The sequence below is a fragment of the Alphaproteobacteria bacterium genome (genome assembly GCA_041396705.1).
GTDB lineage: Bacteria > Pseudomonadota > Alphaproteobacteria > CALKHQ01 > CALKHQ01 > CALKHQ01.
Map to the genome: position 1 here is coordinate 1 of JAWKYB010000025.1, position 55776 is coordinate 55776.

A 55776-nucleotide genomic window follows, 5' to 3' on the forward strand; every position below is an offset into this window, starting at 1 on the left:
TGCCACGAGCGGGCGTGGCCCGACGGCTACCAGGCCCTGCGCGGCGGCGCCATCGGCCACATCCACATCAAGGACGTGTGGGCCGACACCGCCCGCTCATGGCTGGAGGTGCGGCCGATGGGCCAGGGCATGCTGGCCGAGGCCTTCGCGCCGATCGCCGCCGCGCTGCGGGCCGAAGGCTATGCCGGCGCGATCAGCTACGAAAGCGTCTACCACCCGGGCAACGGCGTGTTCGAGGACGGCTTCCGCCAGTGCATCGGCACCTTCCTCGCGCTGTTCGGCCCGGCCGCCTGAGGGCGGCACCGAAGCGGCCTCAGTGCTGCACCACCCGGATCTTCGACTTGTCCTTGTGCTTGTCCCAATCGAGGTCGTCGATCGCCTCCCCCTTCAGGATATGGCCGAGCACGTCGTCGAAGCGCACCGCTTCGGCGAATGCGATCGCCGTATAGACCAGCGGCTGCTTCAGCGAATCCTGCGCGGTGGTGGTCTTGGCGTTGTACAGCGCGGCCAGGGCGCCGTTGACATTGTCGAGCGTGACCTTGATGGCGACCTGGCGGTTGTAGCCGAGGTCGCCATACTCGTTGGTGTAGTTCAGCTTCAGGTCGGCGTTGATCGCGCCGCCGGCGCCTTTGGTGCAGATCACCTTGTTGTCGCGGGTCCTGAAACCTTCGATGTAGAGGTTGTCCAGCTTGTACAGCAGCGACACCGGGTTCTCGTCATCGTTCACGGTGAACCAGCCATAGCCGGCCTTGGTCACGCGCGGCTTCGATGGCCCGGCAACGGCGGGGGCGACATCGGTCAGCGCCAGGCGCGCCTGCGAGACATTCATCGGGTAGGTGACTTTGTCGAGCATGTTTTCCTCCACGGCGCGCATCCCCACGCAGCGGCCGACAGAACGCTAGTCCAGGATCGGCCGCGGCGGGAAGTGTGCGCCGTCACAGCGCGGCAGCCGGGCGCGGCGGGTCGGCTCAGCGCGGGAACTGCGCCGCCATGAAATCCCAGATCGCGCGGTTGCCGTCGATCTCGTAGCTGGTCGGCCCGCCGAGAAAGCCGTCGCGGGTTCCCGGCCAGCTGTGGCCCATGCCTTCGATGAGGATGTGGCCGAGCGCGGCGCGGCAGCCGGTGTATTCGGAGAACTGCGCCGCCGTGCCGTCGTTCGGCAGCCGGTCGATGACCGCAAGCGTCGTCGGGCCGGCGGCGCAGCCGTTGCGCGCTGCCCAGATCGCCATGGTGTCGGGCACGGGCAGCGCGGTGCCGTGGCTGCCGCCGAGCTGGGGCGCGATGTCGCCGCCGGCGTAGGGGATCAGCGGGTCCTGCGTGCCGTGGATGAACAGGATCGGCACCGGCACGCCGCCCGGGCACTCCAGCCCGCGCGGGACATTGGCCGCAACCACCGCGTAGACCGCGAAACGCCGTGGCGCCTCGCAGGCCAGCCGCAGCGTCATCATCCCGCCGTTGGAGATGCCGGCCACGCCCACCCGCGTCGGGTCGATCACGCCGGACTTGGTCAGCATGTCGACCAGCGCGAGCAGGAAGCCGACGTCGTCGGCCTGCGCCGCACGCTGGTCGTTGGCGTTCGCGCTGATCCGTCCGTCGGCCCATTGCAGCGAGGCGGCGTCGGGGTAGATCGCCACCACGCCCTGCGCCGCGGCCAGCGCGTCGAAGCCGATATGGTCGTGCAGCTGGCGCGCCGAGCCGCCGCCGCCGTGCAGCAGCACCACCGCCGGTGCCGGCAGCGATGCCGCCGGCGGAATCGTGATGAGGTATTCGCGCTCGACACCGTTGACGATCAGGCTGTCGGCCAGCCCCGCCTTCGACACCGTCGCGCCGGCCGCCAACCCCAGCGTCGCGGCAAACGCCAGCGTCCGCGCCATGCGCGAACGGCGAGACCGCCGCCGGACGAGGCAGTCGCCCGCGCCGCCAGGCAAGCGCTCGGTTTCCGTCGGTCCGTCACCGTCCGTCATCGCGACCATCCTGCAACGCCCAAGCTGTCGTCTGCGGCCCAAATCTGTCGATCGCATGGCAGACCTTGACGGCAGCACCGGCGGTCGCTAGTTGATAATAATTCTCATTTGCAAATGCGCTCGAAAGGCTGCTCCATGCGCACCCTCGCCAAGACCGCCAGCTATGCCACGAGGCACCTGTCCGTCGCCATTGCCGTCGCCTATGCGCTGACCGGCGACTGGCGGATCGCGCTCGGCGTCGGGATCGTCGAGCCGCTGGTGCAGACCGTGGCCTATTCGGTGCACGAGCGCCTGTGGGCCGGGCGCGCGGGTGTCGGCCCGCGTCGGCTGCGATCCGGCCGCGCGGCGGCGCGACCCTGCGTGCCCGCTGCAAATGCGGTCGCCGCGACGCACGGCTGCGCCTGAACCCTGCACCGTCCGCCAGATCGGCGCGGTCCGCCCGCCAGTCTGCCGCGCTACCGTCGAGGTCCCCTAAGGTCATACCCGCCCTGAGCAGGCGCTTTGGTCGCTGGCAGCGGCGGCCGGGCGCGATTGACCGGCCGGCCCGGACCGGTCGACAATCCGGGAAAACCGCGCTTGGGGGAGGAGATGTCGGATCACGCGTTGCTCGCGGCGGAGCTTGCCGCGCTGTGTGACACCATGCTGCCGGGCGATGCGCGCTTTCCGTGCGCGACGGACGTCGGCGCGCAGGGCGTCGCGGCCGACCGGCTGCGCATGCTGGTCGGCCAGGACGGGCTCGACAGGATCGTTGCCGCGCTGGCGATCGGCGGCGGGCCGTTGGTCGGCGCCGCGGATCGGAACGCGGTCGTGGCCGCGTTCGAGCGGGCCGAACCCGCCCTGTTCGCCGCGGTGCGGATGGCGCTGTTCACCGCCTACTACGAAAGCCCGGCGGTGGTGCGGGCCGTGCGCGCCCTCGGCCACGACTACAACGACGCGCCGCAGCCGCGCGGCTACGTGATGCCGGCCTTCGACCCCGCCGACCCGCTGAACGCGCCGCCGCACCGCCGCGGGCATTTTGTGGCCACCGAAGCGGTGCAGCGCGTCGACCTGTCGAAGCTGCCGGCAGACCCGCTCGCCCCCGAGGACCACACCGCCGCCGTCGGCAAGGCGACCGGGCGCGGGCTGTTGTCCATCGGCACGCGGGAGGGCGGGCGATGAGCGCGCGGCGGCATGACCCGGTCGACGTGGTCGTGGTCGGTGCCGGCCCGGGCGGCGCCATCTCCGCGCTGGTGCTGGCGCAGACAGGCCTGAAGGTCGCTTGCCTGGAACAGGGACCGTGGTTCCGCCCCGAGGCGCGGCCGCACGGCCGGACCGACTGGGAATGGCAGCGGCTGACCCGCTGGTCGACCTCGCCGAACGTGCGCGACCATCCGCACGACTATCCGGTCGAGAGCGCGGACGAGAGCACGCTGATGTGGAACGGCGTCGGCGGCGGCACCGCCATCTACACCGCAACCTGGCCGCGCTATCGCCCGTCGGACTTCCGCAAGGGCGACGAGCACGGCCTGGCGCCGAATTGGCCAATCGCCTACGAGGACCTGGCGCCGTGGTTCGAGGTGGCCGACCGTGCCTGCGGCGTCGGAGGCTGGCCGGGCGACCCGGCGATGCCGCCGCGCGGCGACTTCCAGACCCTGCCGACCCCGTTCGGCCCGCTGGGCCGGGTGGCGGCGCGCGGCTTCGACCGGCTGGGCTGGCACTGGTGGCCGATGCCGGTGGCGATCCTGTCCGCGGACTACGACGGGCGGCCGGCCTGCAACCTGTGCGGCAACTGCCAGAACGGCTGTCCGACCGGCGCGATGGCCGACATGGCGGTGACCCACTGGCCCAAGGCGATCGCAGCCGGCGTCGACCTGCGCACCGAATGCCGGGTCGAGCGGGTGGAGACCGGCAGCGACGGGCGCGCGACCGGCGTGGTCTATCTGGACCGCAACACCGGCACCCGGCACCTGCAGCCGGCCGACGTTGTGGTGCTGGCCGCCAACGGCGTCGGCACCGCGCGGCTGATGCTGCTGTCCGACAGCGGGCAGCATCCCCGCGGGCTGGGCAACGCCTCCGACCAGGTCGGCCGCAACCTGATGCACCATACCCTCGGCATGGTCGAATGCTGGGTCGACGCGCCGACCGACGCCCACAAGGGCATCATCTCCTCGGCGGCGATCTGCGAAGAGTTTGCCGAGACCGACACGGCGCGCGGCTTCGTCAACGGCGTCACCCTGCACATCGCGCGGATGAACGGCGCCGGCTATCAGGCACTGGGCTCGCATTCCGGCAACTTCGCGCCATGGGGTGCGGCGCATCACGACTGGTTCGCCCGTCATTTCGCGCACGGCATGTCGATCCTGGTGGTCGGCGACGACCTGCCGCGGCCGGAAAACCGGGTCACCCTGTCGCAGACGCTGACCGATTCCAGCGGCCTGCCGGCGCCGCACATCAGTTACCGGATGTGCGAGAACGACGCGCGGCTTGCCAACTTCGGCCTCGACCGGGCGGTGGAACTGGCCAACGCGATGGACGCCTGGGACATCAAGGTCAACCCCTTCCGCAACCCCGACGGCCGCTACGCCCCGCCGGCATGGCACCTGCTCGGCACCGCGCGGATGGGCGACGACCCGGCCACCTCCGTCGTCAACAAGTGGCACCAGAGTTGGGATTGCCCCAATCTCTACGTCATGGACGGCAGCGTGATGGCCACCGGCGCGGCGATCAACCCGACCAGCACCATCACCGCGCTGGCCTACCGCGCGGCCAGCCACCTAGCGGAAACCTTCGCCGAGGCACGGCGGGCGACCCGGACGCTGGCGGACTGAAAGACTGAGAGGCTGCGCCCGTAGGCGACGGGCACACGCAGGCTGCGTCCTTCGACGGGCTTGGGAGATCGATGTCGCCGCTAATATCAACATCAATGGTTTGTATTGAAAAATAATCATGCATGAGCACATGTAGTTTTGCCCGCTGCCATCCCCGTTGGGAGCAAGACGCATGATGCCGATCCGTGCCGTGGCCCTGGGTGCCACCCTGACCTTCGCATTTTCGGCCGCAGCGCTGGCCGACCCGATCGCGGGCGGCGGGCCGCTGGTTTCGGCCGAATGGCTGCAAGCCAACCTGGCCGATCCGCGCCTGGCCGTGCTCGACGTGCGCAGCGGCATCGACGGCGGCTCGGCCGAGACCTTCGCCACCGGGCATGTTCCAGGCGCGGTCCACAGCGACTACCTGACCGCCGGCTGGCGGGTGGAGCGCGACGGCGCGCCTGGCATGCTGCCGGAGATCGGCGCGCTGGAAGCGCTGATCGGCGGCCTCGGTATCGACAACGGCGACCACGTCGTCATCGTGCCGGCGGGTCTGACCTCCACCGACCTTGGCTCCGCCACCCGCGTCTACTGGACGTTCAAGGTGCTGGGCCACGACGCCGTGTCGATCCTCGACGGCGGCACCGTCGGCTGGGTCGCGGCCGGCCTGCCGACGGAGAGCGGCGCTTCGGCATCTGAGCCGGCCACGTTCACCGCGACCTTCCGGTCCGAGCTGCTGGCAACCGAGGACGACGTGCGCGCCGCCGTCGAGCATCCGGGTGTCGTCACCCTGATCGACGCGCGGCCGGTGGAGCAGTATCTCGGCCTCGGCCAGCACCCCGCCGCCGGTGCGGCCGGCACGCTGCCCGGCGCGGTCAACACGCCGCAGGAATCGCTGGCGACCATCGACGGCGCGCATCTGCGCAACGCGCAGACGCTCGACTATCTGTTCGCTCAGGCCGGGATTGCCGACGACCGCCCGAACATCGCCTTCTGCAACACCGGCCACTGGGCCTCGATCGCCTGGTTCGCCTCCAGCGAGATCCTCGGCCAGCACTCGCAGCTCTACGACGGCTCGATGGTGCAGTGGACCGCCGATCCGGACAACCCGGTGGCGGTGCCGGCAAGCGCCGTGGCGGCGCAGTAGGCCGCGGCCGCAATGCAATCGGGGGCGGCCACGCCGTCCGGCGCCGCCGCCCCCGATCCCGTCCGCCCCAGAGGGGCTTCGGCGCGCCCGGCCTACTGGCCGGGGATGCTGACCACCTCGATCTCGATCGCGCTGTAATAGGCCGCGACGTTGGCGATGTCCTCGTCGCTCAGCCCCTGGGCGATGATCGACATCTGCTGGTGGGTCCGCTCGCCGGAGCGGAACAGCTCGAGCTGCCGCTCCAGGTAGAAGGTGCTCTCGCCGCCGATGTTGGGCGCGTCCGGCACCTTGGCGATGCCGTCCAGCCCGTGGCAGACGCCGCAGACGCTGGCGACCTGGCGGCCGGCTTCGATGTCGCCGGTGGCCAGGGCCGGGCCGGCGACAAACGCCGCCGGAGCGGCCGCGAGCAGCAGAAGCAGCCCGCGAGCGCCCCGGCGCGTCAGCCTCGATCGATCAGTTGCCGACATAGGAGATGCGATAGATCGCGCCGGCAAGGTCGTCCGACACCAGCAGCGAGCCGTCGGCCATCTGCTTCACGTCGACCGGACGACCCATGTACTCGCCCGTGCCCAGCAGCCAGCCGTCGGCGAACACCTCGGTGCTGGCGGCACTGCCGTCCTCGTTCAGCGCGGTGAACATCACCCGGGCGCCGACCGGGTCGGTGCGGTTCCACGAGCCGTGCTGGGCGGAGAAGATGCCGCCCTGGTAGCGGGCCGGGAACATCGAGCCGGTGTAGAAGGTCATGCCCAGGTCGGCGGCATGTGCGTCCATCTCGACCTCCGGGAAGACCACGTCGGCCGGCGGCTCGTCGTTCTTGTACTCGTTGGTGCGGACGTCACCGCCGCCGTACCACGGGAAGCCGAAATTCTGCCCCAGCGCGGTGGCGCGGTTCAGCTCGCCCGGCGGGATCAGGTCGCCCATGCCGTCGACCTGGTTGTCGGTGAACCACAGCTCGCCATTGGCCGGGTTGAAGTCCAGGCCGACCGAGTTGCGGATGCCGCGGGCATAGACCTCGCGGCCGGTGCCGTCGCGGTTGATCCGGATGATGCCGCCGATGCCGACCTCGCTGTAGAGGTCCGCCTTCTCCGGCGGCGGCACGTTGTAGGGCTGGCCCAGCGAGATATACATCTTGCCGTCGGGCCCGAAGGTGCAGATGCGCGCGGTGTGGTTGAAGGATTCCTCCTCCACCGGGATCAGCTCGCCCTGCGGCACCACCACGCCGACCGCGACGTCCGGGCCTTCGTAGAAGAACTCGGCGGCCGGGAAGACCAGCACGCGGTTCTGCTCGGCGATGTACAGGAAGCCGTCGTCGGTGAAGCAGACGCCGTTCGGAATGTTGAAGGCGATCGACGGCGCGAAGCGCTTGACCTCGTCGCCGACGCGGTCGCGGTTGCGGTCGGTGACCACCCAGACCGCGTCCTTCCGCGTGCCGACGAACACCGCGATGTTGGTGCCGACCGCCATGTGGCGGGCGTCGGGCACCACGGCGAACAGGTCGATCTGGAAGCCGGCGGGCAGGTTGATCTGCTCAAGATTGGCCCGCAGCTGGTCGGCATAGGGGCCGTCCTGTTCCACCCAGCCCATGTCGCCGGAGGTTCCGGTCGACTGCATGTTCTGCAGCGTCTGCAGATTGTCCTGGGCCAGCGCGGGGACCGCGGCGCAGGCGAGGCAGGCCGAGGCCAGCCAAAGCGCTTTTCGCATCTTGTTATCCTCCCATTGTGGTCGTGGCCGGCGTTCTTGCGGTCGGGGCCGCAGCGCGGGCCTTGGTTGCCGAGGATCCGGCATCGCAATGTTAACGATATCATACGCGGCGTCGAGAAAAACGTAATGACATGTTTCATATGTAACCCGTGAACCGTCCGGCCCGCCGACGCGACCTATGCGGCGAACGGCCGGCCGTGGTGGACCGGCCTGCAATGTGCAGGAACCGAACGATGCTGATCCGGGCCCACGCGATCCTCGCCGCCGCGCTCGCCGCGACCGTGCCGATGACGGCCGGCGCCCAGGGCACCCAGCTGGCCGAACTGTCCATTCCGGTGCCCGCCGCGGAATTGCCGGCGGCGCCGACCGCGGCGGCCCTTGCCGGCGACGCCCTGCCGGACCCGTCGGCCGCCGCCATCGTCGCCAGCGTGCTCGCCATGGCGCCGGACGGAAGCTGGGCCGATCTGTCGATCGCCGCGCTGGTGCAGAACAACGGCGGCGACTTCGTGTCGGCCGGCGGCCTGCAGGCGGTGCTGCTGACCGCGACCGATGGGCGCAGCCTCGCCCAGGTCGATTTCGCCATGCTGCCGGCCGGCGGCGCGGTCCGCCTGCCGGCGGTGCTGCGCGTCCGCGCCGACGATGCCGCCCTGCCCGACCTTGTGCTGCAGGTCGCCTACGACGCCGACATCCGGCTCGATGCCAACGCCGCCAACGACGACTGCCGGATGACCAACAACGTCGTGCGCATGACCGCCGCCGAGCTGCGCGCCGCCGCCTTCGGCGCCTGACCGGCCGCCGCCCGCCCCGCGTTGCCCGGCCGCCGCGGGCCATGCTAGCGTCCGCGCCGCCGCCGGGGCACGGTCCTGCGAAGACGGACCGACCCGCGCCAGGGGGGACAGGGAGCGACGCGTGCGTCCGCGCAGGGAACGATGAAAGCCGGCCAAGGCGCCACGCCGGAACAGACCTCGACCGCCATCGCGATCCGTAACCTTTCGCTGACCTTCCAGGCCAACGATCAGCCGGTGCATGCCCTGGCCTCGGTCGACCTCGACGTCGCCCGCGGCGAGTTCGTTTCCCTGATCGGGCCGTCCGGCTGCGGCAAGACCACACTGATGCGGGTGATCGCCGACCTGGAGCAACCCTCCGCGGGCACGGTGCAGGTGTTCGGCCGCAGCCCGACCGAAGCGCGGCTGGCCCGGCTCTATGGCTATGTGTTCCAGGCGCCGACCCTGCAGGCGTGGCGCACCGTCGCCCGCAACGTCACGCTACCGCTCGAGATCATCGGCGTCCCGGCTGCGGAGCGCCGGCGGCGGGCCGAGGCCGGGCTGGCGATGGTCGGCCTCGGCGGTTTCGAGGGCAAATATCCCTGGCAGCTCTCCGGCGGCATGCAGCAGCGGGTGTCGATCGCCCGCGCGCTGTCGTTCGATCCCGAGCTGCTGCTGATGGACGAGCCGTTCGGCGCGCTCGACGAGATCACCCGCGACCATCTGAACGAGGAGCTGCTGGCGCTGTGGGCGAAGACCGGCAAGACCGCGATCTTCGTCACCCATTCCATCGCCGAGGCCGTCTTCCTGTCGACGCGCATCGTGGTGATGAGCCGGCGCCCGGGGCGCATCGTCGAGACGATCCCGTGCACCCTGCCGCCGGACCGCGACCTGACCGTCCGCGACGCGCCGGAGTTTCTCGAGATCGCGGCGCATGTCCGGCGCGCCCTGCGCGACAGCCACAGCTATGACGACTGACGCCGCGGTATCGTCGCGCCGGACGCGGCGCGGTGCCGTCGCGGTCGTCGTCGCCGGGCTCGTCGCCGTCTGGTACCTCGTCGCCGTGCCGCTGAACGGGGCACAGCTGGAAGACCTCTATGCCCGCATCGACCCGGATCGCAGTTTCAGCTTCGGCGAACGCCTGTCGGCAACCTGGGACAGCGGCCGCCCGATGCTGCCAACGCCGGACCTGATCGCCGCCGATTTCTGGACCAGCGCGACCGAAGCCGCGGTCACCAGCAAGCGCAATATCCTCTACCACGCCGCAGTCACCACCGGCGCCACCGTGCTCGGCTTCGCCCTCGGCGCGCTGATGGGCGTGGCGCTGGCGGTCGGGCTGGTCCACCTGCGCACGCTGGACGCCAGCCTGATGCCGTGGCTGATCGCCTCGCAGACGATCCCGATCCTGGCCATCGCGCCGATGCTGCTGGCGGTGCTCGGCACGCTGGGCCTGACCGGACTGGCGCCGAAGGCGGCGATCGCGATGTATCTGTGCTTCTTCCCGGTGACGGTCGGCATGGTGAAGGGGCTGCGCGCGCCCGACCGGCTGGCCCTGGACCTGATGCGCACCTATTCGGCCAGCGGCGGCCAGGTGCTGGCCAAGCTGCGCTTCCCTACCGCGATGCCCTATCTGTTCGCCAGCCTGAAGGTCGCGATCGCGCTGGGCCTGGTCGGCACCATGGTTGCCGAGCTGTCGACCGGCGGCCAGGCCGGGCTCGGCGGCCGGCTGCTGACCGCGTCGTACAACGGCGACATGGTGCACATGTGGACCGCGCTGGTGACCTCGTCCGTGCTGGCAATCCTGCTGGTCTGGGCGGTCGGGCTGGCCGAGCGGGCGATGGCGCGATCCACCGGCGCCCTGCGGCCGGGCAGCCGGGCATGAGCCCGCAGCGCGCCCGCACGGCCGGCCTGCTGGCCGACCTGGCCGCCGCGATGCTGACCGCGCCGCTGTTCGTCAGCACCCTGGTCGACGGCACCGGCGCCGCCGCAACGGCGGCGGCGCTGTTCGCCCCGCTGGCGGTCGCTGCGCTGGCGCTGCTGCCGCGAGCCCCGACGCTGCCGCTGCGCCTGCTGCCGTTCGCCTGCGCCGTCGTCGGTGCCGCCGCACCGCTGCTGATCCTCGACGGCGGCAGCGCCGGACCGACGCTGTGGCTCTACATGATCGGCTACACCGCACTGCTTTGGCGCAGTCTGGCGCTGCTGGCCGCCGAAGGCGTGCCGCGCCCGATCTCGCGCGGGCTGGTCGCCGCGGTCTTCGGCATCGGGCTGGTCTGGTACTGGCAGGTGATCGTCGCCGGCTTCGGCGTGCCGCGCGAGCTGCTGCCGGCGCCGTCGGCGATCGCGGCCGAATTCGCCGGGCAGACCGGCGTGCTGTGGTCGGACTTCGTGGTGACCTTCTTTCTGTCGGTGCTGCCCGGATTCGCGGTCGGCAGCGCGGCCGGGTTCCTGTTCGCGCTGGCGGTCGACGGCCGGCCGTTCCTCGCCCGCGGCCTGCTGCCGCTGGGCAGCGCGTTCAGCGCGATACCGATCGTCGCGGTCGCGCCGATCATGATCATGTGGTTCGGTTCCGGCCCGGAATCCAAGGCCGCCGTCGTGGTGCTGATGACCTTCTTCCCGATGATGGTCAACACGCTCGGCGGCCTCGCCACCGTGGACCGCATGGAGCTCGACCTGATGCACTCCTACGGGGCCGGCTACTGGACGCGCCTGCTCAAGCTGCGGCTGCCGACCGCCCTGCCCTTCGTCTTCACTGCGTTGAAGATCAACGCGACCCTGGCGATGATCGGCGCCATCGTGTCGGAATTCTTCGGCTCGCCGCTGGCCGGCATGGGCTTCCGCATCAGCGCGATGATCGGGCGGCTGAACCTGGAGATGGTGTGGTCGACCATCGCCGTGGCGGCCCTGGCCGGCTCGCTGTTCTACGGCATCTGGGCGGTGCTGGAGCGGATCTTCACCTTCTGGCACCCGGCCCAGCGGCGCTAGGCCGCCGCATGCCCGCGCGGCGCCGGCCGACGTCCACGCCGGCTTTGCCAGCCGGCGCACATCGGGTTAAGAGTGGCGCACGACCGCCGGCCGGCAAGGTCCCGGCAGAGGGCGGCACGCGTCACCGAGGGAGACAGTTCGAATGCGCAAGATTGCCCTGCTCGCCACCGTTTTCGGGGCGGTCGGCTTCGCCGGGTCGGCCCAGGCCCTGGACGAGTTCACGCTGCAACTGAAATGGGTCACCCAGGCCCAGTTCGCCGGCTACTACTACGCGCTCGAGCACGGCTACTACGAGGAAGAGGGGCTGGACGTCACCATCAACCCGGGCGGGCCGGATGTGAACCCGATCCAGGTGCTGATCGGCGGCGGCGCCGACGCGACGGTGGAATGGCTCGGCAACCCGCTGGCGACGCGCGAGGCCGGCACGCCGATCGTCAACATCGCCCAGATCTACAACCGGTCCGGCCTCGGCCTGACCTGCCCGGTGTCGACCGGCATCGAGAAGCCGGAAGACCTGGCCGGCCACAAGGTCGGCACGTGGTTCTTCGGCAACGAGTATCCGACCTTTGCATTCATCAGCAACCTGGGCCTGACCTACCAGGGCGACAATCCCGACGTCGAGGTGATCAAGGTCGGCTTCAACGTCGACCCGCTGCTCAACGGCGAGGTCGATTGCATCACCACCATGACCTACAACGAATACTACCAGATCCTGCAGGCGGGCTTCGCGCCGGAGGACCTGCGCGTGTTCCAGTACGAGGACTATGACGCCTCCGTGCTCGAGGACGGCCTGTACACGCTCGAATCCTCGATCGCCGACCCGGCGATGAACGACAAGCTGGTCCGGTTCGTCCGCGCCAGCATCCGCGGCTGGGCCGATTCGACCACCGACCAGCAGGGCGCGGTCGACGCGGTGGTCGAGAACGACGAGACCGGGCTCAGCCAGTCGATGGACAAGCAGGTCTATGCCATGGAGCAGGTCGCCAAGCTGGTCGAGCCCGGCGCGCATGGCGTCGGCTATCTCGACCCGGCCGCGTTCGACCGCTCGGTCGACGTGCTGCTGATCGGCGGCGGCGACGCGCCGGTGATCACCCAGCGGCCGGAAGGGGCCTATACCCACGAGATCTTCGACGCGGCCGTCGCCGGCCTGCAGTAACCGACGGGGCCGGCCGGCCGGGTCGATCCGACCCGCCCGGCCGCTCCACCACCACGATTTGAACAAGGAGAGCCGGGGCGATGGCGACCGTGAAGGCGGGACTGATCCAGATGGGGCTGAAGGGCGACACCTCGATGTCGCCGGACCAGATCCGCGACAAGATGATCGAGGCCCATATTCCGCTGATCGAGGAGGCGGGCCGCAAGGGCGTCCAGGTGCTCAGCTTCCAGGAGGTCTTCACCCAGCCCTACTTCTGCCCGTCGCAGGACGTGAAGTGGTATGCCGCGTGCGAGCGGATTCCCGACGGCCCGACCACCAAGCTGATGCAGGACTATGCGAAGAAGTTCAGCATGGTGATCGTGGTGCCGATCTACGAGGAGGAGATGACCGGGGTGTACTACAACACCGCCGCGGTCATCGACGCCGACGGCAGCTATCTGGGCAAGTACCGCAAGACGCACATTCCGCAGGTTTCCGGCTTCTGGGAGAAGTTCTTCTTCAAGCCCGGCAACACCGGCTTCCCGGTGTTCGAAACCGCCTACGTCAAGCTCGGCGTCTACATCTGCTACGACCGCCATTTCCCGGAGGGCTGGCGCGCTCTGGCGCTGAACGGCGCCGAGTACATCGTCAATCCGTCGGCCACCGTCGCCGGCCTCAGCCAGTATCTGTGGGAGCTGGAGCAGCCCGCCTCGGCGGTCGCCAACGGCTGCTACATCGGGGCGATCAACCGCGTCGGCACCGAGGCGCCGTGGAACATCGGCACGTTCTACGGGTCCAGCTACGTGGTCAATCCGCGCGGCCAGATCATCGGCCAGGCCAGCCAGGACAAGGACGAACTCGTCGTCGTCGACATGGACATGGACATGGTGCGCGAGGTGCGCAACCTGTGGCAGTTCTTCCGCGACCGGCGGCCTGAGACCTACGAGGACCTGGTCGAGCTGCGCTGATCCGCCGGCCTGTGCGCGGGCGCACGGCCATGCCCCGGTGTCGCCACAATCCGGCACCATATGCCGCAGGGACCGCCGGATACGGCGACAAGGAAGCAAGACGATGGCAAAGCTAGCGCACATCCTCGCCCTCGGCACCGTCGCCGGACTCGGCGCCGCTCCCGCCCAGGCCTTCACCTTCGAGAACGGCACCATCTGGCCGCTCGCGGTCTCGATCAACGGCAGCGCGGCGCAGGTCGTGGCGGCGGAGGAAGTGGCGTTCCTGTTCCGTGGCCAGTGCCCGGCCGGCTGCACGCTGTCGATCGCGGTGGCCGACCCGGCGCAGGCCCAGACCCCGATCCGCGGCGCCGGCGGCGAGCCGCCGGCCATTGCCGGCAACGGCGACGCGGCCACGGTGCGGGCCCGGCTCGAGGGCGGCGGCGTCAGCGTCGAGATCGTCGGCGGCGGCCTGCCGGCCCAGACCCCCGTTCGCGCAGCCCGCGACCCCCGCTGCCGCAAGCGACGGACGGGACCGCGCCGGCGCTGACCCCGACCCCGACCACGCCGCCGCTGCAGCCCGCGCCGACCGCGCCGCTGCTGACCCCGGCGCCCGAGACGCCGGCCCCGGCCGCGCCGCCATCGGGCTTCGTGCCGCCGCCACCGCCGCCGGAGTATTCCGGAAACTGACCAAGAGATGGATGAATTATTGCCTCGCATTCGCGGCAAATTCGCCAAAAACGCCAAGTATTATTTAGAAGATCTAAAATAATCTGGTGTTTTCTGGTGTCAGTTCACCAGTGCCTGGAACCCGACCATGCAGACGATCCTGAACAGCAGCGCGGCGCCCGTGCGCCAGGCCGACACCGTGCGCGACACCGCCGAGCGCCTTGTACGCAACGTCGGCCGCGATGCGGCCATCCGCATGTGCCGGTCCAACATGTGGCTGGGCGTGCTGGCTGAGATCGAGCGCCTCGGCGCCCACTGACCGCGGCCCTTGCGTCCGGCCGGCCGATCGCCTAAGCAGCGCCGAGCAGGCGGCTGACGGAGTGAAGCGGGCGATGCAACCGGCAGAGACGATCCGTGTCGACAGCACGCAGGTGTCGTGCGACGGCGGCGACGGCGCGCTTGGCCATCCGCTGGTCTGGCTGGAGATGGGGGCGGCCGATCACATCGACTGCCCCTATTGCGGCCGGCGTTTCGTGCTCAACGAAGGCGCGGCGGCCCACGCCGCGCACTGACTAGCGCCGCACCGCACCGCCCGCCTCAGCGGGCACCCGCGGCGGCGCGAATCCCGCAACAGCAAACGATCCGGCGGCGGCAGGCCTCGCAGCCCGCCGCCGCGCACGATCAGTCCTGGCGCGCGGCCGGGGTGATCAGGCCGAGCATCGCGCCGGCGGGATCGGCCACGATCGCGATGCGGCCGACGCCGGGCACGTCGAACGGCGGCGCATGCACCGCCCCGCCGGAAGAGCCCGCCTTGGCCGCGGCGGCGTCGACGTCGGCGACATGGACATAGGCCATCCAGTGCGGCGGGACGCCCTGGAACTGCGGCCCCGACATCTGCATCATGCCGCCCATGGTCTCGTCGCCGACCTGCCACAGGTGATACTCGCCACCCTCGCCGCCGGGCATCGGCATCGCGCCCTTGTCCCAGCCGACCACGGCCTTGTAGAACGCCGCCGCCGCTGCCGGGTCGGGCGTCATCAGTTCGTTCCAAAAGAAGCTTCCCGGTTTGCCGTCAGCCATTCGTAAGTCCTCCCTTTCAAAGAACAATGCGCGAACATTACGTTCCGCCGCTGGCAATTGCCGAATCACAATCCCGTGTGCGCGCAAGCCCCTGGGCGAAGGGCGACCGATCGCCTACAACTGCCGGCCATGACCGCCGCACCGCCAGACCCGCCGCTGCGCCGCATCCATCTCGTCGACGGCTCCGGCTACATCTTCCGCGCCTATCACGCCCTGCCGCCGATGAACCGGCCGGACGGCACACCGACCAATGCCGTGTTCGGCTTCACCAACATGATCCTGAAGCTGGTCGAGGACACCGACACCGACGCGGTGGTGGTGGTGTTCGACGCGGCCCGGGCCAATTTCCGCAACGAAATCTATCCCGAATACAAGGCCCACCGGCCCGAGGCGCCGGAGGATCTGGTACCGCAATTTGCGCTGATCCGCGAGGCCACGCGCGCCTTCGGCCTGCCCTGCATCGAGATGGAGGGTTTCGAGGCCGACGACATCATCGCCACCTACGCCCGCCAGGCCGCCGCGCGCGGCATCGAAGTGGTGATCGTCTCGTCGGACAAGGACCTGATGCAGCTGGTCACCAACGGCGTCTCGATGCTGGACCCGATCAAGAACCGGCCGATCCACCGCGACGAGGTGATCGAGAAATTCGGGGTGCCGCCGGACAAGGTGGTCGACGTGCAGTCGCTCGCCGGCGACAGCACCGACAATGTGCCCGGCGTGCCCGGCATCGGCATCAAGACCGCGGCCCAACTGATCGCCGAATACGGCGACCTCGATTCGCTGTTGGCCCGGGCGGCGGAGATCAAGCAGCCGAAGCGCCGCGAGAGCCTGGTCGAGCATGCCGAGATGGCGCGGATCAGCCGTCAGCTGGTGCGGCTGCGCGACGACGTGCCGGTGCAGACGCCGCTGGACGCCATGCGGCTGCAGGAGCCGGACCCGGCGACGATGCTGGCCTTCCTGCGGGAACAGGACTTCAAGCGCACCATCGCCCGGCTGGAAAGCCTGCTGGCGGCGCAGGGCGACGAGACCGCCGCCGCCGCGGTCGACGCCCCGGTCGGCGATGTGACCTACGAGCTGGTGCAGACCGAGGCTGCGTTGGCGCGCTGGATCGCGGAAGCGGCCGCCGCCGGCGTGGTCGGATTCGACACCGAGACCACCTCGCTGGACGCGATGCGGGCCGAGCTGGTCGGCTTCTCGATGGCGACCGCACCCGGCCGCGCCTGCTATGTGCCGGTCGGCCACATGGCGGCGCTGGAGCTGGAGCAGCCGCCGGAACAGATCCCGCGCGACCGCGCGCTGGCGCTGCTGCAGCCGCTGCTGGCCGACCCGGCCGTGCTCAAGGTCGGCCACAACCTGAAATACGACATGCTGCTGCTGGCCAACCTCGGTGTGCGCATTGCGCCGCTCGACGACACCATGCTGCTGTCCTACGTGCTCGACGCCGGCGCGCACGGCCACGGCCTCGACGAGCTGGCGGAACTGCATCTCGGCCACTCCAACATCAAGTTCTCCGACGTCGCCGGCAGCGGCAAGAATCAGGTGACCTTCGACCGGGTGCCGCTGGACAAGGCGTGCGACTACGCCGCCGAGGACGCCGACATCTGCCTGCGGCTGCACGGACTCCTGAAGAAGCGGCTGCTGGAGGAGCGGCTGGTCACCGTCTACGAGACGATCGAGCGGCCGCTGCCGCAGGTGCTGGTCGACATGGAACAGGCCGGCGTGCTGGTCGATCGGGTCGAGCTGGCCCGGCTGAGCCAGCGCTTCGCCGAGAAGATGGACGCGCTAGAGCAGGAGATCCACAAGCTGGCCGGGCACCCGTTCAACATCGGCTCGCCGAAGCAGCTCGGCGAGGTGCTGTTCGATGAGATGGGCATCGCCGGTGGCAAGAAAGGCAAGACCGGCGCCTACGCCACCGGCGCCGACGTGCTGGAGGGGCTGGCGGCACAGGGCCACGACCTGCCGGCCCGCGTGCTGGACTGGCGCCAGGTGTCCAAGCTGAAAAGCACCTATACCGATGCGCTGCAGGACCAGATCAACCCGAAGACCGGACGGGTCCACACCTCCTACGGCATGGCGATCGCACAGACCGGGCGGTTGAGCTCGACCGACCCGAACCTGCAGAACATTCCGGTGCGCACCGAGGAGGGCCGGCTGATCCGCCAGGCCTTCGTCGCGCCGGAGGGCTGCAAGCTGGTCTCGCTGGACTACTCGCAGATCGAGCTGCGGCTGCTCGCGCATGTCGCCGGCATCGATGCGCTGAAGCAGGCGTTCCGCGACGGCGTCGACATCCACGCGCTCACCGCATCGCAGGTGTTCGGCGTGCCGCTGGCGGAAATGGACGGCGACACCCGGCGCAAGGCCAAGGCGATCAACTTCGGCATCATCTACGGCATCAGCGCGTTCGGGCTCGGCCGCAACCTCGGCATCGGCCAGGGCGAGGCCCGGGCCTATATCGACGCCTATTTCGAGCGCTATCCCGGCATCCGCGACTACATGGACGCGATGAAGGCGGCGTGCAAGAAGGCCGGGCACGTCTCGACCATCTTCGGCCGCCGCATCAATATCCCGGGAATCAACGACAAGAACCCGGCGATGCGCGGCTTTGCCGAGCGACAGGCGATCAACGCCCCACTGCAGGGCGCGGCCGCCGACATCATCAAGCGCGCCATGCGCCGCGTGCCGAAGGCGCTGGCCGACGCACGGCTCGGCGGCCGCATGCTGCTGCAGGTGCACGACGAATTGCTGTTCGAGGTGCCGGAGGCCGAGATCGATGCCACCATTGCCGCGATGAAGGCGGTGATGGAGTCGGCGGGCGAACCGGCGGTGACCCTTACCGTGCCGCTGGTTGTCGAGGCCGGCGTTGCGTCAAACTGGGCGGAGGCCCACTGACGGGCCCCAGACAAGGATCGAAGGCGATGGTCAGACATGCCGTTCTTGCATGCGCTCTCGGCTCGGCGATGGCTTTCGCCGGCGCCGGCGCCAGGGCCGACACGCCGCACGTCGCGCTCGATTTCGAGCCGAAATGCACCGATCTGCAGACCCAGCAGATCGCCGAGGCGATGATGATGGCCTATCTCAGCATCGAAGTCGTCGTCTCCGACCTGGGCAGCCATCCGCCCAGCAAGTTTGCCGAGCGCGCCATCGACATCTGGTTCGGCGCCGACGTGGAGACGCCGCAGGTGCTGCGGATGTACCGCCGCATCTTCAAGCGCATCCAGGACGGCGAGAAGCCGATCGCGATCACCTGCGACCATCACGAGGACCTGTACGGCTGGACCTGGATGGAGACCGACGACCGCGCCAACATCGGCTTCGGCCGCGCCTTCTTCCAGGCCCGGGTGATCGGCGGCTACGACACCCGCATGGGCACGATCGTCCACGAGCTGTCGCACATGGTGCGCGAGGTCGCGTCGGACGACATCGTCTACGGCATCGCCGGCGCTCAGGACCTCGCCCGGCAGGGCGAGGAGCACCCGATCCACAACGCCGACAGCTTCGAGTATCTGGTCGAGATGATGGTCGGCAATCGCAAGAACCAGCTGCCACGCCAGTCAGCCGAGCATCCCGCCCTCTGACTGGTCGCCGGGCCGCCGGCCGGGCGGTGTGGCCGCCGTCACGGTCAGGCCGAGCCGGCGGCTGGCGCGTGTGTCCATTGTCACTGCGGAACTCCGCGGCAATGCCGATGTTCGTTGCATGCCGAGACGGCCGCAACGCCCACATGGCGTGAACCGATCGGCGAGCCGAAACGACCAAGCTGCAGCAGCAGCGGCCTTCGCCGGGAGTTCGATCATGTTCGCCAGCGCCATCCAGACGGTCTCGACGTTCTTTTCCGCGGTCGCGGTGGTCGCTGCGCTGGCCGGCACCGGCGAGGCCCGCGCCCAGGCCCCGCAGGTTGCGGTCGCCGTGCCGAGCGATCAGGCGACGATGATGCTGCCCGGCGGCACCTTCGCCAACGAGCCGGGCGACGCCACCGTCACCGCGTCGGCGCCGCTGGTGGCGCCAAGCTGCCCGGCCGGCGACGAGGCCGCCTGCACCCGCCTGGCCGGCATCTGCACGGCGCTCGACGGCACGCTGGCCGCGCACGCCGACGGCTCGGCCACCTGCTTCCTCCAGTTCGACTGACCGCCCGACCGACCGGCCGCAAACGAAAGGCGGGGCCGCACGGGCCCCGCCTTGCCGTCGTTGCCGAGGGATGCCGGCGTCAGCCGCGCACGAAGCCCGGCTGCACCTGGCTGACATACCAGTTGCAGACGCCCTGGTCCCGCTGGTCGCACACCCAAGTGGTATCGCCATCGCGATAGAGCAACGCGCAGACGCCGAGGCCCTGGCTGTCGATGCGGCAGCGCGCGCCGTCGCTGATCTGATAGCGCGCGGGCAGGCCGCGGCCGTCGTTGATCAGGCGGCTCTCGCCGCTCGGATCGTAGTAGGTGGCGATCGAGAAGCCGTTGTCGGCATTGGTGTGGGTCAGCGTGTTGCCCACCGTCAGCGCGGAGATCTCGTCGGTGGTCATGCGCACGGCGCCGCGCGCCTCGAGCTGCTGGATGCTGGTCGGCGCCATCGACGCCCGCTGGCGGATCTCGGCGACGACCGGATCGTCGTCGGCAACGCCGGTCGGCATGGCCGGCCCTGCGGCCGGCGTCATCTCGGCCAGTGCCGCATCCGGCCCGCGGGTCAGGCCGGCAAGCTGCTCCGGGCTCGCCAGCGCGGCCAGCTGCTCGGCCGATGCCAGCGCGCCCGGCGCGGCGCGGCCGGCCAGCTGGCGCCCGCCGCCAAATGCGGCCGCGACCAGCGACCCGCCCGTCGCCGGGCCCGGCGCGATGTCCGGTTCGGCGGCGACCTGTTCGGCCTGAAGGGGATCGAGCACCGGCAGGGTCGAGGCCATCGCCACCAGCTGCGGCGGCGGGTTCGTGCCGCGGATCACGGTGACGCCGGCCTCCTCGCTGCGGCTCACCGGCGGCGCCTCGGACAGGGCGGTCAGCTCCGCCACCACCGCCGCCCGATCCTGCTGGATCACGTCGCTGACGACGGGCACGGGCTGCGGTTCGGCCTCGCCGACACAGCCGGCGGCAACCGCCAGCGCGGACACGGCGAGGGCAGCGCGCGCGAAACCCCACATGGTCATATCGCAACTCCATTCCGGCGCGGCCGGCCTGCAGGCGTCAGGCCGGAGGGGCGCCACCGAGGGAAGGTGGCGCATCGTGGCCGCGGCGACGTTGAAAGATGGTTAACCCAGTTCGCGGGCGGTAGAGTTGCGCCGATCTCCCGCTCGGTTTAGGTATGGCGCGGCGCCGCCGGACATCGGCGGCGTCACTTTGTTCACGGATCAACCGAGTAGGACGTCATGGTTGCGATCACGCTGCCGGACGGCTCGGTCAGGCGCTTCGACCAACCGGTCACGGGCGCCGACCTTGCCGCGGCAATCGGTGCGGGCCTGGCCAAAGCGGCCCTGGCCATCAAGGTGGACGGCGAGCTGAAAGACCTGTCGACCACCATCGCCACCGACGCGGGCGTGGAAATCGTCACCCGCGACCACGCCGATGCGCTGGAGTTGCTGCGCCACGATTGCGCCCATGTGCTGGCCGAGGCGGTGCAGGAGCTGTTCCCCGGCACCCAGATCACCTTCGGCCCGGCGACCGAGGACGGCTTCTACTACGACTTCGCCCGCAACGCGCCGTTCACGCCGGACGACTTCGCCGCGATCGAGGCGCGCATGCGCGAGATCGTGCAGCGCGACGAGCGGATCAGCCGCGAGGTGTGGGAGCGGGACCGCGCCGTCGCCCACTTCAAGGCCGCCGGCGAGCAGTTCAAGGCCGAGTGGGTCGGCGAGCTGCCGGCGGAAGAGGACCTGACCATTTACCGCCAGGGCGCATGGCTCGACATGTGCCGCGGCCCGCACCTGCCGTCGACCGGCAAGCTCGGCACCGCCTTCAAACTGCTGAAGGTCTCCGGCGCCTACTGGCGCGGCGACCAGACCCTGGCCCAACTGCAGCGGATCTACGGCACCTGCTGGCGCAACGACAAGGAACTGCAGGCCTATCTGACCCGGCTCGAAGAGGCCGAGCGGCGCGACCATCGCCGGATCGGCCGCGAGATGGACCTGTTCCACGTCCAGGAAGAGGCGGTCGGCTCGGTGTTCTGGCACCCGAAGGGCTGGACGCTGTATCGCCTGTATGAGAACTACGTCCGCCGCCGGTTCGAGGCGGCCAGCTGGTCGAGGAAGACCCCGCATTGATCGACCGCAAGCTGGAGCGCTCCGCCACCGGGAGAAGTTCCGCGAGCAATACGTTCGTCGCCGAGGTCGACGAGGGCCGGTGCGGTCGGCCGCCACGCGCAAGACGACGACGGCCACGACCACGATGACGGCGACGACGAAGGCCATCCGGTCGGCAGCCTGGCGGTGCATCACCTGGCGCTGAAGCCGATGAACTGGCTCCGCCCATGTGCAGATCTTCCGCCAGGCATCAAGAGCTATCGCGACCCGCCGATCCGCATGGCGAGTTCAGCCATCGCTACGAGCCGTCGGGGGCGCTGCACGGCATCATGCGCGTGCGTGCCTTCACCCAGGACGACGCGGCACATTCGCACCGAGGCGCAGATCGAGGACGAGACGCGCGACTTCACCGAGCTGCTGATGAGCGGTCTATCGCGACTTCGGCTTCGCCGATCGCGTCAAGTTCGCCGACCGGCCGGAGAAGCGGGCGGGCGACGACGCGGACCTGGACCGCGCTGGCAGCGCTGCGCAACGCGACCCGCGGCGCGCGGCCGGCGTCGCCGTCTCGCTGAACCCCGGCGAGGGTGCCTTCTACGGCCCGGAAGCTGGAGTTCAGCCAGCGACGCGATCGGCCGCGAATGGCAGTGGCACCTTCCAGGTCGACTATGTGCTGCCGGAGCGGCTCGACGCGTCCTATGTCGGCGAGGACGGCGAGAAGCACCGGCCGGTGATGCTGCACCGCGCCATCCTGGGCTCGTTCGAGCGCTGGCATCCTGATCGAGAACTATGCCGGCCGCTTCCGCTGTGGCTGGCGCCGGTGCAGGTGATGGTGGCGACCATCGTCAGCGACGCCGACGACTATGCCAGGGCGGTGGCGAAGAAGCTGGCCGAAGCCGGCCTCAGGGTCGAAACCGACCTGAGGAACGAGAAGATCAACTACAAGGTCCGCGAGCACAGCCACGCAAAGGTCCCGGTGATGGCGGTGGTCGGCCGCCGCGAGGCCGAGGAAGGCACCGTCGCGCTGCGTCGACTGGGCCAGCAGCAACAGGAAACCCTTGCGCTGGAAAGCGCGATAAATACACTTGTGGCAGAAGCGCGCCCGCCCGCATGAGGCGGGTGCGTTTCAGTGCGTCGATTGCGCAGTCAGCGCATCGCACCGACCGCGGCGGCAACGCGGGCGACGCATCCACAAGCAGAGGAGATCGTTAGATAGCTAGACCCCCGCATGACATGGCGCCGTCGCGTGACGGCCCGCAAGTCAACGAAGGCATTACGTCGATGCAGGTGCGCCTGGTCGGCGCGGACGGTGAGATGATGGGCGTGTTCTCAAAGGACGCCGCCCTGCGCGAGGCGGAGGCCGCGGGCCTGGACCTGGTCATGGTCGCCCCGAACGCCGACCCGCCCGTCTGCAAGATTCTGGATTTCGGAAAATTCAAGTACGAAGACCAGAAGCGCAAGAACGAGGCGCGCAAGAAGCAGAAGCAGATCTCCGTCAAAGAGATCAAGATGCGCCCGAACATCGACACGCACGACTACGACGTGAAGATGCGTGCAATGGTCAAGTTCCTCGAGGAAGGCGACAAGGTGAAGGTCACCCTCCGGTTCCGCGGGCGCGAGATGGCGCACCAGGAACTGGGCATGAAGGTGCTGGAGCGGGTGCGCGACGACCTCGACGAGCTCGGCAAGGTCGAGCAGATGCCGCGCCTGGAAGGCCGGCAGATGGCGATGGTGATCGCTCCGCGCTGAACGCACGGCGCGTCCGCAAATTTCCGATCCCGACCGGTCTGCGACATTCGGGCCGGGCTGAAGTCTTGCTTCCGACGCCACGCCGGCGCAAATTCGCAACTGAGAGTTATTTGCAAATTTGCGCCGGCCAGACACCCTGGGTGCGCCGGCGCCGGAAGCGGCCGCCTTGTCGCAAGTCGTCTACGACCGGCAGGTGAGCGGGCCGGGCCCGTCCGCCGACCGAAACCGGATCAACGGCAGCCGCCTGCGCAGCGGCTTTGGCTGGACGACGGCGGCGTTCGCGATCGCCGCGGTCGTCGCCACCCCGCTGCTGTTCATCGTCTCCAGCCTCGCCTTCCCCAAGAGCGACGTGTGGGGCCACCTGGTCGAGACCGTGCTGGCCGACTATGTGGTCAATTCGCTGCTGCTGATGCTGTGCGTCGGCGCCGGCGTGATCGTGATCGGCGCCGGCACCGCCTGGCTGGTCACCATGTGCACCTTCCCGGGCCGCCGCCTGCTGTCCTGGGCACTGCTGCTGCCACTGGCCGCGCCGGCCTATGTGCTGGCCTATGTCTACACCGACCTGCTCGATTACAACGGCCCGTTGCAGTCTACCCTGCGCGCGGTGTTCGGATGGTCGACCCGGCGCGACTACTGGTTCCCCAACGTGCGCTCGCTGCCCGGGGCGGCGCTGATGCTGACGCTCGCGCTCTACCCCTATGTCTACCTGATGACCCGGGCGGCGCTGATCCAGCAATGCGTCTGCGTGCTGGAGGTCAGCCGCACGCTGGGCTGCTCGCCCTGGCAGGCCTTCGCCCGGGTCGGCGCCCCGCTAGCCCGGCCCGCGATCGCCGGCGGCACCGCGCTGGCGCTGATGGAGACGCTGAACGACTACGGCACGGTGCAGTATTTCGGGGTGCAGACCTTCACCACCGGCATCTACCGCACCTGGTTCGGCCTGGGCGACCGCATTGCAGCGGCGCAGCTCGGCACCGTGCTGGTGCTGTTCGTGCTGGCGTTGCTGCTGGTCGAGCGCTGGTCGCGGCGCGCCGCCAGCTACCAGCACGCCACCGCGCGCTACCGCACCCTGATGCCGCTGGTCCCGAGACGCGGCCGGCAATGGCTGATCGCCGCTTCATGCCTGCTGCCGGTGGTGTTGGGCTTCGTGGTGCCCGCGGCCGACTTGGCGCTGCGTGCGCTGGAGCACTTCGACAAGGTGCTGGACGCCCGCTTCCTCGACGCCGCGGGCGCCAGCCTGATCCTCGCCGGAACGACGGCGGCGATCGCGGTGGTGCTGTGCCTGGTGCTGGCCTACGGACGGCGCCAGCGCCCGACGCGCGGCCTCGGCGCGGCGACCACGGTGGCGACCATGGGCTATGCCGCGCCCGGATCGGTGATCGCCGTCGGCACGCTGATCCCGCTGACCGCGCTCGACAAAGCGATCGACGGCGTCGCCCGCGCGCAGTTCGACGCGAATCTGGGACTGGTGTTCACCGGCGGTGTCGCGGCGCTGGTGTTCGCCTATCTGGTGCGCTTTCTGGCCGTGGCCTACAGCCCGGTCGAATCGGCGCTCGGCAAGATCAGGCCCAGCTTCGACGGCGCGGCGCGCACGCTCGGCCACGGCAGCGTTTCCAGGCTGGTTCGCGTCCACGTGCCGATGATCGCCAGCGGGCTGCTGACCGCCGCCATCCTGGTCTTTGTCGACGTGATGAAGGAACTGCCGGCGACGCTGATCGTCCGCCCGTTCAACTTCGACACCCTGGCGGTGCAGACCTACCGCCTCGCCTCCGACGAGCGCCTCGACGAAGCCGCCGGCTATGCGCTGGCCATCATCGCCGTCGGCCTGGTGCCCGTCGTGCTGCTGACCCGGCTGCTGACCCGCAGCCGGCCCGGCGGCGGCCAGCCGAACTGAGCCGCCGCCGAACGCCGCACCAACGCCGACCGGGTGCCGGCTACTTCCAGCTGACCCGGTCGAAGATCATCACCGCCAGCGGGTTGTTCTCGCCGAGCACCGCCAGGTTGAGCGGATCCTGCTTGAAGTCGGGACCGACGCCCGCCATCGCCAGCACCTGCTCGACCTCCGGCGCCAGGCTGGCTTCGGGCGAGACCGGCAGCTCATAGTTGCCGGCGGCGAAATACTCCTGCGCGCGCGGCGAGAGCAGATACTCCAGGAACGCCACGGCGGCGTCCCGGTGCGGGGCGGTCGCCACCACGCCGGCGCCCGAGATGTTGACGTGGGTGCCGCGGCCGGTCTGGTTCGGGAAGATCGGCGTCAGCGCGGCGACGATCGCCTGGATGTCCGGATCGTCGTCGGCGACCATGCGGGTGAAGTAATAGTGGTTCGAGACGGCGATGTCGCATTCGCCGTTGGCCGCGCCCGCCAGCTGGTCGCGGTCGCCGCCCTCCGGGTCGCGGCCCATGTTGGCGACCACCCCGGCCGCCCACGCTTCGGCCTGCTCTTCGCCCATCTCGGCGATCAGGGCCGCCAGCAGCGACTGGTTGTAGATGTTGCCGGAGCTGCGTACGCAGATGGTGTAGCCGAGCTCCGGATCCGCCAGCGCCTCGTAGGTCTGGATCCGCGACGGATCGTCGACCGTTTCGTGGTTGTAGAAGATCAGCCGCGCGCGCTTCGAAATGCCGAACCAGTAGCCTTCGGGGTGACGCAGGCTCGCCGGCACCGCCGCCTCGAGGATCTCGGACCGGATCGGTGCGAGAACCCCGGCCTCGGTCGCGCGCCACAGCCGACCGGCGTCCACGGTGATGAACACGTCCGCCGGGCTGTTGGCGCCCTCGCGTGCGATCCGCTCGATCAGCTCGTCGGCATCGGCCTCGATCAGGTTGACCGTGATGCCGGTTTCGGCGGTGAACTCGTCGTAGAGCGCCATGTCGGTGTCGTAGTGGCGTGCGCTGTACACGTTGACGACGTTGTCCTGTGCCGCGGCGCCGGTCGCCGCACCACCCAGCGCAAGCGCCACGGCCAGTGCCATGAACGGCCTGTTGTCGGCCATCGATCCCCCTCCTTCGCAGCCCGTCCGGGCCGTCTTCCTGCAAATGCGAACCATTCGCGACGGCGCGCACTCTGCCGGCGCGGATGGCGGGCTGTCAACAGCGCGCGCGCCGAGCGGGATCACGATAACGTTGACCGGGTCCGCCGCCGGCGCGCCCCGACGCCGCGGCGACACCATGGCGCGCGGGTCGCGCTCAGGCCTCGTTGCCGACCAGGTACAGGCCGACCACGCCAACGATGATGATCCCGATGAATCCGAGCTTCAGCAGGGTCGCCGCCTCGTCGAAGAACACGATGCCGATCACCGCCGTCGCGGCGGTGCCGACGCCGGACCAGATGGCATAGGTCAGGCCCAGTTCCAGCCGCTTCAGCGTGAACACCAGCAGGGTGAAGGCAGCGGCATAGAGCACGAACACCAGCACGCTCGGCGTCAGCCGGGTGAAGCCGTCGGACAGCTTCATGCAGGTGGTTCCCGCCACCTCCAGCGTGATCGCCATGACCAGAAACAGCCAGCTCATCGCAGCCCTCCTCCATGCCCGCCCGCGCTATGCACCACGGAACGGCCACATTGGCAATTCGCCCGATTGACCGGGCCGTGCCGGCCGTCGCATATCGGGCCCGCATGTCGCGAATCCTGTTTCTCGGCCCCACCCATCTCGGCGATGCAGCGGTGGCCTCCGGCCTGATCGATCACCTGTCGCGCACCGACCCCGGCGCGCGCATCACGCTGGTCTGCGGCCGCCTGGCGGCGCCGATCCTGGCCAATACGCCGGGCGTCGAGCGCGTCATCGTGTTCACCAAGCGCCGCTTCCACCGGCACTGGCTGGACATCTGGCGCCAGTGCGTCGGCACGCGGTGGGACTGGGTCATCGACCTGCGCGCGTCGGGCATCGGGTACATGCTGCTGGCCCGCCGCCGCTCGGTCTATGCACCGAAGGCGGAGCGGCACGGCCATCGCACCGCGCGCTGGGCCCACGTCATGGGTCTGGCCGAGTTGCCGCGCCCGCGGCTGCACGCCACCGCCGAGCAACAGGCCACAGCCGACGCGCTGGTGCCGGACGGCGGACCGGTGATCGCGCTGGCGCCGCGTGCTGCCTGGATCGGCAAGATCTGGCCGATCGAGCGATTCGCCGCCCTGGCCGAGCGCCTGACCGCGGCATCGGGACCGTTTCCCGACGCACGGATCGCCGTGTTCGGCGGCCCGGGCGAGCGCGACGCGGTCCTGCCGCTGCTGGAATCGATCCCGGAGTCCCGGCGCATCGACCTGGTCGGCCGCATCGACCTGATGACCGCCTATGCCGCGCTGACGCGCTGCGCCCTGTTCGTCGGCAACGATTCCGGCCTGCTCTATCTGTCGGTCGCCGCCGACATTCCGGCCGTCGCGCTGGTCGGACCCAGCCTGACCCTGTTCGGGCCGGAGCAGCCGCCGCTGGTGGCACCGTGGGCCCGCAAGGTCGCGGTCGCCCGCACGCCGACCACCTATGACGAGTTCGTCTCAGCAGAAGGCTACGATCACCGCCGCACCGGATCGCTGATGGGCACGCTCGAGGTCGACGCGGTCGAAGCGGTGACCCTGGCGCTGCTCGCGCGGCTGGCGCAACCGGATCGGCCGGTGCACGCGGGCCGCTAGACGGCGGGCCCGGTGCCGGGCGGCCGGCCGGTCCGCGGGCGTTGCGATAATGACATCTTAGTAATTCTCCCCGACTTCGTCACAGTGGCGACGCGCGGCAGCCACCTTGTCTGCATAGCGTCCGCCGCTGCGACAGACCTGGTCCGAGGAGAGCTTCATGCGCGCCATCGTTGCGACTTCCCTTTTCGCCGTTGCCCTGGCATCGACCGCCGCCCGGGCGCAGGTCGACGAGATCAGCCTTGGCTGGTACGCGGACAACTGGGAGGCCACCACCTTCCCGATGGACGGCCAGTGGGAATGCTCGGTCGACAGCCTGGCCGACAACTATCCGGATTTCGCGGGCGCGTGGGTGTTCGTGTTTCCGACCTATCTGCAGTTCTCGCCCAACGAGGGCCTGCCGATGAACGGCGGCGGACGCGTCAGCATCGACGGCGGCCCCAGCTTCGACATGGCGCTCTACAACGGCCAGGCTGGCTTCGTGTCCGACGCCGACGACCTGCCGCTGCTGCAGTCGATCGCCCACGGCAGCGAGATGACCATCGAGGTGTGGAACGGCGTGCAGTCCGGTGCGACCACTCGCGAATACGTCTATTCGCTCGACGGGTTCCGCGAGGCCTATCTGCGCATCGCCGCCGAATGCAACTTCGACCCGTCGCCGGTGCTGGACCAGAGCGTCGCGCTGGCACCGTCGCAGGCGCTTCCCGGCAAGAACTGACCGTTCGGGGACAAACCAGGCTCAGCGCCCGCTGGCGCCGAGCCTGAGATCGACGACCAGCGGCAGGTGATCGGACCCGGTCGCCGGCCCGGTTGCGACCGCCTCGGTCGCGAATTCCGGCGACACCAGCACGTTGTCGATCGGGATGCCGAACGGGCCGAGCATCGCCGGCCAGGTGGCGAAATGCCCGAAGCCGGCGGCCGCGTTGCGCATGCCGGTGGCATCGAGCAGGCCGGCGAACACCGGCGAGAACGGGGTCGAGTTGAAATCGCCGACAACGATCACCGGATAGGGCGACTGGCGCACGGCCTCGGCCAGATTGGCCATGTAGGCGGCGCGGGCGTCGCTGTAGACGTGGCCGATGCCGTAGCTCGGGTGGACGGCGATCACCGTCACCGGCCGCCCGTCGACGTCGACGGTCAGCACGGGAAACTGCACGCGCAGTCCGCCGCCGTCCCACATCTGGTGGGCGGTGATCGGGAAGCGGCTGATCAGCGTCACCGAGCGGCCGAGATCCCAGGCCAGCGGGGCCTGATAGGGATAGGCCTCGAGCAGGCTGGCCGGAGCCTCGGGCCACCACACGGTGGTCTCCTGCAATGCCAGGATGTCAGGCTGCAGGGCGTCGATGACCGCCAGCACCCGGCCCGGCGTCGTGTTGCTCTCGCTGACGTTGACCGTGGCGACGCGGAACGGCCGTCCGGTGGCGCCGACGGCGGAGCCGCTTCCGATCGGCAGCAGCAGCGGCGCAAGCCAGACGGCATGGACGGCACCGCACAGCAGCACCAGCGCGCCGCCGAGATACTGCCGCCACAGGATGCACAGCGCCAGCAGCACCAGGGCGGCGACGAAATAGTGCATCCGGAAGTGAGTCGCGAGGTCGAACGGCCACCACAGCGTGGCCAGCAGCGCGCAGACGGTCGCGCCGGCCAGCAGCAGGATCGCGCAGCCCAGCACCCGCCGCGCGGTCTGGCCCAGCGCCGCACGCTCGCCCGCGACACCGCTCATGACGTCGAAGACCCTTATGGTCATGCCGAGGCGCCCTGCCCCGGCGCCCGCTTAACGCCGCCCGGTGCGGCAGGCGCACGGCCGCGCACGGCCACGCGCCTGCAGGTCCGCGAAATCCTGCCGTGCCGGCCAACCGGCGTCGAACGCATCTAGGCGGAGTCCCGTCGCACCAGAGGACAGGCGACCTTGACGGTTTCCGGCGGAAGCGGCCGGTCGCCGCGATGCGCCAGCAGCATCTCCGCGGCCCGGCGGCCGATCTGGGCATGCGGCAGCGCCAGAGTGGTCAAGGGCGGCTGCAGGCCGGCGGCGAACTCCTGGTCGTCGTAACCGACCACGGCGATATCGTCGGGGATGCGCAGGCCACGACGCTGGATCTCCTGATAGGCGCCCATCGCCACCCAGTCGCTGATGCAGAACACCGCCGTCGGCGGGTCGTCGCGGTCCAGCAGCTCAGCAATGCCGTGCCGGCCGCCATCGGGGAACCAGTTGGTCGTCACCTCCAGCGCCCGATTGTCGCCGAGGCCGGCCCGCTCCAGCCCGTCGCGGAAACCGTCGCGCCGGCGCACGCCGGCCTCCGCTTCCGGTTCGCCGTAGACCAGCCCGATCCGCCGGTGGCCGGCGGCGACCAGATGCGCGGCCACGCTGCGGCCGCCCTCGTATTCGTCCGCGATCACGCAGGGAAACCGGCCGTCGGGGTCGAAGCAGTTGATCAACACCGTCGGCAGCTCCAGCAGCATCGCCGGCGGCCGCCAGGCGCGCAGGGAAAAGGCGCCGACCAGCATGCCGTCGACCTGGCGCCGCATCAGCTGGTCGATGGCGGCCTCCTCGATCGCCTCGTCGGCGTCGGTGTCGACGATCAGCAGCAGGCGGCCCTTCGACCACGCCACCGACTGGGCACCGAGCACGCTCTGTCCGCCATAGGCGCCGGATGCGATGCGGTCGGAGATGAATCCGATCAGGTTCGACTTGCGGGTGCTGAGCACACGCGCGGCATGGTTGGGCCGATAATCCAGCTCCTCGACCGCATCCCAGACGCGACGGCGCGTCGCCTCGGAAATGGCGGCACCGGGCTTGTCGTTGATCACGAAGGAAACGGTCGTCTGCGACACACCGGCCAGGTCGGCGACCGCACGAATGGTCGGCCGCCGGCGCGATGGCGCCTGCGGGATGCTCTTCATCGTTCAGTTCCCCCACAAACCGCGATCCGGCTCCCACCGAGTCGACGGTTTACTAAACGTGTTTAGCACAGTGATACGAGAATGTGAACAGTCATCAATCTTGACAGGGCCGGCGAACTCGGTCTGCGCCGATTCCCGCCCGACGGCGGGCAACGGCGTTCGCCGGTCGCGCAGCGCCCTGCCGGTTGCGGCTCGCCCGGTGGGGATGGCGGAATCCGCAGGCGCCAGCGCACCCGCCCGCCCCGCGGCGGGGCGCGGGCGGGCGCGGCTGGCGGAGTAGCGCAGGAGTCCGGTCGTGCCGTCAGGCGGCGATGCGGGGCGCCCGCATCGCGAAGTCGGCCATGTTGGTCCAGAAGCGCTCCAGCCGGCGCAGGCTGACATTGACCTCGGTCAGCGCCTCGGCGGAGATGTTGTGGTCCTTCAGTGCGGCGACATGGCCCTCGAACACCTCGGTCATGGCGGCGCGCAGGGCCAGGCCCTTCTCGGCCAGGCGCACGCGGACCGACCGGCGATCGTGGGTCGAGCGCTCCTGCAGCAGATAGCCGTTCTCGACCATCTTCTTGACGTTGTAGGAGACGTTGGAGCCGAGGTAGTAGCCGCGCAGGGTCAGCTCGCCGACGGTCAGGTCGTCGTCGCCGACATTGTACAGAATCAGTGCCTGCACGTTGTTGATGTCCTCGATGCCGCGGCGGTCGAGCTCGACCTTGACCACGTCGAGGAAGTGACGGTGCAGGCGTTCGATCAGCAGCACCGTCTCGAAATAGGTGGCAGTCATTGCATACTCCTGGCTGACTCCTAGCGTCGGCCAAGCATCGGTGAAAATGGCGAAAAATCCGTTAAGCTTTGACCCCCATTTTTCATGTATTGCGATCCAACCAGCGGATAATTCCGGAGAAATCCGCGGCACCGCCGTCGGCCGTGCAATACGCCTCGTAGAGAGCCGCCGCGTGCGCGCCGAGCGGCGTCGCCAAGCCGGCTTCCGCCGCCGCGCCCTGCGACAGCCGCAGGTCCTTCAGCATCATCGCGGCGGCGAAACCTGGCCGGTAGTCGCGATTGGCCGGCGAACCGGGCACCGGGCCGGGCACCGGGCAATAGCTGGTCAGCGACCAGCACTGGCCCGACGCCTTGCTGGCAATGTCGAACAGCGCCTGGTCCTCCAGGCCGAGCCGCCGCGCCAGCAGGAAGGCTTCGCAGACCGAGACCATCTGGATGCCGAGCATCAGGTTGTTGCAGATCTTCGCCGCCTGGCCGTTGCCGGCCGGGCCCGCGTGCACGACGGTCATGCCCATCGCGTGCAGCAGCGGCTCGGCGCGCTGCAGCGCCGCCGTCTCGCCGCCGACCATGAAGGTCAGGGTGCCGGCCGCGGCCGCGGCGACGCCGCCGGAGACCGGCGCGTCGACCATGGCGAATCCGGCCGCGGCGGCGGCGGCGTGAACCTGCCGGGATGTGGCGACGTCGATGGTCGAGCTGTCGATCAGCAGTGCAGCCGGCGACGCCGATGCCAGCACCCCGCCTTCGCCGCAATAGGCCTGGCTGACCGCATCGCCGGCCGGCAGCATGGTCACGACCGCGTCGGCCTTCGCGACCGCCTCAGCCGCCGTCGCCGCCACCTCCAGGCCCGCCGCGACGGCGGCGGCCTGAGCCGCTTCGCCCACGTCGTAGCCGACGACGCTGTTCTCCGCCGCCACCAGGTTGCGCGCCATCGGCAAGCCCATGTTGCCGAGACCGAGGAAGGCGATCCTGCTTCCGCCCATCAGCCCTCTCCCCCACCGAATTGCAGCTCGCCGCCGGGCAGCGCCGCGAAATAGGCATCGACATCAGCATCCGACACGCCCGCCAGGGCCGACGGCTGCCAGCGCGGCGCCTGGTCCTTATCGAGCAGCAGCGCCCGGATGCCCTCGTAGAAGTCGTGCCCGGCCATGAAATGCTGGCTCATGCGGAACTCCAGCCGCAGGCAGGCGTCGAGGTCCAGCCCGCGCGTCCGGCGCAGCTGCGCAAGCGTCACCTTGCAACTGGTCGGCGACATCGACCGGATCGTCGCCGCCGCCTTGGCGGCGAACGCGCCGCCGTCGCGGTCCAGCGCGTCCAGGATCGAGTCGACCGTCGTGCCGGCGAACGCTCCGGCAATCGTCTCCAGATGCGGGTCGAGCGCCGACTGCGGTGCCGGCGCGGCGTGGCCGGCGGCGACCGTGGCCGGGTCGTCGGGCGCCTGCGCCATCCCGTGCTTCAGCGCTTCCAGGCGTGCGGAAGGCACGTAGTGGGTGGCGAGACCCAGCGACAGCAGCTCGCCCGCGTGCAGCCGCCAGCCGGTCAGCGCCAGGAAGGCCGCCATCGCAGGCTCCAGCCGGTTGAGCACGTGGCTGGCGCCAACGTCGGGGAAGAACCCGATCGCCGTCTCCGGCATCGCCCAGACCGTCCGCTCGGTCGCCACCTGCATGCTGCCGTGTGCGGAAAGCCCGACGCCGCCGCCCATCGTGATTCCGTCGATCAGCGCGACATAGGGCTTGCCCAGGGTCGCGATCGATCGGTTGAGCCGGTACTCGTGCCAGAAAAACGCACGGGTCAGCGTGCGGTCGGCGGCCCGGGTGGCCAGCGCCACTGCCCGCACGTCGCCGCCGGCACAGAAGGCCCGCTCGCCGGCGCCTTCAATCACGACGCAGCCCACCCCCGGGTCGCCGCGCCAGGCCTCCAGCCGCGGCCCGACCAGGTGGATCATGTCGAGCGTCAGCGCGTTCAGCGCGCGTTCGTTGCGCAGCGTGACGAGGCCGATGCCGCCGTCCCTGGCAAAGGCAACCGGTGTGTCTGTCATCCGTCCTCTCTGCTCGCCGTCCCGGTCATTGCGGGCCGGGTATCGGCAGGATAGTGGGCGGCCGCCGCCGCGGCCAGCCGTCGCGACGGCAGCGATCCGGCGCTTGACGCTCGGAGGCAAAGCGACTAAAAGCCCGTCTGCGCCGATTTGAGCCACAGCTTGCGGGCGCGTGACAAATGCAGCTAAAGCGGGATCGGATTCAGGGGCCTTGGCCCGATTCCGCCCAGCTTGGCTGCGGCGGTTTTTTTTATGCCCGCGAGCTGTGCGAACGCGAGACTATCGCGCCGGTCCGATCCGCCGGCGGCCCACGGCGCAACGGATCCGCGGCAATGTGGGGGCCCAGTGCCGCGCCGACCACAGTCGATGCGTGCCCGGTTCGGGCCGGCCCTGCGATAACACGGGTTTGGGAGGCCTGAACGCCATGTCCAATCGACCGCTCCACGCACAAACGCTGGCGTTGCATGCCGGCCATCGCAGCGATCCCACCACCGGTGCCGTGGCGGTGCCGATCTACCAGACCACGTCGTACCAGTTCAAAGACACCGAGCACGCCGCCAACCTGTTCGGGCTGAAGGAACTGGGCAACATCTACACCCGGATCATGAACCCGACCAACGCAGTGCTGGAGGAGCGGCTGGCCGCGATCGAGGGCGGCGTCGCGGCACTGGGCGTCAGCTCGGGCCAGTCGGCAAGCGCCATGGCAATCCAGAACATCGCGCGCACCGGCGACAACATCGTCAGCTCCACCGACCTGTACGGCGGGACCTGGAACCTGTTCGCCAACACCTTGAGCACCATGGGTATCGAATGCCGGTTCGTCGACCCGGCCGATCCGGAGGCATTCCGCCGGGCGACCGACGACAAGACCCGGGCCTATTACGGCGAATCGCTGCCCAACCCGAAGCTGCAGGTGTTCCCGATCGGCGAGGTCGCCGCCATCGGGCCGAATTCGGCGTGCCTCTGATCGTCGACAACACCGCCGCGCCGATCATCTGCCGCCCGTTCGACCACGGCGCGGCCGTGGTGGTGCACTCGACCACCAAGTACATCGGCGGGCACGGCACGTCGATCGGCGGCATCATCATCGACGGCGGCAACTTCGACTGGGAGGCGCATGCCGACCGGTTCCCGGGCCTGAACCAGCCGGACCCGAGCTATCACGGTGCGGTCTGGACCCAGGCGGTCAAGCCGCTGGGGCCGATCGCCTATATCCTGAAGGCGCGGGTGACGTTGCAGCGCGACCTGGGCTACGCGATGAGCCCGTTCAACGCATTCCAGTTCATCCAGGGGGTCGAGACCCTGCCGCTGCGCATGCGCGAGCACTGCCGCAACGCGGCCGCGGTGGCCGACTTCCTGAAAGGCCATCCGGCGGTCGCGAATGTGATCTACCCCGGCCTTTCCAGCGGCAAGTTCCGCGAGCGGGCCGACAAGTACCTGAAGGGCGGTTTCGGCGGACTGGTCGGCTGCGAGCTGAAGGGCGGCAAGGAGGCCGGGCGCAAGCTGATCGACAGCCTGCAGCTGTTCTATCACGTCGCCAACATCGGCGACGCCCGCTCGTTGGCGATCCATCCCGCCAGCACCACCCATTCGCAACTGACCGGCGAGGAGCAGCTCGCGACCGGCGTGACCGACGGCTATGTCCGGCTGTCGGTCGGTATCGAGCACATCGACGACATCGTCGCCGACCTCAAGCAGGGCCTCGATTCGCTCGGTTGATCGCATCGCCTGCGCGACGGCCGACCGTGCGACCGGATGCCAAGGCCTACGCTGGTATGCACGGCACGGTCGATCTTGACAGAGGGTTCGGCTCGGATACGTTGAGAAGACGAAGCATGCCCATTGACGACTGCCCCCCGGCGGTCGATATCTGAGTGGATTTGATGGCTTTGCCCCCGCGTCGGCACCGGGATGCCGACCGGCGGAGCAAGCGGATCGAAAGACTTGCCGGCCGAGTCCGGCTTCGGAATGCCCGGGATCGCGCCACCGACTGACTTGCGGGCACAGGTGGCGTCTCCTCCCCCTCGACCCCCCGGGCATGCGGCCTGGCGTTCCTTGCGAACGCCAGGCCGTTTTCGCATTCGGGCGGCGACGCCGAGCTCCGAAGTCTAGCCGACGGCCGTTCCCAACAGCGGAATGCCGGCGAGCGCCTGCATGAAAGTGGCCGCGACCACCGCCAGCCATATGGCCGCCGCGAGCGGCACCGCGCGACGCCCCGGCCATCCGGCACGGTCGGCCAGCAGGCCGACCAGCGGCAGACCCTGCATCATGTGGGTGGCGAAGAAATGGGCGACGCGCAGGTCGCCGCCGACGGTCGACCAGCCGACCACCGGCAGGCCGCCAGCATCGGATGTCGCGCCGCCGACCCAGTGACCGCCGTGCGAACCCAGATAACCGGCCACGACCAGCGTCGCGGCCGCGCCGCCGATCAGCCCCAGCATCGCACCGAGCCGCAGGCCGTCGCCAAGTCCGGGGCCGGGCCTGCGCCATACCATCGCGCCGAGAATGCCGGCTGCAGCCACCAGGATCACCGCACCGATGCCCATCGCGGCATACATCGCCGATTCGAACGGCGTGTCGGCGTTGAAGTGGGAATGGCGCCCGCGCGCGGCCTGGGCGACGATGTAGACGATCTCCGCCATCGCCGCGCCGGCGCTGACCAGCGCGAGTGCGCCCAGCCAGCGGCTGCGCGCCGCCGCCGGCCGCAGCAGCGTCGACGCCCAGGCCAGGGTCGCAAGGTGCAGCGCGACCGAGAGCTGGAATTTCAGCGGCTTGATCCAGAGGTTGATGCCGTTGAGCGTGCGCGTCTCGACGGCCGCGGCCGCCAGAACCGGCAGGGCCGATACCAGGACCAGGACCGCGGCCTGCAGCCAGATCCGCGCCGCCGGGACGTCCAGCATCGCGGAAAGCCAGCCGGCCGGGACCATGCGTGCGGCCGGGCTCGGGTTGTCGACCAGGGCACTCATGCCGGCGCCCCCGCCAACGGCGCCGTACGAGCCGCCGCCGCGCGCATCCGCCGCCATAGCGCGGCAAGGCAAAGATAGCTGGCCAGCCCGATCGGGCCGAACATGAAGGTAAGCGCGAGGATCGGTGCCTGGACCAGCCGCGAAAGGCCACGCCGGTCCGCGTCGCGGGCGATCCAGCCGCCGACGAACAGATCGAAGGCGAGGTAGTGCACCCAGCCGGCCAGCAGCACCGGGTCGCTGGCCATCAGCGCCTTCACCGCCGCCAGCGAGCCGAAACCGCCATCGGCCTCGCCGAACCAGACCAGGATCAACACCGCGTAGCCCAGCGACAATGCCAGCGGAATGGCATAGCGCGGCACGGCATTCAGCAAACGCCAGCGGCGCGGTGCAACGATCAGCACCAGCCAGCCGGCCGCCGCCAACTGTCCGCCGATGCCGAACCAACTCTCCCAATCCATCGAGGCCTCCCATATCTTGACAGCGTCAACATACCTTGCTGCCCAAATCTTTTCATTGTCAAGATACCTGGACTGAGCCATGTGATCCGGATCACAGGGCGGGAACGCGCGGATGCACGAAAAGACACGGCCCCCGGCCGGCGGGAGCGAGGCCGGCGCCGAGAAGGACACCTATCATCACGGAAACCTGCGCGAGGCGCTGTTGGCCGCGGCAACCGCCATCATCGACGAGAAGGGCCTGGACGGCCTGTCGCTGCGGGCCTGCGCCGCGCGCGCCGGCGTTTCGCACGCCGCCCCGGCCCACCATTTCGCCAATCTGCGCGGCCTGCTGACCGCGCTCGGCACCATCGCATTCCGGCGCTTCCATGCCCGCATCGCGGCGGAACAGGCGCGTGCCGGCGGCACGGCGATCGAGCGGCTGCGCGCCGCCGCGCACGGCTATGTCGGTTTCGCGGTGAGCAATCCGGGGCTATTCCGGCTGATGTTCAGCGCGTCGCTGCTGGACTGGGAGGACGCGGAGCTGGGCGCTGCGGCCGGCGCCGCCTAGGCCCAGCTCGGCGACACGGTCAAGCCGTTCCAGCGCGACGACAGTGCCGCCGAGAGCGAGCGGCTGCGGCTGCTGGTCTGGTCGGTCGTCCACGGCTACGCCCATCTGCTGCTCGCCGGGCAGCTGCGCAAGCTGAACCCTTCGGCCGACGGCTTGAGCCACCTGCCGGACATCGCCGGCCTGCTGGCCGAAGCGACGCAGCCGGCCTAGAGGGCCAGGCCTTCGACGAGAATGTCGTCGTCTTCCGCCCGGGCGCGCCGCCATGCGTGCGCCGGCGCGTCCGGCATCAGCCTGGCCGGGAAGGCCATCTCGTCGCCGCCGAGACGCATGAAGGTGAAGAAGAAGCCGACCCGGCCGGCATCGTCGAGCACCGGCAGGTCAAGGCACTGGCCGGTGGCATAGTCCATCCGTTCCCACGCCATCGGACCGCCGGAGAAGCCGATCACACGGTTGTCGGCCAGATGCTCGAAATAGGCGAGCGCGACCCGGTGGCCCGGGACATGGCCATAGATCTCGCTGAACAGACGTCCGGTGTTCTCGCTGCGCAGGTAGTTGACGATGTCGGTGCCGCACAGCCGGAAGCGCAGGTCGAACGGCGCGCGCTGGACCTCGTAGATGATCACCCGGCCGAGCCAGCTGCGGAAATCCAGCGCCGAAAAGTCGCGCTTGCGCGGCAGCCCGCCGGCGGGCGCCTTGGCACGCCAGATGGCCAGCGCCGAGCCGAACTGCTCGAAGTCGGCGGAATCGGTGGTCAACGCGTGGGCGGTATAGGCCCAGCCGTCCTGTGTGCCGACGGTCGCCATTCAGAAGTCGACCTCCGGCGCGATCCACTGCAGCTGCTCGTTCGACTGGTTGATGTCGACGTCCAGCGTCTGCCGATCGATCGACAGCACATCGGGCAGCGCGTCGGAATAGTCCTCGATCGTCGCCGGCACCGGCTCGCCGCAATGCGGCCGCAGGATGCCGCAGTCCCAGCGCCAGCCCGCCGGCGTGCCGTCCATGGCGCTGGCCTGGGCGAAGCGGCATTCGCACGCCACGCCGGCCTGGCAGGACAGCTGACCGGCGGTCGCCTCGGTGCATTGAAAGGTCTGCGCATGCGCGTGCGGCGGCACCGCCAGCGGCAGCAGCATGAGACAGGCGAGGATCGGACGTTGCATCGGCAGGGGACTCGCGGGGCAGGTTCAAGCCGACCATGCCGTCCGGAAGTCAACGGATGGTTAACCATGCGCAATGCCGGGCGGTTGCCGGTTTGGGCTTGATTTCCGGCGACGTTGTCCGATCCTGCCGGAATGTCGCCCCTGCCCCCCGACCATCCGCCGGTAGCGACGCCGCGCATCGGCGTCCTGCTGGTCAACCTCAGCACGCCGGACGCCACCGACGTGCCCGCGGTGCGGCGTTACCTGCGCGAATTCCTCAGCGACCGGCGGGTCATCGAGGTCAACCCGCTGGTCTGGAAGGCGATCCTCAACCTGTTCATCCTGCCGTTCCGGCCGAAGAAGAGCGCGGAGGCCTATCGCCAGATCTGGGACGGCACGCGCAACGAATCGCCGCTGCGCACATTCACGCGCGCCCAGGCCGAGGCGCTCGACGCCCTGTTCGGCGCGGACCTGCCTTCGGTGAAGGTCGAATGGGCGATGCGTTATGGCAACCCGTCGATCGCCAGCCGCATCGACGTGCTGTTCGCCCAGGGCTGCACGCGCATCCTGCTGTTCCCGCTCTACCCGCAATACAGCGCCGCAACCACGGCGACGGTCTGCGACAAGGCGTTCGATGCGCTGAAGGCGATGCGCTGGCAGCCCGCACTGCGCACCGCACCGCCCTATCACGACGACCCGGGCTATATCGCCGCGCTCGCTGCCGGCCTGCGGACGCACCTGGCCACGCTCGACTGGCAGCCGGAGGTGATCCTGGCCTCGTTCCACGGGCTGCCGAAGGACTATTTCGAGAAGGGCGACCCCTATCACTGCCATTGCGCGAAGACCGCGCGGCTGCTGCGCGAGGCGATGGGCCTGGACGACCGGGCGCTGCAGACGACCTTCCAGTCCCGCTTCGGGCCGCGCGAATGGCTGCAGCCCTATACCGACGTCACGCTCGCCGAGCTCGCCCGGGCCGGCGTGCGCCGGGTCGCGGTGATCACGCCCGGATTCGCCGCCGACTGCGTTGAAACGCTGGAGGAGATCGCCATCCGCGGCCGCGAGACATTCACCGAAGCCGGCGGCACCCACTATGCCGCGGTGCCCTGCCTCAACGCCGACGACGCCCACGTCGCCGCGCTGGCTGGCCTGATCCGGCGCGAACTCGGCGGCTGGATCTGAACCTCCTGTCAACGCAACCGGTGTATGCTGCCGGCACCGAATGACGGACAGGGACAGGGCCGATGCACACCGACCCGCAACTCTGGGCAAGACTCGACGCCTTCTCGCTCGACGATCCGGATGCCTCCTTCGCCTTCACCGACCGCCTTGCGCGCGAGAATGGCTGGCGCGATGCGTTCGCGCATCGTGTCGTCGGCGAATACCGGCGCTTCGTCTACCTGTCGCAGGTCACGGACCGGATCGTCACGCCCTCCGACGAGGTCGACCAGGCCTGGCACCTGCACCTGACCTATACCCGGCATTATTGGGATGCGCTGTGCGGCGGCGTCCTCGGCCGGGCCCTGCACCACGGGCCGACCCGCGGCGGGCCTGCCGAGCATGCGAAATACCTCGCCTGCTACGAGGCGACCAAGGCTCTCTACCGCCGCGAGTTCGGCGAGGAACCGCCCGCGGATATCTGGCCGGACGCCGAGACGCGCTTCGCCGAGGCACCCGCCTTCCGCCGGGTCAACACCGCACATGCCTGGGTGATCCATCGTCCGCGCTGGCTCGACCGGGTCGCGGCGCACGGGCGCGCCATCGCCAGCCTGGCGGCGGCGGCCCTGGGCCTGTCGCTGGTGGGCGGCTCGCTGGCCCTCGCCGACACCGATGCGCGCGACGAAGAGACCGCGGTGATCATCGCCATCGGCATCGTCATCTTCGTGGCCGCCGTGGTATCCGCCACCCGGCGCAGCGGCAGCCGGCGTCCCCACCGCGGCGGGCGGTCCAAGGGCGGCAGCGGCTGCGGCGGCTGCGGCCATGCCGGCTCGGACGGCGGCGATGGGGGCTCAGGCTGCGGCAGCTCCGGCTGTGGCGGCGGCGGATGCGGCGGCGGCGACTGAGGCGTCGCCATAGCCCCTGTTACGGGGGAGCCAGCTTTCTGCCGCGACGAAGCGCCTTGCTGCCGGATCGGCGGCCGCCTCGATTCCGCCACAGATGTGAACCGCGCACGCCGCCCGCGCGACCTAACGCCATTGGCACTCCACCACGGGCGGAGACCGCGCAATGGCAAGCATCGACATTTTCGGCGGCAGCTACTTCCACGCGCCCTGGCAGGACGTGGTCAACCCTGACGCCAACCTGATCGAGATCCCCTATGGCGGGCTCTCGGACCTGTTCAACGGCTTCGCCTACCAGAACACCGACGGCACCTACACCGTGTTCATCGGTGAAGACCCGATCGCGATCGACGAAAACGGCAACGCCTCGGGCGTGGTGACCGACATCATCCGCCTCGAGAGTCTTTTCGCGCCGCTCGACGCGGACAACGTGCTCGCCCATGTCTGGGAAGGCTTCACGGCCAGCGGCATCCAGGACGCCTATCTCGATGGCGGTTACACCTTTCTGGAGGTGCTGTTCATCTATGAGGACGTCGTCACCATCGACAGCCCGTCGTTCGGCGGCATCCAATGGCCGGCCCCGCCGGTTGCCACGTCCAGCGGTGCCGACACAGTGTACGGCAGCCTGCACCACGACACGATCGATACCGGTTCGGGTGCCGACACCGCCTATGGCGACGAGGGCGACGACATCATCCACGCCGGGGTCGACGACGACCTGATCTACGGCGACGAGGGTGCCGACGTGCTCTACGGCGAATCCGGCTGGGACATCCTTTACGGCGGCGCCGGCGCCGATTCGCTGTTCGGCGGCGGCGGCCAGGATTCGCTCTATGGCGAGGGCGGCAACGACTTCATCTCCGGTGGCAACGGCTACGACCGCCTGGAAGGCAACGCCGGCAACGACGTGATCGAGGGCAACGGCGGCGACGACCGGCTGTTCGGCGGCGCCGGGGCCGATTCCCTCTATGGCGGCGCAGGCGACGATTCGCTGTATGGCGGCGACGGCTACAACACGCTCTACGGCGACAATGGCGACGACTTCATCCGCGGCGGCCGGCATGACGACACGGCGGTCGGCGGAGACGGCGACGACACCATCGTCGGCCAGGGCGGCGACGATGCGCTCTACGGCGGCGACAACAACGACTTCATGGTCGGCGAGGACGGCGACGACCTGCTGCAGGGCGGCAATGGCGACGACTACCTCGACGGCGGCGACGGGCTCGACAGCGCGCTGTATCTGCTGCCGCGCGCCTACTACACCGTTACCGAGTACGACACATTCGTCATGGTCAGCAGCGTCGGCGATGAGGGTACCGACACGCTGCGGAACGTCGAGCGCCTGTTGTTCGCCGACCAGATCATGTGGGTGTAGCGGCGCGGACGGGTCGCACCGCAGCCGCCGCTACGCCTCGGCCGGTTCGCCCTCTCCGACCTGGGCGGCGAGGCTCGCCTCGAGGAAGTCGTCGATGTCGCCGTCCATCACCGCCTGCACGTTGCCGGTCTCGACCCCGGTGCGCAGGTCCTTGACCATCTGATAGGGCTGCATGACGTAGGAGCGGATCTGGTTGCCCCAGCCGATCTCGGTCTTCGACGCCGCCTCGTTCGCTGCCGCTTCCTCGCGCAGGGCCAGCTCACGCTCATAGAGCCGGGCCTTCAGCATCGCCCATGCGGTGGCGCGGTTGCGGTGCTGGCTGCGATCGTTCTGGCATTGCACGACGATGCCGGTCGGTATGTGCGTCAGCCGGATTGCGCTGTCGGTCTTGTTGACGTGCTGGCCGCCGGCGCCGGAGGCGCGGTAGGTGTCGGTGCGGACGTCCTTCTCCTCGATGTCGATCTCGATGGAATCGTCGACCACCGGATAGATCCAGGCGCTGGCAAAGCTGGTGTGGCGGCGGGCCTGGCTGTCGAACGGCGATATGCGGACCAGCCGGTGCACCCCGCTTTCGGTCTTCAGCCAGCCATAAGCGTTGTGGCCGGCGATCTTCAGCGTCGCCGACTTGATGCCGGCCTCCTCGCCCGCGCTCTCCTCGAGATACTCGACCTTGTAGCCCTTGCGCTCGGCCCAGCGGGTGTAGAGGCGGACCAGCATCTCGGCCCAGTCCTGCGCCTCGGTGCCGCCGGCGCCGGCATGGATCTCCAGGTAGCAGTCGTTGCCGTCGGCCTCGCCGGACAGCAGCGTTTCCAGCTCGTGGCGCTGAGCCTCGGCCCGCACCCCGCGCAGCATCTCCTCGGCTTCGTCCAGGCTGGCATCGTCGCCTTCGGCATCGCCCAGCTCGGCCAGGGTCCAGCCGTCGTCGAGCCCGCGCTCAAGTCCCTTGTAGGATTCCAGCGACTTCTCCAGCGCGGTGCGCTCGCGCATCAGCGCCTGCGCTTTCTCGCTGTCGTTCCACAGCGTGGGATCTTCGGCCTGGTGGTTGAGCTGGGTCAGGCGGCGTTCGGCAGCCGCCGGGTCAAAGACGCCTCCTCAGCAGTTCCAGCGACTGCTTGATGTCTTCGGCCAGCGACAGGATCTCGGCGCGCATCCGGTGTCCTTTCCGGTTCGGGAAGTCGCACAACGGGCGCGGAATATAGGGACGCTGCGGCGCAGGCGCAACGCCGGTCACGACTGCGCGGTCATGCCGGGCAGGAACACGTCCCCGGCCGTGATCACCCGCCGTGCCCCGTCGGTCTCGAGGATCAGGGCGCCGTCCGCGTCGAGCCCCTCGAAGCGGCCCTCGATCCGGTCGGCCGGCCGGTCGCCGAGCCGCACGGCGACGGTCTCGCCGATGCCGGCCATGCGGGCCAGCACGCGACGGCGCACATCGGCGAAGCCCGCGCGCTCCCACCCATCGAGCTGCCAGACCAGCGCCGTGCAATAGCGTTCGCGCACCGCATCCACCGTCGCCGCCGCATCGAACTCGGCCAGGCACATGGTCGGGTAGAGGCCGGTCTCCGGCCGTGAACCGACGTTGATGCCGACGCCGAGGATCAGCCAGTCGACTGCGAGGGCGGCGCCGGCCAGCCGCGCATTGCCGGTTTCCATCAGGATGCCGGCGATCTTGCCGCCATAGACCAGCACGTCGTTCGGCCATTTGATCCGCACCGGCGCCCGCGCGCCGACGAACGCCTCCACCGTCTCCGCCACCGCCAGCGCGGCGACGAAGGCCGCGTGCATCGGCGCGCTCCAACCCTGCTGCGGCCGCAGCAGGGTCGAGGTGTAGAGGTTGCCCGGCGGCGACGCCCAGCTGCGGCCGGACCGGCCTCTGCCGCGCCGCTGCTCGCCGGCGCTGACCATGGTCAGGTGCGGCGCGCCGGCCGCGATCATCGCCCTGAGGTCGTCCTGGGTGCTGTCGGTCGCAGGCCGGTAGTGGACGTCGACGCCGTCGATCAGGCGGCGCCAGGGCGCATCGGCGGCATCCATGGCAGGCAACGGCAGTCGGCCGCGGCGCTCAGTACAGCCCGCCGGAGCCGGTCATGATATCCTCGGCGGTGGAGGCACCGGTTGCCGAGACCTCGACCACCGCGCTGCGCGGGGCGTGCTGGGTCTCGGTCGGCTCGGTTCCGGGGATGAACGGCTCATACACCGCATCGCCGCCGGTGCTGGCCAGCCCGGTGGTGCGGTCGACCGACACGAACACCAGTCCGTCGGGCGGGCGGAAGTCGACCGGCTCGGTTCCTTCCAGCGCGTGTTCGAGGAAATTCTGCACGATCGGCAGCGCGGTCTGGCCGCCGGCCTCGCGCGGGCCCAGCGTGCGCGGCTGGTCGAAGCCGACATAGGCCCCGACCACGAGGTCCGGGGTGAAGCCGACGAACCAGGCGTCGTTGCCGTCGTTGGTGGTGCCGGTCTTGCCGCCGATCGGATAGCTCGGCAACGCCGCGCCCAGCCGGCTGGCGGTGCCGCGCTGGACCACACCGCGCAGCATCTGGGTGATCTGGTAGCAGGTGCGCGGATCGGCGATCTGCTGGCGGCCGTCGGGCAGGGTCGGCATCGCACCGCCCTCGTAGCTCGCCGCCTGGCACGTGCTGCACACCCGCTGGTCCTGGCGCGACTGCGGCAGGGTATAGCCGTGCCGGTCCTGGATGCGGTCGATCAGGGTCGGCGCCACGTGCCGGCCGCCGTTCACGATCTGGCTGTAGCCGCCGACCATGCGCAACACCGTGGTTTCGCCGGCACCCAGCGCCATCGACAGATAGGGCTGCATGTTGTCGTCGATGCCGAACAACCGCGCATACTGCACGATCCGGTCCATGCCTACCGTATAGGCCAGCCGCACCGTCATCAGGTTGCGCGATTTCTCCAGGCCGACGCGCAGCGGTAGCGGCCCGTAGTACTGGCCGGAATAGTTGTCGGGCCGGTACTGGGCCATGCCGGGCCCCTGGTCGAGCACGAACGGCGTGTCGAGCACGATCGAGGCCGGGGTGAAGCCGTCATCGAGCGCCGCCAGATAGACGAACGGCTTGAACGACGAGCCGGGCTGGCGATAGGCCTGGGTCGCCCGGTTGAACTCGCTCATCGCAAAGTCGTAGCCGCCGGACATCGCGAGCACGCGGCCGGAGTGCGGGTCCATCACCACGATACCGCCGCCGATGTCCGGAATCTGCTCCAGCCGATAGGGCGGCGGCTCCGGCAGCTCGATCTCCTCGCCGGCCGCGCGGCGGGCAAAGACGTCGTCATAGGCGGCGACAGCCTCCGCGTCGCGCGGCGAGACCAGGATGATGTCGCCCTTCGCCAGCACGTCGGTCACCCGGCTTGGCGCACTGCCGACATTCTGGTTCTCGCGCCACGGCGCCGCCCAGTCGAGCCCGCGCATGCCGATCACGCCGCGGCGGCGGTCGGCGAAGCCGAGCTGGCCGATCTCGCCGTCGACCTCCAGCACGACAGCCAGCTGCCAGTCGCCGGCACCGGCCGGCCGCTCGACGGCGGCGAGCTGGTCGGGCCAGTTGTCGAAATCCTCCATCGTGGCGACCGGGCCGCGATAGCCGTGGCGCCTGTCGTATTCGGTCAGGCCGAAGCGCAGCGCCTGGTCGGCCAGCTGCTGCAGGTGCGGGTCCAGCGTGGTGCGCACGGTGAGCCCGGCCTGGCGGTAGGCGTCGGCGCCGTAGTCCTCCTCCAGCTGGCGGCGGACCTCCTCGACGAAATAGCGCGCCGGCACCGCCTCGGACGGATCGCGGTCGACGAAGGCGATCGGCGTGGCCAGCGCCAGGTCCGCCTCCTCGGCGGTGATGTTGCCGTCGTCGAGCATGCGCCGGATGACGTAGTTGCGGCGGTCGGTGGCCAACGCCATGTCGCGCGACAGCCGCGTCGGTGCTTTCGGCAGCGCCGCCAGGAACGCCGCCTCGGCGACGGTCAGCTCGTTCAGCGACTTGCCGAAATAGTTCAGCGCCGCCGAGGCAACGCCATAGAGCCGCCCGCCGAACGGGATCTCGTTGAGATAGAGCTCGAGGATCTCGTCCTTGCTGAACAGCTCCTCGATCCGGAACGCCAGGATCGCCTCGCGGACCTTGCGCTCCACCGAACGCTCGTCGCCGACCAGGAAGTTCTTGGCGACCTGCTGGGTGATGGTCGAGGCGCCGACCAGCCGCTCGCCGCGCAGCAGGTGGGCGGAAACGGCGCGGACCAGGCCGAGGAAGTCGACCCCGCTATGCTCGAAGAAGCGCTGGTCCTCGGCCGCGGTGAACGCATGAACCACCCGGTCGGGCACCTGCTCGATCGGCACGAACACGCGGTTCTGGTCGGAGAACTCGCCGATCAGCTGGCCGTCCGCGGCATAGACGCGGGTGGTGACCGGCGGCGCGTAGTTGCGCAGCTGCGAGGCGTCGGGCAGGTCCTTGCTGTAGTGCCAGATGACGAAGGCCGTCCCGATCATCGCCAGCAGCACAAACGCGGAAATCGACCCGACCAGCCATTTCGTCAGTCGCCAGAGCATCCAGCCTCGTCGTCCTGTGTCTTCCGTCGCAGCCGCAGCCGGCAGGGCCGCTGCCCCGGCGGCGATCGGCGCCGGGCGGCCCCGGCGCATGCCGGGCACGCTCGCCATCGCGCCGTGCGGGCGCGAGTCGCTCGCGGCATCATGGGCGGCGCACTATGGCCTTTGTGTGGCATCCATGTCCAGGGTCGCTCCCGCTTCCGGCACCGCCGGAAGCGGCGCGCCTTCGGCCAGGAACCGCACGATTCCGCGCGCGATCGCGTCCGCCAGCACCTGCCGGTGCGCCGCGTCCTGCAGGTCGGTGGCATCGATCGCATTCGACAGATAGCCGAGCTCGACCAGGATCGCCGGCGTATGCGGCATCTTCAGCACATGATAGCCGGCCATGCGGTGGCTGTTGTCGAGCAGCCGGGCGCTCAACCCGACCTCCTCGACCACCAGTTCGGCGAGCCGCGCCGATTCGTCGATGGTCACGTCCATCATCATGTCGAGCAGGATGTTGCCGACCGCCGCATCCTGGTCGCCATAGCCGATGTCGGCGAGCAGCGTCTCGCGGCCGTCGCCGCGCGACAGCGCCGCCGCGCCGCGCTCCGCGCCGGACGAGGACAGGCTGTACACCGACGTCCCGCGCGCGACCGAGCTGTGATAGGCGTCGGCGTGGACCGAGACGAACAGGTCGGCATCGGCCGCCAGCGCGAAGGCGGTCCGCTCCGACAGCGACATCGCCGAATCGTCCTCGCGGGTCATCAGCACGCGAAAGTCGCCGTTGGCCTCGAGCGCGTCGCGCAGGGCGAGCGCCGCGGCGAGCACGATGTCCTTCTCGACCGCGCCGGCGATGCCGCTCGCGCCCGGGTCGCGGCCGCCATGCCCCGGGTCGATCACGATGGTGCGCGGCCCGGTCAGCCGCGGCGGCAGGAACGGGTTGATCGGCGCGACCAGCTCCGCCACGCTGGGCCGGACCGCATCCGACTGCGGCAGGTCCGGGTCGGCGAGTTCGACCACCAGGCGGAATCCGGCGCCTTCGTCGGCCGCCTCGACCACGGCGCGGCGCAGGACCACGCTGCGGTTCACGTCGATCAGCAGGCGCCACGCCCCGAACCCGGCGGGCTCGGCCGAGAAGCCCGCGATCGAGCCGAGGGCGGCGTCGACCCGCGGGGGCAACCGCCATTCCACCTCGGGCAGCCGCACCACCACCTGGTCGCTGATCTCGAGCAGGAAGGCCTCGACCGCGGCCGACTCGGTCAGGTCGACGGTCAGCCGGGTAAATCCGGGATGCAGGCTGAGGCGCGCGCCCGTCGCCGCCGGTTCGGCGTGCACCGCCCGCGGAGCCAGCGCGGCGAGGAACAGGGCGGCGAGCAGACCGGCCATCGCGCTCCTGCCCCACCCGGCTGTCGCGCGGCGCTGGTTGCGTCCTGAGCTCATCTCACTTGGCAACGGCTTCGCCTAACCACTTCAAATCGGGGGATTGCATCACCATATGACCGCGGTGGCCGATGCGACGCAAGCCTTGCGGCATCGGGCCGAGGCGGGCCGGCGCGGCGGCGACGGGCGAGGCCATTTCCGGCCGGCTTTTTTGATTGTCCGGCCGCAACCGGCGGCGTATGGTCGCCTTGCTGGGTGAATTGTGCCGTTGGCTGCAGAAGCCCGATGGCGACAACGACCAAGGTTTCGATGCCCTCTACCGGCGACGCACCCGGCCACGCTTTGATGAGCAGACCAGCGCCGCAAGGTACGGTTTGCTGTCGTTTTCCTGCGGCCATGCGGCCGCGCCGGCGCGACTGACGCCGGCATCTTGCAGAGTGCGATGACAAGACACGTCACAATCGCATCTACCACCTTGAACGCACCGTCCGCTCGGTGTCGTCCCGGTCGGTCTGCGCGGCGTCCTGCGCCGAAGACCGCTGTCGGCACCCCCCTTCACCGGCGGACCTTGGACGCGCGCGCCCACGGATTGGGCGCGACGCGCACGGAGACACATCCTTATGGCGCGACGCATGTTGATCGACGCATCCCACCCGGAAGAGACCCGGGTGGTGATCGTCAGCGGCAACCGGCTGGAAGAATTCGACTATGAGACGGCCAGCAAGCAGCAGATCAAAGGCAACATCTATCTAGCGAAAGTCACCCGGGTCGAGCCGTCGCTGCAGGCGGCTTTCGTCGACTACGGCGGCAACCGCCACGGCTTTCTGGCCTTCAACGAGATCCACCCCGACTACTACCGCATCCCGGTCGCCGACCGCGAGAAGCTGTACGGCGACGACCAGGACGAGCCCGTCGAGGCCATCGCCCCGGCCGCCAACGGCCATGACGACGAGGCCGGCGCCGACCTGCACGACGACGGCGACGGCGGCGCCCAGGGCGCCGGCGTCGAGGTCATGGGCGGCGACGAGGACGAGGACATCGAGCGCGAGCGGCGCCGCCTGCGCATGCTGCGCAATTACCGCATCCAGGAGGTGATCAAGCGCCGGCAGATCATGCTGGTGCAGGTGACCAAGGAGGAGCGCGGCAACAAGGGCGCGGCGCTGACCACCTATCTGTCGCTGGCCGGGCGCTATTGCGTGCTGATGCCGAACACCGCCCGCGGCGGCGGCGTGTCGCGCAAGATCAGCAACCCGGCCGACCGCAAGCGGCTGCGCGGCATCCTGGACGAGCTCGAGATCCCGGACGGCATGGCCGTCATCGTGCGCACCGCGGGTTCGGAGCGCAGCCGCGCCGAGATCAAGCGCGACTATGAATACCTGATGCGCCTGTGGGACCAGATCCGCCAGACGACCCTGCAGTCGGTGTCGCCGGCGCTGATCCACGAGGAAGGCAACCTGATCAAGCGGTCGATCCGCGACCTCTATTCGCGCGACATCGACGAGGTAATCGTCGACGGCGAGCCGTCCTACCGCACCGCCAAGGACTTCATGCGGATGCTGATGCCGAGCCACGCCTCGCGCGTGAAGCGGTTCAAGGACGAGGGCGTGCCGCTGTTCCAGCAGCACAACGTCGAAAGCCAGCTCGACGAGATCCATTCCAACACGGTGCGGCTGAAGTCGGGCGGCTATCTGGTCATCAACCCGACCGAGGCGCTGGTCTCCATCGACGTCAACTCCGGTCGCGCGACCCGCGAGCGCCACATCGAGGAAACGGCGCTGAAGACCAACCTGGAGGCGGCGCAGGAGGTGGCGCGCCAGCTGCGCCTGCGCGACCTGGCCGGCCTGATCGTCATCGATTTCATCGACATGGACGAGAGCCGCAACAACACGGCGGTCGAGCGCAAGCTGAAAGAGGCCCTGCGCGGCGACCGCGCCCGCATCCAGATCGGCCGGATCAGCGCCTTCGGCCTGCTGGAGATGTCGCGCCAGCGGCTGCGGCCCAGCATCATCGAGGCGTCGAGCCAGGTCTGCCCGCATTGCAACGGCATGGGCCACATCCGCTCCACCGAATCCAGCGCGCTGCAAGTGCTGCGCGGGATCGAGGAGGAGGGACTGAGCCGGCGCAGTGCGGCGGTCCAGATCTACGTGCCGAATTCCATCGCGCTGTATCTGCTGAACCAAAAGCGCAGCGCGATCATGGCGGCGGAGCAGCGCTACGAATTCACCGTGGCGATCGCGATCGACGACACGCTGATCGCGCCCGACTACCAGATCGAGCGCACGGTCGAGCGCAGTGCGGAGGAGATCGCGGCGCTGCGCGGCGCGACCGCGGCTGCCCGGGCCCAGCAGCATGACGACGAGGACGAGGAGGAGCCCGAGGACCTCGACGAGGAGGCGGCGGAGGCCGAAGACGGCGAGCCGGCCCGCGCCGAGCAGGACGACGGCAAGGGACGGTCGCGGCGTCGCGGACGCAGGCGCCGCCGTCCGCGCCGCGACGAGGCCGAAGGCACTGCCGAACCCGCGGCGATGTCCGAATCGGAGTTCGAGCCCGAAGCGGAAGCCGAGGCCGAGCCCGTCGGCGAGGAGGAACCCGCCGAGGCGACCGCCGGCGAGGCGGAAACGGTCGGCGAGGACGGCCAGGCCGCTCCGCGCTCGCGACGCGGCCGGCGCGGCGGCCGGCGCCGGCGCCGGCGCGACGAGGGCGATGCGACCGCCGACGAGATGCAGGCCGCCGAGGCCGCGGAGTCGGGCGAGCCCGCGGCCGAGTCCGAACCGATGGCTGCCGAGGCGGAATCGGAGCTTGCCGAGGCGAATGCCGAGACGGTCGAGGATGCCGTTGCGGAACCCGAGATGGCGGCAGATGCCGAGCCGGAAGCGATGAACGGCTACGAGGCGGAAGCGGAACCGGCCGACGAAGCCGACGAGCCGATCGCGTCGCCGGCCGAACAGCAACGGGCAGAGACCGAGCCCGAGCCGGAAAGCACCGAGACGGCGCCGGACGATACCGTCGAACCGGTGCAGGCCGAACAGGCGGCGGCCCGGCGCGGGCAGCCGCGTCGCGGCTGGTGGCAGCGCCTGATCGAAGGCTGACCGACCGCAACATCTCGGGCCGCGGCCGCAGGCCGGCAGGCAGTGGCGATGCAGTCCGCCGAGGCCCTTGCCGCCGGCGGATGTTGTGCCGCGGCCCGGTCAGCCGACGATCGATCGGCGCCGGGCGGCGCCGGCAGCAGGCCAGGTCAGACCGGCATGCCTGCGGTCGCACAACCCCGCGGATCAGGAGTTCTCCTACCCGTTGGTCGCGCGCCGCGCCGAATCCCAGCCCGCTTCCATGAACGCCTTGGCCTTGGCGGCCAGGTCGCGGCTGTCGCTCCACAGGTTGCGCCAGACCGCCAGCGCGGTCGACAACTGCGGGTCGACCACGGCCGACGAGAACGACTCGAACACGATCGAGCCGCCGTAGCCAATCTCGTGCAGCGCGCGGAAGACGGCGGTGAAATCGATGGTGCCGGTGCCGAGATAGCCGCGGTGGCTTTCGCCGATGTGCACATAGCCCACCTTGGCGCCGCAGTCGCGGACGGCCTTGGCCAGGTTCCCGTCCTCGATGTTCATGTGATAGGTGTCGGCGTGGACGACGACATTGTCGGCACCGATTTCATCAATGAATTCGCCGGCTTGCGCCAAGGTATTGAGAAGGTTGGTTTCATAGCGGTTCACCGCCTCCAGCCCCAGCGTGATGCCGGAGGCCTTGGCCTTGGCCGCCAGGCGGTTCAGCACGCCGGCGCAGTTGGCCCGCCCCTTCGCCGTGGGCGGGCGGTTGTACTTGCCGAGAGCGGAATAGATCACGCCGCCCATGTACTTGGCGCCGATATCGCGCGTCACCGCCAGCGCGTCATTGAGCAGGGCCTCGCCGCGGGCCACCGCCGCATCGTCCTCGCCGGAGATGTCGGTATCAGGCGCCAGCCCAAGCGAGCACGTAGCCGTCAGCCCGTGGGCTTCGAGCTGGCGGCGCGTGCGCGCGGCATCGACCTTGGCCGGGTTCAGCAGCGGGATCTCGATCAGGTCGTAGCCCAGTTCCGCCGTGCCGGCGATCGCGCGCTCGCTTTCCGCTTCCGACCAGCCGCCGACCCAGACCAGCGCGTGCACACCGAACTTGTTCATCAGCCTTCCTCCCCTGTTTGCGACGCAGCGCGTCGGCCGCACTTCTAGCCTGCCGCAGCCCAGGCCGCCATGGGCGTCGCGCCACAGGCGCCTGCAACCGCATGGCGCGGCAGTGCCCGGCGCCGACAGACCTTGCCCCGATTCTGCAAGGCAATGTCCACGATCCGGTTACCAACCGGTAATCAAAGCCGGCACGCCGTCTGTTTTCGGGCCTTTCGCAAAGATGACAGGCTTGTATTGGCTGCGACGCGCCGTCTAAACTATTGGCAACAATTCGATGTGGGCGGATGCCACCACAGCCACGGTTCCCCATGCAGGATCGCCTGCGCAGCGTATCGAAATGGGCCATCGGACTGGGTGGCGCATGCGTCCTTGTGGCTGGCGTCGCCGGCTCCATCGTGGCGGGCAGCACCCTGTCGGACCAGGCGTTCGAGGCCTGGCACGCCAAGGCCGACAACCAGGCCCGCCTGCTGACCAGCTATTTCGACAATCTGCTGATCGACGCGCGCACGATCGTGCGCGCCCTGTCGGCCCAGGTCAGCCGCGACGACGCCCTGACCGGCTTCATGTTCCGCGCCACCATCGAGCTGGCGCAGGAGCCCGATGCGCTATTCCGGCTGGCGGAAGCCGCCTTCGTCCAGCGTGTCACCGGCGAGCGGCGCGGCGAGGTCGAGGCGCAGCTGGGCGAGCCGCTGCATATCGTCGGCAACGGCGCGGCGAATGCCCCCGACGCCTACGAGCATTTCGCCGTGATGCTGAACTCGACAGACGCGCGCATGCTGTCGCTGGGCACCGACCTGTCGACCGAGCCGGCGCTGCACGCCGCCGTCGCCACCGCCTATCGCCGGCCCAACGAGGTGATCGCCAGCCCTGTGTTCGAACGCGGCGGCAGCCAGTGGGTGGCGCTCGCCGAACGACCGGTCTTTCCGGGCCAGCGCAGCCAGAGCGGCCTCGTGGTGGCGCTGATCGACTTCAGCGACGTCATCGCCCACGTCCACGGGCTGACGCCGGCGGGCCTGCAACTGCACCTGACCCAGCGCGGCACCGAGTGGGAGCCGGTCAGCCATATCGAAAGCGTGACGCCGCGACCGGCCGACCCGGCCGCCGCAATCGACGTGCTCGACTTCCGGCTGGTACACGGCGAGGCCCGGCTCACCTTCGACTGGTATTTGTTCGAGGCGTTCGACGGCGGACCGGCAACCGGCCTCGGCACGGTGGTCACGCTGGGCGGCGTCGCGCTGACCCTGCTGCTCGGCACGCTGGTCGGCGTGCTCGCCGTGCAGAACGCCGCGATCCGCCGCAGCGTCGCCCTGCGCACGCAGGAGCTGGAGGCGACCCGCGACGAGGCCGAGGCGGCGAACCGCGCCAAGTCGGAGTTCCTGGCCAGCGTCAGTCACGAGCTGCGCACGCCGCTGAACGCGATCATCGGCTTTTCCGAGGTGATCATGCGCGAGGTGCGCGGCCCGATCGGTCACCCGCGCTACAGCGAATATGCCCGTGACATCCACACCAGCGGGCGCCACCTGCTCGGCGTGATCAACTCGATCATCGATTTGTCGGCGATCGAGAGCGGCGAGTTCCATCTCAACGAGGAGCCGGTCTCGCTGCAAGCCAGTATCGACGCGGTGATCCGCATCATCGGACTGTCGGCGGAAAAGCGCGGCCTGACCATCAAGCGCGACGTACCGGCCGCGCTGCCGCGGCTGCTTGCCGACAAGACCGCGATCGAGCAGATTCTGATCAACCTGGGCACCAATGCCGTCCAGTTCACGCCCAAGGGCGGCACCGTCGCCTTCGCCGCCGGCCAGAGCGGGGATGCGATCTGGCTGATGGTCAGCGATACCGGCATCGGCATGGATGCGGCAGAGCAGCAGCGCGCGCTGCAGCCGTTCGGCCAGGTCGTCTCGCCGATGAGCCGCGTCTCGCAAGGGGCAGGACTCGGCCTGCCGATCGCCAAGGAGCTGGCGCAGCGCCACGGCGGCGTGTTCGAGCTGACCAGCCGACCCGGCGAAGGCACCCGCATCCGCATCCTGTTCGACTCCAGCCGCACCCTGGTGACGACGGCACGGGCCGACGCCGACGTGGCCTGATCCGCGCCGCCCCCCACGGTCCCGGCTGTCGCACGCCTTTCCCCTGTCGAAATGCAAACCGCCGCCGGGAGGCCCCGGCGGCGGCTCGGTTCGTCGCAGGTGCGGCGCCGCGGCGGCGCCGGCGACCGGCGTTACTGCACGACCACCTGTGAGACGCTGCACAGGTCGACGCCCCAGAATTCGAGGGTCTCGCCATAGGCGTTGGCGACCTGGATGTCGAACAGGCACTCGCTGCCGAAGTTGTCCATCTGGACGTCGACATAGTCGCCGGCCGGGATGATGCTCTGGCCGAGGATGTCGTCGCCCCAGTTGTCCGAGCTCTGCGGCGACACGAACAGGTAGTAGATGTCCTGGGCGCTGTCGTTCACCACGGTGAAGTCCTGCTGGCCGGCCAGCGCGGCGGCGGATGCGGAAGCCAGAACGGCGGCGGCGACGGCGGCGGTGCGGATGGTGCGAAGCATGTGAGCGGTTCCCTGTCCCATGGCGGGGACCCCACGCCCCGCCGATGCGCGAGATCTGGGCATGGCCGCGCGGAGGCCCTGTGACTTCGATCACGAATCCGTAATTGATCTTCGGCATGCCGCAATTGACCGGAAAACGCCGCATTCTCGCCGGATTGCGGGTTGCGGCTGCCCCCCGGGCGGCGCGCCGGCGACACGGCGCGGAACGTGCCGGACGGGCGCTCCTCAGCCGTTCGGCGGCAGTATGTCCGCGCTACCGTGGCGAACAGACAAAGCCAACGACGACCGCGACCCTGCAGCGCCGCCGGCCATGGACGGCCCGGGTCTCCACGGGACGGCGCACCGAACGCTCCAGCTCACCCGTTGCTGGCGATGGCCGCCAGATGCGCCTCCAGGCAGTCGATCGTGCTCTCGCCGCCCTCGATCGCGCCCCGCGCCGCCAGGTCCGCCCGCCGCGCGGCCGACGAAAACACGGTATGCATGGTGACCCGGGTGCCGGCGCCTTCTTCCGCAAAGGTGGTGACGGCCTGGAACGGCTCGAAATCGCCGCCGTCGTCGTCGATGGTGTAGACCAGCCGCTCCGGCGGCACGATTTCCTGCCAGACGACCCGGTTCGGATAGATCGTGCCGTCCGGCGCGATCATCCTGAAGCGCCAGCTTCCGCCCACCCGGATGTCGATCTCGGCCGTCTCGCAGCGGAAGCCCTGCGGGCCCCACCACAGCGGCAGCTGCGCCGGATCGGTCCACGCCCGCCAGACCAGCGCGCGCGGCGCCCGCAGCAACCGGGTGATGACGATCTCGTTGTCGGCGCCCGGTGCGGCACCGGCTCGCGCGGATTCACCTGCCATCCATGTCCTCCCCGTCCTGCAACGCCCGCACATGGTCCTCCAGCCGATCCAGCCGCGCCTCCCACTGGGCGCGGTACTGTTCCAGCCAGTTCGAAACGGCGGCGAGCGGCGCCGGATCCAGCCGGCACGGCCGCCACTGCGCGGACCTGCCGCGGGTAACGAGGCCGGCGTTCTCCAGCACCTTCAGATGCTTGGAGACGGCGGCCAGGCTCATGGCATAGGGCTCCGCCAGTGCTGTCACCGACGCCTCCCCTTGCGCCAGCCTGGCGAGGATGCCGCGACGGGTCGGGTCGGCCAGGGCCGACAGGGTCAGGCTCAGCCGGTCGCTCGCCATGT

53 protein-coding genes and 3 pseudogenes are annotated in these 55776 nt (G+C 69.6%); 30 read left to right on the forward strand and 26 right to left on the reverse strand.

From position 1 onward, the window contains the following. Window positions 1-294, forward strand: a 294-nt coding sequence (locus R3F55_24650; protein MEZ5670567.1) for a sugar phosphate isomerase/epimerase, incomplete at its 5' end; no start/stop codon positions are given. A 19-nt stretch (window positions 295-313) separates the two neighbouring features. Here R3F55_24650 and R3F55_24655 read toward each other — a convergent pair. Both R3F55_24655 and R3F55_24660 read right to left on the reverse strand, forming a co-directional pair. After that, window positions 314-853 (reverse strand): ribosome-inactivating family protein, encoded by a 540-nt coding sequence (locus R3F55_24655; GenBank protein MEZ5670568.1) that lies wholly within the window; start codon window positions 851-853, stop codon window positions 314-316. Window positions 854-968: 115 nt separating this feature from the next. Next, window positions 969-1874: a PHB depolymerase family esterase gene (locus R3F55_24660; GenBank protein MEZ5670569.1), complete on the reverse strand. Its 906-nt coding sequence runs from the start codon at window positions 1872-1874 to the stop codon at window positions 969-971. A gap of 225 nt (window positions 1875-2099) precedes the next feature. Between R3F55_24660 and R3F55_24665 the strand changes: the two genes are divergently transcribed. The 4 genes from R3F55_24665 (at window position 2100) to R3F55_24680 (ending at window position 5897) form a co-directional block, all read left to right on the forward strand. Next, window positions 2100-2369 carry a DUF2061 domain-containing protein gene (locus tag R3F55_24665; protein MEZ5670570.1) on the forward strand — a complete coding sequence of 90 codons (270 nt, stop codon included), beginning with the start codon at window positions 2100-2102 and terminating at the stop codon, window positions 2367-2369. A gap of 126 nt (window positions 2370-2495) precedes the next feature. Next, window positions 2496-3122 carry a hypothetical protein gene (locus R3F55_24670; protein ID MEZ5670571.1) on the forward strand — a complete coding sequence of 209 codons (627 nt, stop codon included), beginning with the start codon at window positions 2496-2498 and terminating at the stop codon, window positions 3120-3122. Further along, complete coding sequence (locus tag R3F55_24675; GenBank protein ID MEZ5670572.1) at window positions 3119-4771, forward strand: GMC family oxidoreductase; 1653 nt, start codon at window positions 3119-3121, stop codon at window positions 4769-4771. The genes R3F55_24670 and R3F55_24675 overlap by 4 nt, the downstream gene beginning before the upstream one ends. Window positions 4772-4946: 175 nt before the next feature. Beyond that, window positions 4947-5897 (forward strand): sulfurtransferase, encoded by a 951-nt coding sequence (locus tag R3F55_24680; protein ID MEZ5670573.1) that lies wholly within the window; start codon window positions 4947-4949, stop codon window positions 5895-5897. 92 nt (window positions 5898-5989) lie between these two features. Here the strand turns inward: R3F55_24680 and R3F55_24685 are convergent, their stop codons facing one another. Together R3F55_24685 and R3F55_24690 are read right to left on the reverse strand one after the other, a co-directional pair. Next, window positions 5990-6364 carry a cytochrome c gene (locus R3F55_24685; protein MEZ5670574.1) on the reverse strand — a complete coding sequence of 125 codons (375 nt, stop codon included), beginning with the start codon at window positions 6362-6364 and terminating at the stop codon, window positions 5990-5992. Further along, window positions 6351-7598 carry a PQQ-dependent sugar dehydrogenase gene (locus R3F55_24690; protein ID MEZ5670575.1) on the reverse strand — a complete coding sequence of 416 codons (1248 nt, stop codon included), beginning with the start codon at window positions 7596-7598 and terminating at the stop codon, window positions 6351-6353. The genes R3F55_24685 and R3F55_24690 overlap by 14 nt, the downstream gene beginning before the upstream one ends. A gap of 233 nt (window positions 7599-7831) precedes the next feature. Here R3F55_24690 and R3F55_24695 point away from each other — a divergent pair, with 233 nt between their 5' ends. The 9 genes from R3F55_24695 to R3F55_24735 all read left to right on the forward strand — a co-directional run bounded on the left by R3F55_24695 (window position 7832) and on the right by R3F55_24735 (window position 14664). Continuing rightward, on the forward strand, window positions 7832-8386 hold the full coding sequence (locus R3F55_24695; protein ID MEZ5670576.1) for a hypothetical protein: 555 nt from the start codon (window positions 7832-7834) through the stop codon (window positions 8384-8386). Window positions 8387-8527: 141 nt separating this feature from the next. Continuing rightward, window positions 8528-9340, forward strand: coding sequence for an ABC transporter ATP-binding protein (locus R3F55_24700; GenBank protein MEZ5670577.1), 813 nt, complete (start codon window positions 8528-8530; stop codon window positions 9338-9340). Next, window positions 9330-10244, forward strand: a complete 915-nt coding sequence (locus R3F55_24705) for an ABC transporter permease (protein MEZ5670578.1) — start codon at window positions 9330-9332, stop codon at window positions 10242-10244. The genes R3F55_24700 and R3F55_24705 overlap by 11 nt, the downstream gene beginning before the upstream one ends. Continuing rightward, on the forward strand, window positions 10241-11344 hold the full coding sequence (locus tag R3F55_24710; GenBank protein MEZ5670579.1) for an ABC transporter permease: 1104 nt from the start codon (window positions 10241-10243) through the stop codon (window positions 11342-11344). Before R3F55_24705 ends, R3F55_24710 begins: the two co-directional genes overlap by 4 nt. A gap of 142 nt (window positions 11345-11486) precedes the next feature. Next, the gene (locus R3F55_24715; protein ID MEZ5670580.1) at window positions 11487-12500 is read left to right on the forward strand and encodes an ABC transporter substrate-binding protein; all 1014 of its coding nucleotides are present in this window, start codon (window positions 11487-11489) and stop codon (window positions 12498-12500) included. 80 nt (window positions 12501-12580) lie between these two features. After that, the gene (locus R3F55_24720; GenBank protein ID MEZ5670581.1) at window positions 12581-13447 is read left to right on the forward strand and encodes a nitrilase-related carbon-nitrogen hydrolase; all 867 of its coding nucleotides are present in this window, start codon (window positions 12581-12583) and stop codon (window positions 13445-13447) included. Window positions 13448-13550: 103 nt separating this feature from the next. Then, entirely contained in the window at window positions 13551-13973 is a 423-nt protein-coding gene (locus R3F55_24725; protein ID MEZ5670582.1) for a hypothetical protein, read from the forward strand. 267 nt (window positions 13974-14240) lie between these two features. Continuing rightward, window positions 14241-14411, forward strand: a complete 171-nt coding sequence (locus R3F55_24730; GenBank protein ID MEZ5670583.1) for a hypothetical protein — start codon at window positions 14241-14243, stop codon at window positions 14409-14411. Between the two features lie 73 nt (window positions 14412-14484). Further along, window positions 14485-14664 carry a zinc-finger domain-containing protein gene (locus R3F55_24735; GenBank protein MEZ5670584.1) on the forward strand — a complete coding sequence of 60 codons (180 nt, stop codon included), beginning with the start codon at window positions 14485-14487 and terminating at the stop codon, window positions 14662-14664. 109 nt (window positions 14665-14773) lie between these two features. Here R3F55_24735 and R3F55_24740 read toward each other — a convergent pair whose 3' ends face one another. Then, the gene (locus R3F55_24740; protein ID MEZ5670585.1) at window positions 14774-15172 is read right to left on the reverse strand and encodes a VOC family protein; all 399 of its coding nucleotides are present in this window, start codon (window positions 15170-15172) and stop codon (window positions 14774-14776) included. A 129-nt stretch (window positions 15173-15301) separates the two neighbouring features. On the opposite strand from R3F55_24740, the gene polA reads away from it, so the two are divergent. The 3 genes from polA to R3F55_24755 all read left to right on the forward strand — a co-directional run bounded on the left by polA (window position 15302) and on the right by R3F55_24755 (window position 19294). Continuing rightward, window positions 15302-18061 (forward strand): DNA polymerase I, encoded by a 2760-nt coding sequence (gene polA / locus R3F55_24745; protein MEZ5670586.1) that lies wholly within the window; start codon window positions 15302-15304, stop codon window positions 18059-18061. Window positions 18062-18087: 26 nt separating this feature from the next. Then, the gene (locus tag R3F55_24750) at window positions 18088-18747 is read left to right on the forward strand and encodes a M35 family metallo-endopeptidase (protein MEZ5670587.1); all 660 of its coding nucleotides are present in this window, start codon (window positions 18088-18090) and stop codon (window positions 18745-18747) included. A gap of 214 nt (window positions 18748-18961) precedes the next feature. Continuing rightward, window positions 18962-19294: a hypothetical protein gene (locus tag R3F55_24755; protein MEZ5670588.1), complete on the forward strand. Its 333-nt coding sequence runs from the start codon at window positions 18962-18964 to the stop codon at window positions 19292-19294. Window positions 19295-19373: 79 nt separating this feature from the next. Here the strand turns inward: R3F55_24755 and R3F55_24760 are convergent, their stop codons facing one another. After that, a complete protein-coding gene (locus R3F55_24760) occupies window positions 19374-20294 on the reverse strand; it encodes a hypothetical protein (protein MEZ5670589.1) in 921 nt (306 codons plus the stop codon). A 219-nt stretch (window positions 20295-20513) separates the two neighbouring features. Between R3F55_24760 and R3F55_24765 the strand changes: the two are divergent. From R3F55_24765 to R3F55_24780, 4 genes and pseudogenes are all read left to right on the forward strand, one after another. Continuing rightward, window positions 20514-21427 (forward strand): annotated as a pseudogene (locus R3F55_24765) (threonine--tRNA ligase). 202 nt (window positions 21428-21629) lie between these two features. Further along, a pseudogene (locus tag R3F55_24770) lies at window positions 21630-22494 on the forward strand (threonine--tRNA ligase). A 119-nt stretch (window positions 22495-22613) separates the two neighbouring features. Next, the gene (gene infC, locus R3F55_24775; GenBank protein MEZ5670590.1) at window positions 22614-23129 is read left to right on the forward strand and encodes a translation initiation factor IF-3; all 516 of its coding nucleotides are present in this window, start codon (window positions 22614-22616) and stop codon (window positions 23127-23129) included. 166 nt (window positions 23130-23295) lie between these two features. Next, the gene (locus R3F55_24780; protein ID MEZ5670591.1) at window positions 23296-25020 is read left to right on the forward strand and encodes an iron ABC transporter permease; all 1725 of its coding nucleotides are present in this window, start codon (window positions 23296-23298) and stop codon (window positions 25018-25020) included. Window positions 25021-25060: 40 nt separating this feature from the next. On the opposite strand, the gene R3F55_24785 is transcribed toward R3F55_24780, so the two are convergent. After that, the gene (locus tag R3F55_24785; GenBank protein ID MEZ5670592.1) at window positions 25061-26116 is read right to left on the reverse strand and encodes a Fe(3+) ABC transporter substrate-binding protein; all 1056 of its coding nucleotides are present in this window, start codon (window positions 26114-26116) and stop codon (window positions 25061-25063) included. 193 nt (window positions 26117-26309) lie between these two features. Further along, the gene (locus tag R3F55_24790) at window positions 26310-26633 is read right to left on the reverse strand and encodes a multidrug efflux SMR transporter (GenBank protein MEZ5670593.1); all 324 of its coding nucleotides are present in this window, start codon (window positions 26631-26633) and stop codon (window positions 26310-26312) included. Between the two features lie 104 nt (window positions 26634-26737). Here R3F55_24790 and R3F55_24795 point away from each other — a divergent pair, with 104 nt between their 5' ends. Continuing rightward, the gene (locus R3F55_24795; GenBank protein ID MEZ5670594.1) at window positions 26738-27745 is read left to right on the forward strand and encodes a glycosyltransferase family 9 protein; all 1008 of its coding nucleotides are present in this window, start codon (window positions 26738-26740) and stop codon (window positions 27743-27745) included. A 157-nt stretch (window positions 27746-27902) separates the two neighbouring features. Further along, the gene (locus R3F55_24800; GenBank protein ID MEZ5670595.1) at window positions 27903-28460 is read left to right on the forward strand and encodes a hypothetical protein; all 558 of its coding nucleotides are present in this window, start codon (window positions 27903-27905) and stop codon (window positions 28458-28460) included. Window positions 28461-28481: 21 nt separating this feature from the next. On the opposite strand, the gene R3F55_24805 is transcribed toward R3F55_24800, so the two are convergent. The 5 genes from R3F55_24805 to R3F55_24825 all read right to left on the reverse strand — a co-directional run bounded on the left by R3F55_24805 (window position 28482) and on the right by R3F55_24825 (window position 33452). Then, window positions 28482-29489 carry an endonuclease/exonuclease/phosphatase family protein gene (locus tag R3F55_24805; protein ID MEZ5670596.1) on the reverse strand — a complete coding sequence of 336 codons (1008 nt, stop codon included), beginning with the start codon at window positions 29487-29489 and terminating at the stop codon, window positions 28482-28484. 125 nt (window positions 29490-29614) lie between these two features. Then, window positions 29615-30643 carry a LacI family DNA-binding transcriptional regulator gene (locus tag R3F55_24810; GenBank protein MEZ5670597.1) on the reverse strand — a complete coding sequence of 343 codons (1029 nt, stop codon included), beginning with the start codon at window positions 30641-30643 and terminating at the stop codon, window positions 29615-29617. 301 nt (window positions 30644-30944) lie between these two features. After that, complete coding sequence (locus R3F55_24815) at window positions 30945-31418, reverse strand: MarR family winged helix-turn-helix transcriptional regulator (GenBank protein MEZ5670598.1); 474 nt, start codon at window positions 31416-31418, stop codon at window positions 30945-30947. Window positions 31419-31500: 82 nt separating this feature from the next. Beyond that, window positions 31501-32397 (reverse strand): 3-hydroxyisobutyrate dehydrogenase, encoded by an 897-nt coding sequence (gene mmsB / locus R3F55_24820; protein MEZ5670599.1) that lies wholly within the window; start codon window positions 32395-32397, stop codon window positions 31501-31503. Then, a complete protein-coding gene (locus tag R3F55_24825; protein ID MEZ5670600.1) occupies window positions 32397-33452 on the reverse strand; it encodes an enoyl-CoA hydratase/isomerase family protein in 1056 nt (351 codons plus the stop codon). Before R3F55_24825 ends, mmsB begins: the two co-directional genes overlap by 1 nt. A gap of 421 nt (window positions 33453-33873) precedes the next feature. Between R3F55_24825 and R3F55_24830 the strand changes: the two are divergent. Continuing rightward, window positions 33874-35168, forward strand: a pseudogene (locus R3F55_24830) (O-acetylhomoserine aminocarboxypropyltransferase/cysteine synthase family protein). A 389-nt stretch (window positions 35169-35557) separates the two neighbouring features. Here R3F55_24830 and R3F55_24835 read toward each other — a convergent pair. Continuing rightward, window positions 35558-36415, reverse strand: a complete 858-nt coding sequence (locus R3F55_24835) for a hypothetical protein (GenBank protein ID MEZ5670601.1) — start codon at window positions 36413-36415, stop codon at window positions 35558-35560. Next, window positions 36412-36873, reverse strand: coding sequence for an ABA4-like family protein (locus R3F55_24840; protein ID MEZ5670602.1), 462 nt, complete (start codon window positions 36871-36873; stop codon window positions 36412-36414). The genes R3F55_24835 and R3F55_24840 overlap by 4 nt, the downstream gene beginning before the upstream one ends. A 112-nt stretch (window positions 36874-36985) precedes the next feature. Between R3F55_24840 and R3F55_24845 the strand changes: the two genes are divergently transcribed. After that, complete coding sequence (locus R3F55_24845) at window positions 36986-37420, forward strand: TetR/AcrR family transcriptional regulator (protein MEZ5670603.1); 435 nt, start codon at window positions 36986-36988, stop codon at window positions 37418-37420. A gap of 206 nt (window positions 37421-37626) precedes the next feature. On the opposite strand, the gene R3F55_24850 is transcribed toward R3F55_24845, so the two are convergent. Beyond that, entirely contained in the window at window positions 37627-38223 is a 597-nt protein-coding gene (locus R3F55_24850) for a PAS domain-containing protein (GenBank protein MEZ5670604.1), read from the reverse strand. Beyond that, window positions 38224-38577 carry a hypothetical protein gene (locus R3F55_24855; GenBank protein MEZ5670605.1) on the reverse strand — a complete coding sequence of 118 codons (354 nt, stop codon included), beginning with the start codon at window positions 38575-38577 and terminating at the stop codon, window positions 38224-38226. A 132-nt stretch (window positions 38578-38709) separates the two neighbouring features. On the opposite strand from R3F55_24855, the gene hemH reads away from it, so the two are divergent. The 3 genes from hemH to R3F55_24870 all read left to right on the forward strand — a co-directional run bounded on the left by hemH (window position 38710) and on the right by R3F55_24870 (window position 41991). Further along, window positions 38710-39735, forward strand: a complete 1026-nt coding sequence (hemH, locus tag R3F55_24860; GenBank protein ID MEZ5670606.1) for a ferrochelatase — start codon at window positions 38710-38712, stop codon at window positions 39733-39735. A gap of 62 nt (window positions 39736-39797) precedes the next feature. Further along, on the forward strand, window positions 39798-40616 hold the full coding sequence (locus R3F55_24865; protein ID MEZ5670607.1) for a hypothetical protein: 819 nt from the start codon (window positions 39798-39800) through the stop codon (window positions 40614-40616). Between the two features lie 163 nt (window positions 40617-40779). After that, window positions 40780-41991 (forward strand): calcium-binding protein, encoded by a 1212-nt coding sequence (locus tag R3F55_24870; protein MEZ5670608.1) that lies wholly within the window; start codon window positions 40780-40782, stop codon window positions 41989-41991. Window positions 41992-42021: 30 nt separating this feature from the next. Here the strand turns inward: R3F55_24870 and prfB are convergent. The 5 genes from prfB to R3F55_24895 form a co-directional block, all read right to left on the reverse strand. Then, window positions 42022-43141 (reverse strand): peptide chain release factor 2 gene (gene prfB / locus R3F55_24875; GenBank protein ID MEZ5670609.1). Its coding sequence is split into 2 segments (ribosomal slippage): window positions 42022-43074 and window positions 43076-43141, totalling 1119 coding nucleotides; the frame shifts between segments, so codons are not numbered across the junction. Next, window positions 43070-43222, reverse strand: a complete 153-nt coding sequence (locus tag R3F55_24880) for a hypothetical protein (protein MEZ5670610.1) — start codon at window positions 43220-43222, stop codon at window positions 43070-43072. The genes prfB and R3F55_24880 overlap by 72 nt, the downstream gene beginning before the upstream one ends. Beyond that, on the reverse strand, window positions 43219-44019 hold the full coding sequence (locus R3F55_24885) for a biotin--[acetyl-CoA-carboxylase] ligase (protein ID MEZ5670611.1): 801 nt from the start codon (window positions 44017-44019) through the stop codon (window positions 43219-43221). The genes R3F55_24880 and R3F55_24885 overlap by 4 nt, the downstream gene beginning before the upstream one ends. Before the next feature lie 28 nt (window positions 44020-44047). Next, the gene (locus R3F55_24890; GenBank protein ID MEZ5670612.1) at window positions 44048-46525 is read right to left on the reverse strand and encodes a penicillin-binding protein 1A; all 2478 of its coding nucleotides are present in this window, start codon (window positions 46523-46525) and stop codon (window positions 44048-44050) included. Window positions 46526-46678: 153 nt separating this feature from the next. Beyond that, window positions 46679-47890, reverse strand: coding sequence for an N-acetylmuramoyl-L-alanine amidase (locus R3F55_24895; GenBank protein ID MEZ5670613.1), 1212 nt, complete (start codon window positions 47888-47890; stop codon window positions 46679-46681). 626 nt (window positions 47891-48516) lie between these two features. On the opposite strand from R3F55_24895, the gene R3F55_24900 reads away from it, so the two are divergent. Beyond that, the gene (locus R3F55_24900; GenBank protein ID MEZ5670614.1) at window positions 48517-50973 is read left to right on the forward strand and encodes a ribonuclease E/G; all 2457 of its coding nucleotides are present in this window, start codon (window positions 48517-48519) and stop codon (window positions 50971-50973) included. 195 nt (window positions 50974-51168) lie between these two features. On the opposite strand, the gene R3F55_24905 is transcribed toward R3F55_24900, so the two are convergent. After that, window positions 51169-52041, reverse strand: a complete 873-nt coding sequence (locus R3F55_24905) for a sugar phosphate isomerase/epimerase (GenBank protein MEZ5670615.1) — start codon at window positions 52039-52041, stop codon at window positions 51169-51171. A gap of 374 nt (window positions 52042-52415) precedes the next feature. Here R3F55_24905 and R3F55_24910 point away from each other — a divergent pair, with 374 nt between their 5' ends. After that, window positions 52416-54131 carry an ATP-binding protein gene (locus tag R3F55_24910; protein MEZ5670616.1) on the forward strand — a complete coding sequence of 572 codons (1716 nt, stop codon included), beginning with the start codon at window positions 52416-52418 and terminating at the stop codon, window positions 54129-54131. A gap of 131 nt (window positions 54132-54262) precedes the next feature. Here R3F55_24910 and R3F55_24915 read toward each other — a convergent pair whose 3' ends face one another. From R3F55_24915 to R3F55_24925, 3 genes are all read right to left on the reverse strand, one after another. Then, the gene (locus R3F55_24915; protein MEZ5670617.1) at window positions 54263-54592 is read right to left on the reverse strand and encodes a hypothetical protein; all 330 of its coding nucleotides are present in this window, start codon (window positions 54590-54592) and stop codon (window positions 54263-54265) included. A 356-nt stretch (window positions 54593-54948) separates the two neighbouring features. After that, entirely contained in the window at window positions 54949-55440 is a 492-nt protein-coding gene (locus R3F55_24920; protein ID MEZ5670618.1) for an SRPBCC domain-containing protein, read from the reverse strand. Then, window positions 55430-55774, reverse strand: coding sequence for a metalloregulator ArsR/SmtB family transcription factor (locus R3F55_24925; protein ID MEZ5670619.1), 345 nt, complete (start codon window positions 55772-55774; stop codon window positions 55430-55432). Before R3F55_24925 ends, R3F55_24920 begins: the two co-directional genes overlap by 11 nt. Between the last annotated feature and the right edge of the window lie 2 nt (window positions 55775-55776).

Bases quoted from the DNA above. Each gene is read 5' to 3' on its own strand.
- R3F55_24655 (MEZ5670568.1), bottom strand. From the start codon at position 853: ATGCTCGACAAAGTCACCTACCCGATGAATGTCTCGCAGGCGCGCCTG.
- R3F55_24660 (MEZ5670569.1), bottom strand. From the start codon at position 1,874: ATGGCGCGGACGCTGGCGTTTGCCGCGACGCTGGGGTTGGCGGCCGGC.
- R3F55_24665 (MEZ5670570.1), top strand. From the start codon at position 2,100: ATGCGCACCCTCGCCAAGACCGCCAGCTATGCCACGAGGCACCTGTCC.
- R3F55_24675 (MEZ5670572.1), top strand. From the start codon at position 3,119: ATGAGCGCGCGGCGGCATGACCCGGTCGACGTGGTCGTGGTCGGTGCC.
- R3F55_24680 (MEZ5670573.1), top strand. From the start codon at position 4,947: ATGCCGATCCGTGCCGTGGCCCTGGGTGCCACCCTGACCTTCGCATTT.
- R3F55_24685 (MEZ5670574.1), bottom strand. From the start codon at position 6,364: ATGTCGGCAACTGATCGATCGAGGCTGACGCGCCGGGGCGCTCGCGGG.
- R3F55_24690 (MEZ5670575.1), bottom strand. From the start codon at position 7,598: ATGCGAAAAGCGCTTTGGCTGGCCTCGGCCTGCCTCGCCTGCGCCGCG.
- R3F55_24695 (MEZ5670576.1), top strand. From the start codon at position 7,832: ATGCTGATCCGGGCCCACGCGATCCTCGCCGCCGCGCTCGCCGCGACC.
- R3F55_24700 (MEZ5670577.1), top strand. From the start codon at position 8,528: ATGAAAGCCGGCCAAGGCGCCACGCCGGAACAGACCTCGACCGCCATC.
- R3F55_24705 (MEZ5670578.1), top strand. From the start codon at position 9,330: ATGACGACTGACGCCGCGGTATCGTCGCGCCGGACGCGGCGCGGTGCC.
- R3F55_24710 (MEZ5670579.1), top strand. From the start codon at position 10,241: ATGAGCCCGCAGCGCGCCCGCACGGCCGGCCTGCTGGCCGACCTGGCC.
- R3F55_24715 (MEZ5670580.1), top strand. From the start codon at position 11,487: ATGCGCAAGATTGCCCTGCTCGCCACCGTTTTCGGGGCGGTCGGCTTC.
- R3F55_24720 (MEZ5670581.1), top strand. From the start codon at position 12,581: ATGGCGACCGTGAAGGCGGGACTGATCCAGATGGGGCTGAAGGGCGAC.
- R3F55_24725 (MEZ5670582.1), top strand. From the start codon at position 13,551: ATGGCAAAGCTAGCGCACATCCTCGCCCTCGGCACCGTCGCCGGACTC.
- R3F55_24730 (MEZ5670583.1), top strand. From the start codon at position 14,241: ATGCAGACGATCCTGAACAGCAGCGCGGCGCCCGTGCGCCAGGCCGAC.
- R3F55_24735 (MEZ5670584.1), top strand. From the start codon at position 14,485: ATGCAACCGGCAGAGACGATCCGTGTCGACAGCACGCAGGTGTCGTGC.
- R3F55_24740 (MEZ5670585.1), bottom strand. From the start codon at position 15,172: ATGGCTGACGGCAAACCGGGAAGCTTCTTTTGGAACGAACTGATGACG.
- polA (MEZ5670586.1), top strand. From the start codon at position 15,302: ATGACCGCCGCACCGCCAGACCCGCCGCTGCGCCGCATCCATCTCGTC.
- R3F55_24750 (MEZ5670587.1), top strand. From the start codon at position 18,088: ATGGTCAGACATGCCGTTCTTGCATGCGCTCTCGGCTCGGCGATGGCT.
- R3F55_24755 (MEZ5670588.1), top strand. From the start codon at position 18,962: ATGTTCGCCAGCGCCATCCAGACGGTCTCGACGTTCTTTTCCGCGGTC.
- R3F55_24760 (MEZ5670589.1), bottom strand. From the start codon at position 20,294: ATGACCATGTGGGGTTTCGCGCGCGCTGCCCTCGCCGTGTCCGCGCTG.
- infC (MEZ5670590.1), top strand. From the start codon at position 22,614: ATGGCGCCGTCGCGTGACGGCCCGCAAGTCAACGAAGGCATTACGTCG.
- R3F55_24785 (MEZ5670592.1), bottom strand. From the start codon at position 26,116: ATGGCCGACAACAGGCCGTTCATGGCACTGGCCGTGGCGCTTGCGCTG.
- R3F55_24790 (MEZ5670593.1), bottom strand. From the start codon at position 26,633: ATGAGCTGGCTGTTTCTGGTCATGGCGATCACGCTGGAGGTGGCGGGA.
- R3F55_24795 (MEZ5670594.1), top strand. From the start codon at position 26,738: ATGTCGCGAATCCTGTTTCTCGGCCCCACCCATCTCGGCGATGCAGCG.
- R3F55_24800 (MEZ5670595.1), top strand. From the start codon at position 27,903: ATGCGCGCCATCGTTGCGACTTCCCTTTTCGCCGTTGCCCTGGCATCG.
- R3F55_24805 (MEZ5670596.1), bottom strand. From the start codon at position 29,489: ATGACCATAAGGGTCTTCGACGTCATGAGCGGTGTCGCGGGCGAGCGT.
- R3F55_24810 (MEZ5670597.1), bottom strand. From the start codon at position 30,643: ATGAAGAGCATCCCGCAGGCGCCATCGCGCCGGCGGCCGACCATTCGT.
- R3F55_24815 (MEZ5670598.1), bottom strand. From the start codon at position 31,418: ATGACTGCCACCTATTTCGAGACGGTGCTGCTGATCGAACGCCTGCAC.
- mmsB (MEZ5670599.1), bottom strand. From the start codon at position 32,397: ATGGGCGGAAGCAGGATCGCCTTCCTCGGTCTCGGCAACATGGGCTTG.
- R3F55_24825 (MEZ5670600.1), bottom strand. From the start codon at position 33,452: ATGACAGACACACCGGTTGCCTTTGCCAGGGACGGCGGCATCGGCCTC.
- R3F55_24835 (MEZ5670601.1), bottom strand. From the start codon at position 36,415: ATGAGTGCCCTGGTCGACAACCCGAGCCCGGCCGCACGCATGGTCCCG.
- R3F55_24840 (MEZ5670602.1), bottom strand. From the start codon at position 36,873: ATGGATTGGGAGAGTTGGTTCGGCATCGGCGGACAGTTGGCGGCGGCC.
- R3F55_24845 (MEZ5670603.1), top strand. From the start codon at position 36,986: ATGCACGAAAAGACACGGCCCCCGGCCGGCGGGAGCGAGGCCGGCGCC.
- R3F55_24850 (MEZ5670604.1), bottom strand. From the start codon at position 38,223: ATGGCGACCGTCGGCACACAGGACGGCTGGGCCTATACCGCCCACGCG.
- R3F55_24855 (MEZ5670605.1), bottom strand. From the start codon at position 38,577: ATGCAACGTCCGATCCTCGCCTGTCTCATGCTGCTGCCGCTGGCGGTG.
- hemH (MEZ5670606.1), top strand. From the start codon at position 38,710: ATGTCGCCCCTGCCCCCCGACCATCCGCCGGTAGCGACGCCGCGCATC.
- R3F55_24865 (MEZ5670607.1), top strand. From the start codon at position 39,798: ATGCACACCGACCCGCAACTCTGGGCAAGACTCGACGCCTTCTCGCTC.
- R3F55_24870 (MEZ5670608.1), top strand. From the start codon at position 40,780: ATGGCAAGCATCGACATTTTCGGCGGCAGCTACTTCCACGCGCCCTGG.
- R3F55_24885 (MEZ5670611.1), bottom strand. From the start codon at position 44,019: ATGGATGCCGCCGATGCGCCCTGGCGCCGCCTGATCGACGGCGTCGAC.
- R3F55_24890 (MEZ5670612.1), bottom strand. From the start codon at position 46,525: ATGCTCTGGCGACTGACGAAATGGCTGGTCGGGTCGATTTCCGCGTTT.
- R3F55_24895 (MEZ5670613.1), bottom strand. From the start codon at position 47,890: ATGGCCGGTCTGCTCGCCGCCCTGTTCCTCGCCGCGCTGGCTCCGCGG.
- R3F55_24900 (MEZ5670614.1), top strand. From the start codon at position 48,517: ATGTTGATCGACGCATCCCACCCGGAAGAGACCCGGGTGGTGATCGTC.
- R3F55_24905 (MEZ5670615.1), bottom strand. From the start codon at position 52,041: ATGAACAAGTTCGGTGTGCACGCGCTGGTCTGGGTCGGCGGCTGGTCG.
- R3F55_24915 (MEZ5670617.1), bottom strand. From the start codon at position 54,592: ATGCTTCGCACCATCCGCACCGCCGCCGTCGCCGCCGCCGTTCTGGCT.
- R3F55_24920 (MEZ5670618.1), bottom strand. From the start codon at position 55,440: ATGGCAGGTGAATCCGCGCGAGCCGGTGCCGCACCGGGCGCCGACAAC.
- R3F55_24925 (MEZ5670619.1), bottom strand. From the start codon at position 55,774: ATGGCGAGCGACCGGCTGAGCCTGACCCTGTCGGCCCTGGCCGACCCG.